The 57,272-nt window shown below is 72.1% G+C and carries 53 protein-coding genes (2 of these 53 cut by a window edge); 26 read left to right on the top strand and 27 right to left on the bottom strand.

Annotated elements, in window-relative coordinates:
- The 5 genes from ABTW72_RS10845 to folP form a co-directional block, all read right to left on the bottom strand.
- Positions 1-138 carry the beginning of an ABC transporter permease gene (locus ABTW72_RS10845; protein ID WP_350857098.1) on the bottom strand. Its footprint begins 1,077 nt before the window's first position, so the window shows 138 of its 1,215 coding nt (coding positions 1-138); it begins with the start codon at positions 136-138; its stop codon lies beyond the left edge, outside the window.
- A 119-nt stretch (positions 139-257) separates the two neighbouring features.
- Positions 258-794: a DUF3180 domain-containing protein gene (locus ABTW72_RS10840; protein ID WP_091403235.1), complete on the bottom strand. Its 537-nt coding sequence runs from the start codon at positions 792-794 to the stop codon at positions 258-260.
- A gap of 19 nt (positions 795-813) precedes the next feature.
- Positions 814-1,341, bottom strand: coding sequence for a 2-amino-4-hydroxy-6-hydroxymethyldihydropteridine diphosphokinase (folK, locus tag ABTW72_RS10835; protein ID WP_350857095.1), 528 nt, complete (start codon positions 1,339-1,341; stop codon positions 814-816).
- Positions 1,338-1,706: a dihydroneopterin aldolase gene (gene folB, locus ABTW72_RS10830; protein ID WP_124854954.1), complete on the bottom strand. Its 369-nt coding sequence runs from the start codon at positions 1,704-1,706 to the stop codon at positions 1,338-1,340. The genes folK and folB overlap by 4 nt, the downstream gene beginning before the upstream one ends.
- Positions 1,703-2,599: a dihydropteroate synthase gene (folP, locus tag ABTW72_RS10825; protein ID WP_350857092.1), complete on the bottom strand. Its 897-nt coding sequence runs from the start codon at positions 2,597-2,599 to the stop codon at positions 1,703-1,705. The genes folB and folP overlap by 4 nt, the downstream gene beginning before the upstream one ends.
- 356 nt (positions 2,600-2,955) lie before the next feature.
- On the opposite strand from folP, the gene ABTW72_RS10820 reads away from it, so the two are divergent.
- From ABTW72_RS10820 to ABTW72_RS10790, 7 genes are all read left to right on the top strand, one after another.
- Positions 2,956-3,270, top strand: coding sequence for a hypothetical protein (locus ABTW72_RS10820; protein ID WP_074315118.1), 315 nt, complete (start codon positions 2,956-2,958; stop codon positions 3,268-3,270).
- Positions 3,271-3,283: 13 nt separating this feature from the next.
- Positions 3,284-3,646, top strand: a complete 363-nt coding sequence (locus tag ABTW72_RS10815) for a hypothetical protein (protein ID WP_053654782.1) — start codon at positions 3,284-3,286, stop codon at positions 3,644-3,646.
- Between the two features lie 70 nt (positions 3,647-3,716).
- Positions 3,717-7,163 (top strand): ATP-binding protein, encoded by a 3,447-nt coding sequence (locus ABTW72_RS10810; RefSeq protein WP_350857089.1) that lies wholly within the window; start codon positions 3,717-3,719, stop codon positions 7,161-7,163.
- Position 7,164: 1 nt separating this feature from the next.
- Entirely contained in the window at positions 7,165-9,120 is a 1,956-nt protein-coding gene (locus ABTW72_RS10805; protein ID WP_350857087.1) for an MFS transporter, read from the top strand.
- The gene (locus ABTW72_RS10800) at positions 9,117-9,674 is read left to right on the top strand and encodes a hypothetical protein (RefSeq protein WP_350857085.1); all 558 of its coding nucleotides are present in this window, start codon (positions 9,117-9,119) and stop codon (positions 9,672-9,674) included. Before ABTW72_RS10805 ends, ABTW72_RS10800 begins: the two co-directional genes overlap by 4 nt.
- Entirely contained in the window at positions 9,671-10,849 is a 1,179-nt protein-coding gene (locus tag ABTW72_RS10795; protein ID WP_350857082.1) for a M23 family metallopeptidase, read from the top strand. Before ABTW72_RS10800 ends, ABTW72_RS10795 begins: the two co-directional genes overlap by 4 nt.
- Positions 10,850-10,862: 13 nt before the next feature.
- Positions 10,863-11,462, top strand: coding sequence for a hypothetical protein (locus ABTW72_RS10790; RefSeq protein ID WP_350857080.1), 600 nt, complete (start codon positions 10,863-10,865; stop codon positions 11,460-11,462).
- Between the two features lies 1 nt (position 11,463).
- On the opposite strand, the gene ABTW72_RS10785 is transcribed toward ABTW72_RS10790, so the two are convergent.
- Positions 11,464-12,021, bottom strand: coding sequence for a hypothetical protein (locus ABTW72_RS10785; RefSeq protein ID WP_350857866.1), 558 nt, complete (start codon positions 12,019-12,021; stop codon positions 11,464-11,466).
- Positions 12,022-12,216: 195 nt separating this feature from the next.
- Here ABTW72_RS10785 and ABTW72_RS10780 point away from each other — a divergent pair, with 195 nt between their 5' ends.
- Together ABTW72_RS10780 and ABTW72_RS10775 are read left to right on the top strand one after the other, a co-directional pair.
- The gene (locus ABTW72_RS10780; RefSeq protein ID WP_350857077.1) at positions 12,217-14,778 is read left to right on the top strand and encodes an FtsK/SpoIIIE domain-containing protein; all 2,562 of its coding nucleotides are present in this window, start codon (positions 12,217-12,219) and stop codon (positions 14,776-14,778) included.
- Between the two features lie 28 nt (positions 14,779-14,806).
- Positions 14,807-15,526, top strand: a complete 720-nt coding sequence (locus ABTW72_RS10775; RefSeq protein ID WP_502892183.1) for a hypothetical protein — start codon at positions 14,807-14,809, stop codon at positions 15,524-15,526.
- A 108-nt stretch (positions 15,527-15,634) separates the two neighbouring features.
- On the opposite strand, the gene folE is transcribed toward ABTW72_RS10775, so the two are convergent.
- The 4 genes from folE to ABTW72_RS10755 all read right to left on the bottom strand — a co-directional run bounded on the left by folE (position 15,635) and on the right by ABTW72_RS10755 (position 19,749).
- Positions 15,635-16,300 carry a GTP cyclohydrolase I FolE gene (gene folE, locus ABTW72_RS10770; RefSeq protein ID WP_091403265.1) on the bottom strand — a complete coding sequence of 222 codons (666 nt, stop codon included), beginning with the start codon at positions 16,298-16,300 and terminating at the stop codon, positions 15,635-15,637.
- A gap of 35 nt (positions 16,301-16,335) precedes the next feature.
- Positions 16,336-18,354 carry an ATP-dependent zinc metalloprotease FtsH gene (gene ftsH, locus ABTW72_RS10765; RefSeq protein ID WP_124860881.1) on the bottom strand — a complete coding sequence of 673 codons (2,019 nt, stop codon included), beginning with the start codon at positions 18,352-18,354 and terminating at the stop codon, positions 16,336-16,338.
- 530 nt (positions 18,355-18,884) lie between these two features.
- Positions 18,885-19,460 (bottom strand): hypoxanthine phosphoribosyltransferase, encoded by a 576-nt coding sequence (gene hpt / locus ABTW72_RS10760; protein WP_112582849.1) that lies wholly within the window; start codon positions 19,458-19,460, stop codon positions 18,885-18,887.
- A gap of 100 nt (positions 19,461-19,560) precedes the next feature.
- Positions 19,561-19,749, bottom strand: coding sequence for a hypothetical protein (locus ABTW72_RS10755; protein WP_146755403.1), 189 nt, complete (start codon positions 19,747-19,749; stop codon positions 19,561-19,563).
- 99 nt (positions 19,750-19,848) lie between these two features.
- Between ABTW72_RS10755 and ABTW72_RS10750 the strand changes: the two genes are divergently transcribed.
- Positions 19,849-20,811 carry a GlxA family transcriptional regulator gene (locus tag ABTW72_RS10750; protein WP_112641047.1) on the top strand — a complete coding sequence of 321 codons (963 nt, stop codon included), beginning with the start codon at positions 19,849-19,851 and terminating at the stop codon, positions 20,809-20,811.
- Positions 20,812-20,825: 14 nt separating this feature from the next.
- On the opposite strand, the gene tilS is transcribed toward ABTW72_RS10750, so the two are convergent.
- From tilS to dacB, 3 genes are all read right to left on the bottom strand, one after another.
- Positions 20,826-21,818, bottom strand: a complete 993-nt coding sequence (gene tilS, locus ABTW72_RS10745) for a tRNA lysidine(34) synthetase TilS (RefSeq protein WP_350857072.1) — start codon at positions 21,816-21,818, stop codon at positions 20,826-20,828.
- A gap of 10 nt (positions 21,819-21,828) precedes the next feature.
- On the bottom strand, positions 21,829-22,899 hold the full coding sequence (locus tag ABTW72_RS10740; protein ID WP_350857069.1) for an Rv3626c family coenzyme F420 biosynthesis-associated protein: 1,071 nt from the start codon (positions 22,897-22,899) through the stop codon (positions 21,829-21,831).
- Positions 22,900-22,993: 94 nt separating this feature from the next.
- The gene (dacB, locus tag ABTW72_RS10735) at positions 22,994-24,394 is read right to left on the bottom strand and encodes a D-alanyl-D-alanine carboxypeptidase/D-alanyl-D-alanine endopeptidase (RefSeq protein WP_350857863.1); all 1,401 of its coding nucleotides are present in this window, start codon (positions 24,392-24,394) and stop codon (positions 22,994-22,996) included.
- Positions 24,395-24,989: 595 nt separating this feature from the next.
- Between dacB and ABTW72_RS10730 the strand changes: the two genes are divergently transcribed.
- Positions 24,990-25,496 carry an inorganic diphosphatase gene (locus ABTW72_RS10730; protein ID WP_091403280.1) on the top strand — a complete coding sequence of 169 codons (507 nt, stop codon included), beginning with the start codon at positions 24,990-24,992 and terminating at the stop codon, positions 25,494-25,496.
- A 32-nt stretch (positions 25,497-25,528) separates the two neighbouring features.
- Here the strand turns inward: ABTW72_RS10730 and eccD are convergent, their stop codons facing one another.
- On the bottom strand, positions 25,529-26,932 hold the full coding sequence (eccD, locus tag ABTW72_RS10725) for a type VII secretion integral membrane protein EccD (protein ID WP_350857066.1): 1,404 nt from the start codon (positions 26,930-26,932) through the stop codon (positions 25,529-25,531).
- 101 nt (positions 26,933-27,033) lie between these two features.
- Here eccD and eccCa point away from each other — a divergent pair, with 101 nt between their 5' ends.
- The 4 genes from eccCa to ABTW72_RS10705 all read left to right on the top strand — a co-directional run bounded on the left by eccCa (position 27,034) and on the right by ABTW72_RS10705 (position 34,021).
- Positions 27,034-31,017, top strand: coding sequence for a type VII secretion protein EccCa (gene eccCa, locus ABTW72_RS10720; protein WP_350857063.1), 3,984 nt, complete (start codon positions 27,034-27,036; stop codon positions 31,015-31,017).
- 74 nt (positions 31,018-31,091) lie between these two features.
- On the top strand, positions 31,092-32,432 hold the full coding sequence (gene mycP / locus ABTW72_RS10715; RefSeq protein WP_350857061.1) for a type VII secretion-associated serine protease mycosin: 1,341 nt from the start codon (positions 31,092-31,094) through the stop codon (positions 32,430-32,432).
- A 52-nt stretch (positions 32,433-32,484) separates the two neighbouring features.
- Positions 32,485-33,276, top strand: a complete 792-nt coding sequence (locus tag ABTW72_RS10710) for a phosphatase PAP2 family protein (RefSeq protein ID WP_350857058.1) — start codon at positions 32,485-32,487, stop codon at positions 33,274-33,276.
- Positions 33,277-33,313: 37 nt separating this feature from the next.
- Positions 33,314-34,021 (top strand): phosphatase PAP2 family protein, encoded by a 708-nt coding sequence (locus ABTW72_RS10705; protein ID WP_350857055.1) that lies wholly within the window; start codon positions 33,314-33,316, stop codon positions 34,019-34,021.
- Positions 34,022-34,040: 19 nt separating this feature from the next.
- Here the strand turns inward: ABTW72_RS10705 and ABTW72_RS10700 are convergent, their stop codons facing one another.
- The 6 genes from ABTW72_RS10700 to ABTW72_RS10675 form a co-directional block, all read right to left on the bottom strand.
- Positions 34,041-35,219: a MarP family serine protease gene (locus ABTW72_RS10700; protein ID WP_350857052.1), complete on the bottom strand. Its 1,179-nt coding sequence runs from the start codon at positions 35,217-35,219 to the stop codon at positions 34,041-34,043.
- Between the two features lie 63 nt (positions 35,220-35,282).
- Entirely contained in the window at positions 35,283-35,975 is a 693-nt protein-coding gene (locus tag ABTW72_RS10695) for an NUDIX hydrolase (RefSeq protein WP_350857049.1), read from the bottom strand.
- Positions 35,972-36,667, bottom strand: a complete 696-nt coding sequence (locus ABTW72_RS10690; protein WP_350857046.1) for a TlpA family protein disulfide reductase — start codon at positions 36,665-36,667, stop codon at positions 35,972-35,974. Before ABTW72_RS10690 ends, ABTW72_RS10695 begins: the two co-directional genes overlap by 4 nt.
- Positions 36,664-37,452, bottom strand: coding sequence for an endonuclease III (gene nth / locus ABTW72_RS10685; RefSeq protein ID WP_350857044.1), 789 nt, complete (start codon positions 37,450-37,452; stop codon positions 36,664-36,666). Before nth ends, ABTW72_RS10690 begins: the two co-directional genes overlap by 4 nt.
- Before the next feature lie 41 nt (positions 37,453-37,493).
- Positions 37,494-38,672 (bottom strand): CapA family protein, encoded by a 1,179-nt coding sequence (locus ABTW72_RS10680; protein ID WP_350857041.1) that lies wholly within the window; start codon positions 38,670-38,672, stop codon positions 37,494-37,496.
- Positions 38,673-38,683: 11 nt separating this feature from the next.
- Entirely contained in the window at positions 38,684-39,391 is a 708-nt protein-coding gene (locus ABTW72_RS10675; protein ID WP_350857038.1) for an adenosylcobinamide amidohydrolase, read from the bottom strand.
- A 143-nt stretch (positions 39,392-39,534) separates the two neighbouring features.
- Here ABTW72_RS10675 and ABTW72_RS10670 point away from each other — a divergent pair, with 143 nt between their 5' ends.
- From ABTW72_RS10670 to ABTW72_RS10630, 9 genes are all read left to right on the top strand, one after another.
- Positions 39,535-40,212 (top strand): Crp/Fnr family transcriptional regulator, encoded by a 678-nt coding sequence (locus ABTW72_RS10670; RefSeq protein ID WP_007466162.1) that lies wholly within the window; start codon positions 39,535-39,537, stop codon positions 40,210-40,212.
- Between the two features lie 111 nt (positions 40,213-40,323).
- Entirely contained in the window at positions 40,324-41,067 is a 744-nt protein-coding gene (locus tag ABTW72_RS10665) for a metallophosphoesterase family protein (protein ID WP_350857035.1), read from the top strand.
- Positions 41,068-41,665: 598 nt separating this feature from the next.
- Entirely contained in the window at positions 41,666-42,268 is a 603-nt protein-coding gene (locus tag ABTW72_RS10660; RefSeq protein WP_350857032.1) for a TetR/AcrR family transcriptional regulator, read from the top strand.
- A 37-nt stretch (positions 42,269-42,305) separates the two neighbouring features.
- Positions 42,306-43,103 carry a TIGR03084 family metal-binding protein gene (locus ABTW72_RS10655; protein WP_350857029.1) on the top strand — a complete coding sequence of 266 codons (798 nt, stop codon included), beginning with the start codon at positions 42,306-42,308 and terminating at the stop codon, positions 43,101-43,103.
- The gene (locus tag ABTW72_RS10650; RefSeq protein WP_350857026.1) at positions 43,100-44,776 is read left to right on the top strand and encodes an acyclic terpene utilization AtuA family protein; all 1,677 of its coding nucleotides are present in this window, start codon (positions 43,100-43,102) and stop codon (positions 44,774-44,776) included. Before ABTW72_RS10655 ends, ABTW72_RS10650 begins: the two co-directional genes overlap by 4 nt.
- A 55-nt stretch (positions 44,777-44,831) precedes the next feature.
- Positions 44,832-46,028: an acyl-CoA dehydrogenase family protein gene (locus ABTW72_RS10645; RefSeq protein ID WP_350857023.1), complete on the top strand. Its 1,197-nt coding sequence runs from the start codon at positions 44,832-44,834 to the stop codon at positions 46,026-46,028.
- Entirely contained in the window at positions 46,025-47,626 is a 1,602-nt protein-coding gene (locus ABTW72_RS10640; RefSeq protein WP_350857020.1) for an acyl-CoA carboxylase subunit beta, read from the top strand. Before ABTW72_RS10645 ends, ABTW72_RS10640 begins: the two co-directional genes overlap by 4 nt.
- Positions 47,627-47,694: 68 nt before the next feature.
- Positions 47,695-49,704, top strand: coding sequence for an ATP-binding protein (locus tag ABTW72_RS10635; RefSeq protein ID WP_350857017.1), 2,010 nt, complete (start codon positions 47,695-47,697; stop codon positions 49,702-49,704).
- Complete coding sequence (locus tag ABTW72_RS10630; protein WP_350857014.1) at positions 49,701-50,864, top strand: acyl-CoA dehydrogenase family protein; 1,164 nt, start codon at positions 49,701-49,703, stop codon at positions 50,862-50,864. Before ABTW72_RS10635 ends, ABTW72_RS10630 begins: the two co-directional genes overlap by 4 nt.
- Positions 50,865-50,986: 122 nt before the next feature.
- Here ABTW72_RS10630 and ABTW72_RS10625 read toward each other — a convergent pair whose 3' ends face one another.
- From ABTW72_RS10625 to ABTW72_RS10615, 3 genes are read right to left on the bottom strand one after another with little or no spacing between them, the layout of a single operon-like run.
- The gene (locus tag ABTW72_RS10625) at positions 50,987-51,178 is read right to left on the bottom strand and encodes a hypothetical protein (protein WP_350857011.1); all 192 of its coding nucleotides are present in this window, start codon (positions 51,176-51,178) and stop codon (positions 50,987-50,989) included.
- A complete protein-coding gene (locus ABTW72_RS10620; RefSeq protein WP_350857009.1) occupies positions 51,175-51,999 on the bottom strand; it encodes a hypothetical protein in 825 nt (274 codons plus the stop codon). Before ABTW72_RS10620 ends, ABTW72_RS10625 begins: the two co-directional genes overlap by 4 nt.
- Positions 51,996-52,343, bottom strand: coding sequence for a PadR family transcriptional regulator (locus ABTW72_RS10615; RefSeq protein WP_350857006.1), 348 nt, complete (start codon positions 52,341-52,343; stop codon positions 51,996-51,998). The genes ABTW72_RS10620 and ABTW72_RS10615 overlap by 4 nt, the downstream gene beginning before the upstream one ends.
- 98 nt (positions 52,344-52,441) lie before the next feature.
- On the opposite strand from ABTW72_RS10615, the gene ABTW72_RS10610 reads away from it, so the two are divergent.
- Positions 52,442-52,879, top strand: a complete 438-nt coding sequence (locus ABTW72_RS10610) for a DUF3592 domain-containing protein (protein WP_350857003.1) — start codon at positions 52,442-52,444, stop codon at positions 52,877-52,879.
- 23 nt (positions 52,880-52,902) lie between these two features.
- Here ABTW72_RS10610 and ABTW72_RS10605 read toward each other — a convergent pair whose 3' ends face one another.
- Both ABTW72_RS10605 and ABTW72_RS10600 read right to left on the bottom strand, forming a co-directional pair.
- Entirely contained in the window at positions 52,903-54,114 is a 1,212-nt protein-coding gene (locus ABTW72_RS10605) for a hypothetical protein (RefSeq protein ID WP_350857000.1), read from the bottom strand.
- A complete protein-coding gene (locus tag ABTW72_RS10600; RefSeq protein ID WP_350856997.1) occupies positions 54,111-55,052 on the bottom strand; it encodes a transporter substrate-binding domain-containing protein in 942 nt (313 codons plus the stop codon). The genes ABTW72_RS10605 and ABTW72_RS10600 overlap by 4 nt, the downstream gene beginning before the upstream one ends.
- 168 nt (positions 55,053-55,220) lie before the next feature.
- On the opposite strand from ABTW72_RS10600, the gene ABTW72_RS10595 reads away from it, so the two are divergent.
- The gene (locus ABTW72_RS10595; RefSeq protein ID WP_328651822.1) at positions 55,221-55,562 is read left to right on the top strand and encodes a hypothetical protein; all 342 of its coding nucleotides are present in this window, start codon (positions 55,221-55,223) and stop codon (positions 55,560-55,562) included.
- On the opposite strand, the gene ABTW72_RS10590 is transcribed toward ABTW72_RS10595, so the two are convergent.
- Both ABTW72_RS10590 and ABTW72_RS10585 read right to left on the bottom strand, forming a co-directional pair.
- Complete coding sequence (locus ABTW72_RS10590; protein ID WP_350856994.1) at positions 55,549-57,045, bottom strand: serine/threonine-protein kinase; 1,497 nt, start codon at positions 57,043-57,045, stop codon at positions 55,549-55,551. The genes ABTW72_RS10595 and ABTW72_RS10590 overlap by 14 nt on opposite strands.
- Positions 57,046-57,075: 30 nt before the next feature.
- Positions 57,076-57,272, bottom strand: the 3' end of a protein-coding gene (locus ABTW72_RS10585) for a hypothetical protein (RefSeq protein ID WP_350856992.1). It continues 307 nt past the right edge of the window; 197 of the gene's 504 nt are visible here — the last part of the coding sequence; its start codon lies beyond the right edge, outside the window — the gene reads right to left on this strand; the stop codon is at positions 57,076-57,078.

Raw genomic sequence — 57,272 nt, 5'->3', positions numbered from 1 at the left:
CCACCACAGGTGTACGCCGATCCGGTCCCGGCCGGGCTCACCGTGGGTGGGGTCGTCGAAGACGTTCTCCAGTACGGCGGCCGGCACCCCAGACGCGGGTTCGGCCGACCGGTCCCGGCCCGCTTCTTCGTACCCCATGACGCCGCCTCCCCAGTGGCCGACCGTCCCCAGTCCGGCGCACGGACGGACCCTGGGCGGCCCTTGCTCTCCGATCGCAGGCACCGTACCCGCGCCCGCAGCCGGGCGTAACCCCCTGCTCAGCGCTGGCCGGGGCGGCTCTCCCGAGGGTCCTGCTCGCGCTCGTCGTCCGGGCGTTCCGGCACCCGGCAGGAGCGCTCCAGCCAGAGCGCGGCGCCGACCAGTGCCAGCGAGGCGAGCAGGCCCCCGCTGGCGGCCGGTCGATCGTCCAGGGCCGCGCGGGTGGTTTCCACGAAGAGCCAGCCGGTGAGACCCGCGTAGAAGCCCGCGAAGATCGCGGCGGCCAGTGCCGACGCCTTGGCCAACACCACGAAGCGGGCGACCAACAGCGGATTGACCGGGTCCCGACCCGGCTTGCGCTCGATCCGGCCCCGGGTGTTGATCGCGGCGTACGCCTCCAGCACGGCGAGCCCGGCCAGCGTCACCACCGGCAGCCAGGGCAGCCGGGGAATACCGCTGTAGTAGAGGGTGCTGATCAGCAGCCAGGCCACCGCCGCCGCACCCAGGCCGGCCACGACCAGGGTCGAGATCCGGGTGGGGCCCATCCGCGACCCGTCCGGGCCCGACCCGCGGGGTGGGGGCTTCGCCTGCGTCATGCCGGCCGGTTCCGCTCGGTCATGCCGTCGACTCTAACGCCAACTCCGGCCGGGGACGCAGTTCCAACGCCTCGTCGGCCGCGGGGCCGGTGGTCAGCAGGTCGGTCAGCCAGCCGTGACCGGGCAGCCGACCGTACGGCTGGATGTCGATCCACGGACGCAGCACGAAGGCGCGCAGGTGCGCCCGGGGGTGCGGCAGGGTCAGCTCCTCCTCGTCGCTGAGCACCGGCTCGTCGTCGTCGCCCCAGACCGCGATCACGTCCACGTCGAGGGTGCGCGGCCCGAACCGCCGCTGCGGGTCACGGACCCGGCCGGCCGCGCGCTCCGCGTCGCGGGCCCGCTCCAGCCAGTCGCGCGGGGTCGCGCTCTCGTCCTGCACGAGCACTACCGCATTGAGGTACGCGGGCTGATCGGTGTCGCCCCACGGTGGAGTCTCGTACACCCCGGAGATCACGAGCACCGCGTCGCCGAGGGTGGCGACGGCCGTGCGCAGGTGCTCCAGGCGGTCGCCCAGGTTGCTGCCGAGCGAGAGGACCGCCCGGGTCATCGGGTACGCGTCCGGGTCATGGTGACGGCCACGTCGGTGAACGTGTGCGGCACCGGAGCCTCCGGCTTGTGCACGGTGATCGTCGCGGCGTCGACCCGAACGTCTGCCAGGCAGACCGCGAGCAGCCGGTCCGCCAGGGTCTCGATCAGGTTGACCGGCTCGCCGGTCACCACCGCGACCAGGCGCTCGGCCAGCTCGCCGTAGTGCACGGTGGCGGTGACGTCGTCGCTGGCCGCGGCCGGGCCGAGGTCCAGCTCCAGGACGGCGTCGACCACGAAGTCCTGCCCCTGTTCGCGTTCGAAGTCGTACACCCCGTGCCGGCCACGCGCCCGCAGGCCGGTCAGCTGGATCCGGTCCGTCGTCATCGCCGTACCCCATGCTCGTGATCGTCCTGCGTTCGCTTCCTGCCGTGCGGCGGCACGGCCAGGCGAGGGCTGCCGGTCGCCGCCCAGACGGCGAGCGCGTCGGCGGTGGCCTGCACATCGTGCACGCGTACGCCCCAGGCGCCCGCGGCGACCGCCAGCACGCTGGTGGCCACGGTGGCCGCCTCCCGCTGGGCGGTCGGTCGCGGCGTGCCGTCCGCGGCGGCGAGCAACCCACCCAGGTACGACTTGCGGCTCGCCCCGAAGAGCAGCGGGTAGCCGAGATCCAGCAACTCCGGTAGGCGGGCACTGAGTTCCCAGTTGTGCGCGGCCGTCTTCGCGAAGCCGAGCCCGGGGTCGACGATGAGGCGGTCGGCGGCAACTCCGGCGGCCAGCGCCGCGTCGATCCGTTGGGCCAGCTCGGCCCGGACGTCCGCCACCACGTCGGTGTAGGTGGCCAGCTCGCGCATGGCACGGGAGTGCCCACGCCAGTGCATCAGCACCCAGGGGCAGTGCGCGTCGCGGACAACCCGGGCCATGTCCGGGTCGGCCAGGCCGCCGGAGACGTCGTTGACCACCGCAGCGCCGGCGACCAGGGCGGCCTCCGCGACCCGCGCGCGGCTGGTGTCGACGCTGACCGCCACACCGGCGGCGGCCAGTTCGCGGATGACCGGCAACACCCGCTCGGCCTCGGTCTCGGCGTCGATCCGCTCGGCACCCGGACGGGTCGACTCGCCACCGATGTCGACCAGGTGCGCACCCGCGTCGCGTAGACGGACGCCGTGTCCGACGGCGGCGTCCAGGTCGGCGTACCGTCCGCCGTCGGAGAAGGAGTCCGGTGTGACGTTGAGGACGCCCATCACCACCGGGCCCGAAGCCCGCACCAGATCGGTCACGACTAGACGGTACCGGTCGCGGCGGCGGCGGCCAGCGACCCGGGTAGGCCCCGCACCACTGCCTCTGACGTGCCGATTGGAACAGGTGTACGATCGGTCATCTGGGCAGGATCGGGCAGCCCCTTCGCGGCTTGTCGCAATCCGGGGCGGCCCGTACGCTTTGGAATTGGCCAGCATCGAGATGGCGAAGCTTGGAGGGAGGGCCGAAGCGGGGAAAATCCGCCCAAACCTCGCCACCCTCCGTGGTGAGTAACGAACACAGGGTCAAGAACGCCATGCCCTGTGGAGCACTTTTCCCGCAAGGCTTGCCTATTGCACCGCCGCGGCACCGCCGGCCGCGCTATGGGGAGGTTCCAGTGATCGCCTTCGAGCTCATGGAGACGGCGTCGTCCGGCGTCGCCCACGCGCTCTCCACCCTGGCGTCGACTCCGCTCGCGGAGCCGGCACCGAAGGGGATCGACACCAACAGTGTCGTCACCTTCTTCGCCAGCAAGATCGCGCCGATCCTGCTCGCCGTCCTGGGCGTCATCTTCATCGGCCGTGCCAGCCGAGGCGAGATATCCAAGGTGCTGACCAGCTCCGCGATCGCCATCGTCGGGCTCGCCTTCATCGCGGGCGCGGCAACACTCTTCTTCGTCGGCGATTACCTGATCGACCTGATCTTCGAATAGGCGCGTTCACCAGATGCGGCTGCGCACCGACGACGACATCTACCGGGCCCGCCTGGTCTACCTCGGGCCGCCCGGTTACACCCTTCCGGTCCACCTGCCCTACGCCCAGTACGGGCTCTTCATGCTGCTGGTCCCCCTCTACATGTTCATCCACTGGCTGTTCACGTTGACGGTCGAGCTCTTCCCAGCCTGGGAGATCGCGCTCGCCATCGTGACCACGTCGTTCATCTTCCGGCACGTCGACCCCGATCGGCCGGCGCGGGTGGTCATCCGCACCGCGCTGACCGACTGGCGACGCACCCGGGAGCCGGCGGTCGAGCAGCGCGATCCGCGCCTGGTCGGCAGCCGGATCAGGATTAGGGAGGAGCTGGCATGACCGGACGTACGTCGAACGGTCCGTCGCAGGACGCGGGCATGGGTCTGCCGACAGTCGCCGAGGCGATCGCATGAGCCGCTCCTCCACGCCGGGCTCCCCGGCCGGCCGCCCGGGCGCGCCGGCCGGTCACCGAGCGCACTCATTCGACTACACCGAGGACGAGGACGAGGTTGCCCTCGACCCCGCGCTGGTGACGTCGCCCGGCCACGGTGCCGTCGGCGTGTTCCAGGCACCTCGGCCGATTCCCCGCCGGACGCCACCGGCCGAGCCCACCGCCGTGTCGGCCGGGGAGAACGCCGACATCGACTCGCCCTTCCTGGACCTCTTCGGCGGCGCCGGACGACCCGCCTCGCCACGAGCCGTCACCGCCGGCCCGAGCACCCGCGAGCAGCCGGCGATCCCGCACCAGCCGCCACCCACCGCCAGCCCGGCACCAGCCCGCGCGGTCCCCGAGCTCGAGCCACCGTGGACGCCCGCCGACCCGCCCGGCAACGGTGGCCGACCCGTCGAGCCACGACACGGAGGCGGCCACCCGGCCAGCGAGTCCCGGGTGCCGCACCAGGCCGGCGATCGACGGCCGATGCCGCGTCCGCCGGACGAGCCCGACCCGTCCACCGGCGGCGGGTCGCAGGCGACCGCCGGCCCCGTCCGCCGACCCGCCAGCACCGTGCCGGGCGATCGCCCCGCAGCGACGCCGGCCCGACCGGCGGCTCAAGCGCCACACCAGCCGACGGCGACGGCCGGCCGGTCCACGGCCTCCCCGGAGCAGCCGGCCATGATCACGGCTGCGGATCGGCCAGCTCTCGAACGCGCGCCGCGCCGGGCCACCGACTCGGATCGGCCCAGGAGCACCGGCACCGCGGCCACCGGCAAGGAGATCGCCGCACCCCGACAGCGCACGGCTAGCCGTCCGGACCGACCGATCAAGCCGACCCGGGTTCGCGCTCCAAAGATCAAATTCGGGGATCGGGATCCGTCGGTCGAGCTGGCCATCACCGAGATCGCCGGCCACCTGACCTTCACACCGAACACCGTCACCGCCTGGTACTGGCTGCCCGAGGTCCGCTGGGCGTTCCGGCCGGACGCCGAACGCGAGGCGCTGCTGTCGGCGATCTCCGAGCAGTACGCCGGCCTGGCCGGCTTCCGACTGCACCTGCGCCGCACCACCCGGCCCTTCCCCGCCGACGAGTGGGCGCGCACCATCGACACGCACACCTCGGCGCCGCTGCCCGACGTCCCCGGCACCACCGGCTGGGCCGACCACCTGGTCGCCGCCCAACGCCACCTGATGGCGGTCAACCACGCCGAGGGCCAGACCTACCTGGGGGTCACCTTCGCTCGCCGTTCCCTCGGCGACTCGCTCACCGAGCGGCTGCTGCGCACATTCGGCCGCGGCACCGCCGATGGGGAACGCCGCAAGCTGGGCCGCACCGTGGAACAGTTCGACGAGGTGCTCGGGGCGTTCGGCATGCGCGGCCGGCGGGTCACCGCCCAGGAGCTGGAATGGCTGCTCTACCGCTCGGTGGCGCTGTGCATGTCGCCGCCGAGCACCCTCTCCCCCGTCACCGACGGGCGCTGGGAGCGCGGCGATCTGCTCGCCATGACCGAGCAGGTCGAGCGCTACCGCACCCCGTACGGCTCGACGGTCAAGCTGGTCAACCGGATGACCGGCGAGGAGCGGCACGTGGCCGTGCTCGCCGTCGGGCGGATGGAGCCGCTGGAGATCCCGGAACGACACGAGCCCTGGCTGCACTTCCACGAGCGGCTGCCCTGGCCGATGGAAATCTCGACCCGCGTCGACATCCTCGGCTCCGGCGACTCCTTCCGCAATCTCGAACACCGGCTGCGGATGATCCGCTCGCAACAGCTCGACTACGCCGAACACGGCATCGACGCGCCCCCCGAGCTGGAACGACTGGCCAAGCGCGCCCTGGTGATCGGCGACGAGATGACCACCGGCCTGCCGGTCGACTCGGCCCGTGCGCACGGCTGGCACCGGATCGCGGTCGGCGGCCGGACCAGGGAGGAATGCCTGGAGCGGGCCCGCCGGCTCATCCAGCTCTACTCCCGGGAGCTGCGCATCTCGCTGCAGCACCCGAAGAACCAGGACTGGCTGGCCCGCGAGTTCATCCCCGGCGAGCCGATCGCCAACACCGGCTACGTCCGCCGCATGCCGGTGCCGTTGCTCGCCGCCGCGCTGCCCCAGGCCGCCTCCAACGTGGGCGACCGGCGGGGCGACCTGATCGGCCGGACCGCCGGCACCTGCCGCCGCCCGGTCTTCCTCGACCTGCACTTCCCCATGGAGGTCCGGGAACGCTCCGGGCTCGCGGTCTTCGTCGCCGAACCAGGTGGTGGCAAGTCCACCCTGCTCGGCGCCCTGGGCTACCTGGCCGCCCGCCGAGGTGTCCAGGTGACCCTGCTCGACCCGTCCGGCCCGCTGGCCCGTCTCTGCGCGATGCCCGAGCTGCGGCCGTACTCCCGGGTGTTGAACCTGACCGGCTCGGAGCACGGCACCCTGGCGCCCTACTCGCTCATCCCGACGCCGCTGCGCTCCGAGTTCGGCACCGGGGCCGCCGGTGACCGGGAGTTCGAGATCGCGGTCTCCAACGCCCGAGCCGAGCGGCGGATGCTCGTCCAGGACATCTGCATGATGCTCGTCCCGCCGCAGGTGGCCAGGGAGGCGTCGACCGCCACCCTCTTCCGGCACGCCGTCCGTCAGGTCCCCGCCGAGGAGACCTCCACCCTGGACGACGTGGTGAGCTGCCTCGGGCGGCTCGACGACGACGCCGGCAAGGAACTGGCCAACCTCCTGCTGGACACCGCCGAGATGCCACTGGCCATGCTCTTCTTCGGTCGACCGCCGGAAGGGCTGCTCGGTGCCGACGCGGCACTCACCGTGATCACGATGGCCGGCCTACGGCTGCCCGACCTCAAGATCGAACGCGAATACTGGTCGGCCGAGGAAGCACTGGCCCTGCCGATGCTGCACACCGCGCACCGGCTCGCCGTCCGGCGCTGCTACGGCGGCTCGATGTCATCCCGCAAGCTCGTCGGCCTCGACGAGGCGCACTTCATGGAGGGCTGGCGGTCCGGGCGCTCCTTCCTGGTCCGACTCGCCCGCGACTCCCGCAAGTGGAACCTGGCCGCACTGGTCGCCTCCCAGAACCCCCGCGACATCCTCGGCCTCGACGTGCAGAACCTCGTCTCCACCGTCTTCGTCGGCCGCATCGCCGAGGACACAGAGATCGCCTCCGAAGCGCTACGGCTGCTGCGGGTGCCGGTCAACGACGGGTACGAAGCCACCCTGGCCTCACTCTCCGCCGCCGACACCAGCTCGTCCAACCGGCTGGGCTTCCGCGAGTTCGTGATGCGCGACGTCGACGGCCGGGTGCAGAAGGTCCGCGTCGACGTCTCGTACGTCGAAGGGCTGCTGGACCACCTCGACACGACGCCCGCCGCGATCGCCGCGGCGGCCGGAGTCCTGCCGAGCATCCCCCTGCCAGATCTGGAGGCGTGACATGGCTAGGGCCTGGGCAAGGACTGTGTCGTTCCTGCTCGCCCTTGGCGTACTGGCCGGGGCCACCCTCACCTGGCCGCTGATCGGTGCGGAGGCCGCAGCCGCCGCACCGCCCACCGCCCAGGCCCGCGCCGACCTCTGCACGACCGCGGAATGGCAAGCCGACTTCCGCGCCTGCGTCGCGAAGCTGAAGCAGGTCGGTGAGGGGGAGATCGAGTGTCGGAAGCCGCCCGTACCGTCCGCGCCGGATTCTGGCCTCGCTGGCTGGTTCGCCTCCCGCCCCGACTCGTCCAAGCTGCCCGGGCCGAAGGGCATCTACAGCGACTACGGCTACGGCGGTTACAGCTTCAACACATATCGAGTGGATGGTGGATGTGCCTCCGCCATCCTCCATCCCGACTACAAGTTCACCACCACCGTCGCCAACGGCGAGCTCATGATTGCCACAGCGGTCGTGGGCGCCTCGAATGCTCTGCGGGAACGAGCCTGGGATCCCCGCTCGATGTGGAATTGGGCCGACCCGCTGGTGGAGAAGGCCACCAAAGCCGTCTACCAGAAGGTGTTCAGCGTCTTCGGAATCGTCACGCTCTGCGTGGTGGGTCTCTACCTCCTCTGGCGCTCCCGCCAGTCGGACATGAGCAATGCGATGACGACAGCCGGGTGGGCGTTACTGGTGATGGTGGCGGTCACCGCGCTGGCTGCCTGGCCGGTCAAGTCGGCGAACATCGCCGACGGCACCTTGATCACCTCGCTCGGCGTCGTGCACGATGCGGTGGGCCCCGCAGCTCGGGATACCCCGGCGGATCGTTGCGCCGTTCCCAACCCAGACGCTTGTGTGGATAAAAGACCGCCCGCCGTTCGGGCCAGTGACACTGCCACCGAAGCCATGCTCTATCGCAACTGGCTGCGTGGAGTGCTCGGTTCGGCGGATAGCGAGACCGCGCGCAAGTATGGCCCGGCCCTGTACGACGCCAAGGCGTTTTCCTGGGAGGAGGCCGAGAAGCTGCGCGCCAACCCGGCCACCCGGGGAGCGACGATCAAGGCCAAGCAGCAGCAGTGGATGACGATCGCGGAGCAGATCGAGACCGAAGATCCGGAGGCGTACGAGTTTCTGACGGGCGCCCGCGACATGGACCGAATTGGCTCTGGTTTCATCGCCGTACTCGCGGCCGTGCTCTTCGCGATGTTCGACCTGACCGCGTCGGTGCTGGTCCTGCTGGGCTTCCTGATCTTCCGGTGGGCGGTGATCGCCGCACCCATCTTGGGCACCATCGGTCTACTGCGGCCGGCCAGCGCCGGTCTGCGGCGGTTGGCGAACGCCGTGGTCGCTGCGGTGTTCAACATCGCCATCTTCGGCACCGGGGCAGCCATCTACCTGTTCGCCGTCGACCTGATCATGAGTACCCCTGCCCTACCGGGTTGGCTTCAGGTGGTGCTGGTCTGGCTCTGCGGGGTGGTCGGATGGCTGCTGCTGCGCCCGTATCGGCGGATCACGCAACTTGGCGGCAAGGACAGCAGCGAAGCGGTCAGTTCGGCCGGGTCCTGGCATCGCCGGTTCTTCCGCGACATGCGAACCGCCGCGCGGCTGGACGTAGCCGAGCCGGGTGGCACCGCCGAGCCGGTGGGCGGACGTCGACGGTCGCCCGACGCAACGCAGACCCGGCTACGCCCGGAGGCGCGGCGGGAGGACCCGGCTCCGGTGCTGACAGCTGCGGCCGAGGGCCGGCGCGCAGACGCGGTTCGCCCCGATGGTCGAGAGCGGCCCGAAGAGGCGCCGGCGGAGGAGGGCGCAGGGCGGAGCCGCCCAACCGCCCCGCAGCCCCGACGCCGACAGCCAGCGACCTGGACCGAGCCGGATGTTCCGGCTGAGAACCCGTCGTTCGTGGTCTACCGCCCGGGCTCCACCGAGCGTGTACCGGATCGCACCGGACCTCGGGTGCGCTCAGAGGCGAGGTGACGGTCGTGCGACGGGCGTTGGAATTCCTCTTCACTCGGGCGCTGCGGTCCCGGCTGGGCATTGCGTTGGCGATCGGGGTGGTGGTTATCGGCGTGCTCGGGGCGACCCGGCTGATCTCCAACCCGGTCGATCCAGCCGACGGGTTGAGTAGCCGTCCGGATGGGCCGATCATCACCGTGGACCCGACGGCCGGCGACGACGGCCTACTCAACAGCGCAGCCCCGCCGTCACCCGTCACGTCGCCCGGCGCCCGCACGCCCGAACAGACCGCCGACCGCTTCGCCAAGGCCTGGCTCGGCCGTCCCGGGATGACCACCGAAGAGTGGCAGGCTGGCCTGCGGCCACTCTCCACGCCAGCACTCAGGGAGAAGTTGACCGGCGCCGAGCCCGAGAGCGTACCGGCCGAGAAGATCACCGGCCCTCCAGCCATGCGAGAGCGGACCGAGACGTTCGTCGAGTTGCTACTCCCCCTTGATGCCGGCGGGCTCCGGTTGGAGCTGGTCACCTCCGAGGATGGTTGGCTGGTCGACGTTCTGGACTGGGAGCGGCCATGAACGACGTTGGTAACGCCGGAACCCGCCGGGGGCCTCTCCGGCTCGGTGTGGTTGCCGCGGTGCTCACCGGGATGCTGCTTCTGCTCTGCTGCACCGGCGGCACCGCGGCGTTCTTCCTCACCGGGCTCGGAGGCGACGACGCCGAGGACGTGGATGCCTTGGCGCGCATGGAGTGCGGGCCGGTCCGAGCGGTGAACATCGCGGGCAAGCTGCCGCGGTTCACCGAGTACGGCGACACCCAAATCCGAAATGCCGCGATCATCATCAAGGTCGGCCAGGACATGGGCGTGCCGTCTCGGGGCTGGGTGATCGCCCTCGCCACCGCGATGCAGGAGTCCGCCCTACGCAACCTGGCCAACAGCGGGGTACCTGCGTCCCTGGCCCTGCCGCACGAGGGAGTTGGCGCGGACCACGATTCGCTGGGCCTGTTTCAGCAGCGGCCGGGGTGGGGCACTGTCGCCGAGCGGTTGAACCCCGCATACGCGGCCCGCAAGTTCTACGAGAAGCTCGTCAAGGTGGAGAGTTGGCAACGCCGACCGCTGACCGTGGTCGCGCAGCGGGTGCAGGTCAGCGCATATCCGGACGCGTACGCCAAACACGAAGAGGTAGCCAGCCGCATCGTGGATGCGCTGGCCGGCGGCGCGGCCCGCACCGTCGAGATCAACGGCAAGGCGGTGTGCAACGCGGCCGAGCGCGGCCAGATCGCGGCTTCCGGTTGGACCGCGCCGATCCCCGGCGGTGTCGGCTCCGGTTTCCGCACCGCCAGCCGACCCAGCCACAACGGTGTCGACATCGGCGCGGCCAAGGGCACCGAGATCCGCGCGGCAGCGACCGGTCGAGTGCTGGTCTCGACCTGCGACGAGGACCACCGCGGCCGACAGGACTGCAACGTGGACGGATTCCCCGGCAAGGGGGGCTGTGGCTGGTTCGTCGACCTGCTGCATGCCGGTGGTTACATCACCCGGTACTGCCACATGGTGGTTCAGCCCTTCGTCAGGAAAGATCAGACTGTGACGGCTGGTCAGGTGATCGGCAAGGTCGGCAGCAGTGGTAACTCCTCCGGCCCGCACCTGCATTTCGAGGTGCACCTGCGCAACAACCGCAACGCGTCAGGCGCGGTGAATCCGGTCCCGTTCATGCGCGAGCGGGGTGCCCCGCTGCGCGCCGCCGAGTGAGGCCACCACGGGTATGACCGGACCGTTACCTGACCCATTCGCTGACCAGCCGGACTGGGCACCGCAGCCGCCGAGACCGCTGACCATCGTCCCCGCGACGGAGCGGGTCGAGCTACGCGGTCGACGGGTGCTGGTCGGGCTGCCCGGGATGGGTTGGCGCGGGGACCTGCGCGCGGACGACCGGGTGGTGCAGAGCGCCCGGACCTACGTGCCGGTGATCCCCGAGCACGAGTGGTACCGGGCGGAAGCCGACCAGGTCGAGGTGTTCGCGCCGTTGGTGCCGGTGGAGCGGGTCTGGGTGGAGACCGTCGGCAGCCGACCGGGGATGGACGGCACCCGGGACACGGGCATCCGGTTGGTCTCGCTGGACGGCCCGGCACACCGAACCCCCACACCGGTCTTCGAAGCGGACGCGGTCACCGGTCGGCGGGTGGTGCACATCGAGGGCGGCCTGGAGCACCGTGACCTTCGAGCGGTCACCGAGACCTACTCGGGCGCCGAAGGGGACATCTGCGTGCGCATCACACCCGAGGTGGAGTGGTACCGCTGGGCCTGGCGCGGCCAGTCACCCACCACCCTGGAGGTTCCGGTTCACCTTCTGTGGATTGAGTGAGTCAGTCAGCTCGCGTACCGGCACACACTTGCCAACCGTCCGCTAACCGCGTGTCGAACTGCCAGGGCTGACGGTCGCTCTGGTTGATTCCGTCGATTCGAGCCGAGATGATCAAAGTGACCTCGACGGCAGCTACCTCGCCCTGCTTCTGCACGGCCAAGGGCCCCCAACTAACAGTTATCGTGGTTCCGAAGCGCTGCTCCCGCTCGAGCAGATCAGTCCGCAGAGTGCGTAACGCCTCCAACTGCGACCCGCTCTCGCAGGTGAAGAGGTCTGCTCTTACGTCATTGCGATCCACGAGGAACGCGCGCAGATAGTTGTCCACCACCACATCAGGCGCACTGCGGTCGGGCGTCGAGGCGCGGTTGTACCAAATCAAGGCCGTGGCGACTCCGCCGAGGCAGAGCAGGGCGAGCACGCCGGCGACGACCGTGAGCACCGTCCGCATCCGGCGGCGGGGCGGCTGCGGTGCCGGCGTTGCCGGGGCGGGCGGCAGCTGCTCCGACGGTGTGCGCTGGGCCGGTACGCGGGAGACCTGGGAACCGGCGGGGGGCTGCACTGATTCCACCTCCTGAAGTTATCGGCTGGACGCCCCGGAGCCAATGCCTCAGATCCAGCGGATCGTGACGGACCCCTCCCCACCGGTGAGATCCACGACAACACCGGCGCAGCGCCGAGGCACCTCCCGGAGGAGGACCGTCGGCTGGGATACCGTCTCTGCTTGGGGAGGGGTTGCCAACCTCGGGTAGAGGGGGTGGACGCGGTGGCCGGTCCGAAGGCTCGCACGAACCGCGCCGCAGCCCTGCACCGTCGGGCGGCGGCCGTCGCGACCGCGGCGGCCGGGATCCTGGACGAGACGCGGCCGGCTCCGGCCGATCAGCGCCGCCAGTACGAGGTGGCCGACCGGTTACGGACGGCTGCGGCCCTACTGGCGCCGGGTTGGTCGGGCGCGGCACTGGACTCGCTCACCGTGGACTCGCCGGCCGGTGATGGTCCGCCGCCGTTCGTTCGGGTCGGTACTGCGGCGCCGTTGGACGACGCTCGTTTCCCCGCGTTGGTGCCACTTGTCGGCACCGGTCACCTCAGCGTGGACGCTGACGCGCGGGAGCCGCGGGTTGCGGGGTTGCTCCGGGCCGTACTTCTGCGGTTGTTGGGTGCGGCACCGGGGGGTGCCCTGCTGATTCGCGCGGTGGATGCCACCGGAGCGGTGCTGACGCCGTTCGGGGCACTCGCGGATGCTGGCCTGTTGCCGCCCCCGGCGGTGGACGTGGCGGGTCTGCGCGCGGTGCTGACCGAGGCGGAGCAGTGGGTGACGCCCGGAGCGAGTGGGCGGCGCCGTCACGATCGGACGCTGTTGCTGGTGGTGGCCGCACTACCGGAGTCGACCGGCCCGACCGATCTGGCGCGCATCGAGACGTTGGCCGAGCAGGGGCCGGCCGCTGGGCTGCACCTGGTGGTGGCGGGTTGGCCGCCCGCCGGCCCGTACTCGGCCCGGGCACCGCTGCCGCACACCACTTCGCTGGTGCTGCGGAATGCGTACGCGCTGCTCGGCGATCCGCCGGGGGCGTCGTTCGCCGGGCCGGGCGCCGATGCCCCGGGCGGTCTGAACTCGCCGGTCTTCGTCGAGTCGGACCCGCCGGCCGAGCTGGTCGACGCGGTCTGTCGGCGGCTCGCCGAGCAGGTGGAGGCAGGTTCCCGGTTGGCGTTGGGTGCTCTGCTCCCGCCGACGGGCGAGCGACTGTGGGAATCGGACTCGGCCGAGGGGTTGACCACGACCGTCGGCGATGCCGGGGGCCGGTCGGTGCCGCTGGGCTTCACCGAGTTGACCCCGCACTGGCTGGTGAGTGGCCGGTCCGCAGCCGGTCGGGCGGCGTTCCTGACCACCGCGCTGCTCGGCCTGGCCGCTCGGTACGGCCCGGACGACCTGGTGTTCTACCTGGCGGATCTCGGCGACGGCGAGTCCTTCGTGGAGTTCTTGCAGACCGAGCGGGACCGGTCGTGGGTTCCGCAGGTGCGTGCGGCGGCGATGGCCGCCGACCGGGAGTACGTCCGGGATCTGCTGGACGAGTTGACGGCCGAGGTCCAGCGCCGCACGGAGGCGGGCGCTCGGGCCGGAGGGCAACGCTTCGCGGAGCTGCGTCAGCACCAGCCGCTGCCGCGGATCGTCTGTGTGGTGGACAATGTGCCGCTGCTCTTCGCCGAGCGGGATCGGCTGGCCGCCGAGGTGGCCGCCCGGTTGGACGGGCTGGCCCGGGCGGGTCGGGCGTACGGCGTGCACCTGGTCCTGGCGGGCGCGGGCGAGTTGGGGCTGAGTGCGCGCGCGGATGCTGGTCATCGGGATTCGGTGCTCGGGCAGTTTCCGGTACGGGTGGCGCTGCCGGGTGGCAGTCCGGTGTTGGAGCCGACGAACGACTCGGCGGCCGGTCTGCCGGTGGGCAGCGCGGTGGTGAACACGGCCGGCGGGCTCGGCGGCCCACGGGGTGCGATCCGGGGTCACGAACGGTTGATCCGTCACCCGGACCCGCAGGATCATCCGGAGGTCGTGGAGAAGCTGCGGCACGAGTTGTGGGCGGCCCGTCCGGCCGGGTCGGTGCCGCCGGTGGTCTTCGCGGGTTACGCCCGGCCGCTGCTGGGCAACGATCCGCGTCATCGGGCGGCCCTGGCGGGACAGGCACACGGACCGGCCGCTCTGCTGGGCCGGGCGGTGGATGTGGCCCGCTCGACGGTCGCTGTGCCGCTGGGTCCGGCGGCCGGGCGCAATCTCGCGGTGTTGGGGTCGGGCACCGCGGCGGGCGGGCTGTTGGCGACGGCCGCGCGGAGCACGTCGGCTCACCACGCACCGGGCAGTGCCCGCTTCCTGGTGGCGGCACCGGATCCGGGCGCCCGGGCCCTGGCGGAGGCGTTGACGGCCGATTTGGCGACCCGGCATTCGGCCGAGTTGGTGGATCTGTCGACGCTGCTCGCGGACGCGGTCGACGACCTGCCGACGTATCTGGTGGTCTTCGGGCTGGACCGGCCGGGTCCTCGGGAGCTGCCGGTGGACCGGCTTCGGTCGCTCCTACGGGACGGACCGCCGGCGGGGCGGCATCTGCTGGGCTGGTGGCGTGCGGTGCCGCCGTTCGCCGCGTTGTTCGAGCCGGCGGGCGACGTCGACAAGCTGGCGGCGGTGGCCGTGCTGGACGTGCCGGTCGCGCAGCTCACGGCGGTCTTCGGTCGGCCGGTCGAGTGGCAGGTGCGCCCCGACCGGGCGGTGCTCTGGGACGGCCCGGACGAGCGGGGCACCGTCCTGGTGCCATTCGCCGACGAGGCCGGCTGAGCGGGTGGCGCGCGTGGAGGGTGTCGACGTGGGTTCGATCGCGACGGTGACCGGGCCGGGGCGGCAGCGGGCAGCTGCGGCGACCGGGGACGCCACGCCGCGGGCGGTCGAGCCCGGCACGGCCTGGACGGAGTATCTTGCGGCCGCCCGCCAGCTCGACGGGGTACGCCGGGGCGCGGCTGCCGCCGCCGGTGAGCAGGCCCGGTCGGCGGAGGCCGCCCGGGAGGAGTTGACGGTGGTCCGTACCGGGCTGGCGAGTCAGCAGGAACGGCTGCGCGAGTTGGGCGTACCGGCGATCTCCCTGGTGCCGTCGCCGCCGGAGCTGACCGAGGCGGCCCGGTCGATGGCGGGTGGCCCGGCGGCCGTGTTGGCGGCGCTGCGGGCCGCGCGTGGTTGGGCCGAGGCGGCGGACGCGGCGCTGGCCGCGCGCCGTCGGTTCCGGCCGGGGTCCTGGCCCGCGCGGACGCGCAACCTCCTGGTGTACGGGCCGTTCGCGCTGCTGGTGCCGCTGATCCAGATCGCGGTTCTGGCGGCGACGGGCGTGGGACCGGCCACCGTGGCGGCGTTGATCTGCGGGCTGCCGATGCCGGCGGTCGCGTTCGTCGCCGGTTGGATCGGCATTGGCCGGTTGTTCCGGGTCAGCCCCACCGAGCGTCTGGACCGTACGGTGCGTTTCGGCGCGTTGGTGTGCCTGGTGCCGGCAGTGCTGGTCACGGCCGGCCTGCTGTTGGCGCTGCTCGCTGGCTGACCTGCCGGGCCGAAAAGCCGCCCGGCCGGAACACTGCCGGGCGGGTGGGGCAAACGCAACGGCCGGCCGTCCCGGATGGGTGTCGGCCGGCCGTGGTGCGTCGGGGTGTCAGCGGGGGATGATCAGCGCCATCGCCTCGGCCCGCGACTTGGAGTCCGACTGCAGGATTCCGCGTACGGCCGACGTGATGGTCTTGGCACCGGACTTCTGGATGCCACGCATCGCCATGCACATGTGTTCGCATTCGAGCACGACGACGACGCCGCGTGGTGCGAGCTTGCTCATCAGCAGGTCGGCGACCTGCGACGTGAGCCGTTCCTGTACCTGCGGACGACGGGCGAAGACCTCGACGAGTCGGGCCAACTTGGACAGGCCGGTGATCCGCCCGTCGGGGCCCGGGATGTAGCCGATGTGCGCGCTGCCCCGGAAGGGCAGCAGGTGGTGTTCACAGAGGCTCATCACGTCGATGTCCCGGACGATGACCAGCTCTTCGTGGTTGGCCTCGAAGGTGGTGCTGAGCACCTGGGCCGGGTCGACCCGCAGGCCGGCGAAGAGTTCGGCGTACGCACGGGCGACCCGGGCCGGAGTCTGTTGGAGTCCGTCGCGGTCCGGGTCCTCGCCGACCGCGATCAGGATCTCGCGGACGGCCTTCTCGATCCGGCCGAGGTCGACCGCGTCCTCGACGGGGCGGCCGGTCAGTTTGCCGCTGATCAGCCGCGCGGCCACGTAGTCCAGCTCGTCGTCGCCGTCGGGTTCGGTCGCGGAGACGGCCAGCTCCCGGTGTGGGGAGCTGGCCGTCGGGTCGTTGCTCAGTGCGTGCCGTCCGAGTTGTTGGACGGCGCCACGCCGCCGACCGACGCCTGCGCGCCGTCGGCCTGGGCCTGCGCCTTGAGCTTGTCCTTCTCCGCAGGAGTGAGCACGGGCGGCTCGGTGGAGGGCTGACGCTTGCCGAAGCCGTTGTACGGCGCCAGCGGCGGGCGCTTGACCACCCGGGAGCAGATCCGCGCCATGTCGGCCGTGGAGAGGGTCTCCTTCTCCATCAGCTCCAGCACGATGTTGTCCAGGACGTCCCGGTATTCCACCAGGATCTCCCAGGCCTCGTCGTGCGCCAGCTCGACCAGTGCCCGCATCTCGCCGTCGATCTCGGCGGCGACCGAGTCCGAGTAGTCCCGCTCGTGGCCCATGTTGCGGCCGAGGAACGGCTCGTCCCCGCTGGTGCCGTACTTGATCGCGCCGAGCTTGGAGCTCATGCCGTACTGGGTGATCATCGCGCGGGCCAGTTGGGTGGCCTTCTCGATGTCGTTGCCGGCGCCGGTGGTCGGCTCGTGGAAGACCAGTTCCTCGGCGGCGCGACCGCCCAGCGCGTACGCCAGGGTGTCGATCATTTCGGCGCGGGTCTGGGTGTACTTGTCTTCGGTGGGGAGCACCAGGGTGTGACCCAACGAGCGGCCACGGGACAGGATCGTCACCTTGTGCACCGGCGCGGCGTGCGGCAGCGCCCAGGCGACCAGAGCGTGACCACCCTCGTGGTACGCGGTGATCTTCTTTTCCTGGTCGCTCATCACCCGGGTCCGCCGCTGCGGACCGGCGACCACCCGGTCGATCGACTCTTCCAGCGAGTCGTTGGTGATCGCCCGCTGCTCCTTGCGAGCGGTGAGCAGGGCCGACTCGTTGATCACGTTGGCCAGGTCGGCGCCGCTGAAGCCCGGCGTACGACGGGCCACGGCGTCGAGGTCGACGTCCGGCGTGAACGGCTTGCCCTTGGCGTGCACCCGCAGGATGGCCTTGCGGCCCTCCATGTCGGGGGCGTCCACCGGGATCTGCCGGTCGAACCGGCCCGGGCGCAGCAGCGCCGGGTCGAGGATGTCCGGCCGGTTGGTGGCCGCGATCAGGATGACCCCGCCCTTGGTGTCGAAGCCGTCCATCTCGACGAGCAGCTGGTTGAGCGTCTGCTCCCGCTCGTCGTGGCCGCCGCCCATGCCGGCGCCACGGTGCCGGCCGACGGCGTCGATCTCGTCGACGAAGACGATCGCCGGGGCGTTTGTCTTGGCCTGCTCGAACAGGTCACGGACCCGGCTGGCGCCGACGCCGACGAACATCTCCACGAAGTCGGAGCCGGAGATGGAGTAGAAGGGCACCCCGGCCTCGCCGGCGACCGCGCGGGCCAGCAGCGTCTTGCCGGTGCCGGGCGGGCCGAACAGCAGCACGCCCTTCGGGATCTTGGCGCCCAGGGCCTGGTACTTGGCCGGGTTCTGCAGGAAGTCCTTGATCTCGTACAGCTCTTCGACGGCCTCCTCGGCACCCGCGACGTCCGCGAAGGTCGTCTTCGGAGTGTCCTTGGTGATCATCTTGGCCTTGGACTTGCCGAAGTTGAGCACCCGGGAGCCGCCGCCCTGCATCTGCGACATGAAGAACAGCAGCAGGAGCACGAGCAGCGCGATCGGCAGCAGGTTGACCAGCAGGCTCACCCAGATGCTGTCAGAGGAGACCTTGGCGTCGGCCGGGCCGGTGACCCGGTTGTTCGCCTTGGCGTCCAGCACCTCGTTCCAGATCTGGTCGCCAGCCTGGTACGGGAACTGGGCCTCGATCTTGTTGGTCTCGGTCTTGCCGAACTTGGTCTTCTGGGCCAGGTCCAGCTGGAGCGTCTGCTCCTTGTCCTGGAAGACCACCTTGTTGATCTTGGCGGTGTGCAGTTGATCGAGCGCAACGGAAGTGTCCACGCGGTGGTAGCTGGGACCACTGGTGAACAGCTGACTGAGCACAACGGCGCCGAGGATGACCAGGATGATCCAGACCACCGGTCGGCGGAAGAAACGCGTACGTTCCATACTGTTGTCGAGCGCCGGGGCGCCCGCATCCTCCTGATCGACGTCCTGACCGTCTGATGGTGTCGCCGCGTTGAGCGGCGGCCGGAGCCGCCGTGCGGGCCGGCCTCGACCCCGAGGCGCGAAAACTGCCGCGCCGCGGTCATTCGACGGTACACCGTGTACGCGAGGAGTGAGCTTGCGAGCCCCGCAGTCGTGCACCATCAAAAGACCGTGTACGCCAGCTGCGAACCTGCGAGCCCCCGCACTCTGCGCGCCTTCGACATTGACGACACGCACCGTGGGCAGGCCCACCAGCCCCGCAGCCAAGGTACGGCGAGTCCGGGTGGAAGCCGGCGTGGCGGGGAGTCCGGCTCGGCCACCCGAGCGCCCGGTCACGCGATCGAGAGGGTCGAGCGCGGAGAAACCTCCGGGCCACCGTGCTACACGGTAACCGCATCAGCTGAGAGCGCGCTGAACGTCGGCTTGATGGATGCCGATACAAGTCGGGCTCATGTCGACCGCCGGTCCGTCGCGACGGGTCGGGCCCGGCGTCAGGAGCGGGCGTAGACCTCGGGCTTGAGCACACCGACGTACGGCAGCTCCCGGTAGCGCTCAGCGAAGTCGAGACCGTACCCGACCACGAACTCGGTGGGGATGTCGAAGCCGACGTACTTCACCGGGACCGGCACCTTCACCGCGTCCGGCTTGCGGAACAGGGCGACCACCTCGACGCTCGCCGCCGAGCGCGACTCGAGGTAGCGCAGCAGCCAGGAGAGCGTGAGCCCGGAGTCGACGATGTCCTCGACGACGACCACGTGCCGACCGGCGATGTCCCGGTCCAGATCCTTGAGGATGCGGACCACCCCGGAGGAGGTGGTGCCCTGGCCGTAGGACGAGATGGCCATGAAGTCGAGCTCCGCCGGCGGGCCGTTGCGGCCCAGCGCCCGGGCGAAGTCCGCCATGAACATCACCGCGCCCTTGAGAACGCACACCAGCAGCAGCCCGTCGCCCACGTGGGCGTAGTCGGCGGAAACCTGCTTGGCCAGCTCCGCCGTCTTCTCGCGGATCTGCGCCTCGGAGATGATCACGTGGTCGATGTCGGCGTCGTACCAGGAGCCGTCAGCCATGACTCCTAGCCTGCCGTACGTCGGATGGCCTCCGTCGGCGGGGCCGCACCTTTTGGCGCGGTCCCGCCGAGGATTTTCTGCGCAAATAACGCTAATCACATCAGTTGGTACGTGACCGCCAGCGGCGGCCATCGTCGCTCGGCTTCCAGTCGGCCGAATCGTGGCTGTCGGCGGTGAGGCCGGCCGCCGAGGCGGCGGCGAGGAGGACGAGGAACAGGAGGATGAACAGGAACTCCATGGCGGCGCTCGCTTTCGCATGATTGCTGTGGGTTTCGCCGCCGGTGCGCACCGGACTGAGACCAGTCTGCGACCTCACGAAGCGACCGGACAGTGGCAGGGATGCCATTGGTCATCGATTTACTGCCACCTGTCGGGTTACCCTCGTCACATGCTGCGGTCCGTTGCCGTTCTCGCCCTCGACCAGGTCGCTCCCTTCGAGCTCGGCGTGCTCGCCGAGGTGTTCGGCACCGACCGGACAGCCGACGGTTTCCCCGCCTACCGCTTCCAGGTGTGCAGCCCCGACGGCGCGCCCGTGCGTACCTCGTCCGGCTTCCACCTCACCCCCCACGCCGACCTCGGCCCGGTCGACGAGGCCGACCTGGTGGCCATCCCCGCGCACAGCCAGGGCACCACCGTCCCCGCCCCGGTGCTCGACGCGCTCCGCCGGGCCGACGCCCGCGGCGCGCACCTGTTCAGCGTCTGCTCCGGAGCCTTCCTGCTCGGCGAGGCCGGGCTGCTCGACGACCGCGAGTGCACGACCCACTGGCGGTACGTGGACGAGCTGCAACGCCGGCACCCGCGCGCCCGGGTGCGGTGCAACTCGCTCTACGTCCAGGACGGCCGGTTGCTCACCAGCGCCGGCACGGCGGCCGGCATCGACGCGTGCCTGCACCTGATCCGCCAGGAGCACGGTTCGGCCACCGCGACCCGGCTGGCCCGGCGGATGGTGGTCCCGCCGCACCGCGACGGCGGCCAGTCCCAGTACGTCGAGGCGCCCATCCCGAAGGCGCCCGAGGCACCCACCCTCGAACCGGTGCTGGAGTGGCTGATGGGCCACCTGGACCGGACGATCACCGTGGAGGAGTTGGCCGCCCGCGCCGGCATGGCGCCCCGCACGTTCGCCCGCCGGTTCCGCGCCGAGACCGGCACCACCCCGCACGACTGGCTCACCAACCAGCGGGTGCTGCTCGCCCGGCGGCTGCTGGAGGAGACCCCGTTGAGCGTGGAGGCGGTGGCCGACCAGTCCGGCTTCGGCGACGCGGCCGCGTTGCGTCACCACTTCAGTCGCCGGGTCGGCGCCACCCCGCACAGCTACCGGACCACCTTCCGGGACCGGGCGCACAGCGGCTGAGACCGGCCGGCCGGTCAGGCGGGGCGCACCGACGCCAGCCGGCCGTCGCGGCGAAACACCCGGACACCGCCGGGCAGATCGGCCGGGCCCTGACCGTGCCAATCGGTCACCAGGGCGTCCAGGGCGGCGACGTGCCGGTGCGACAGGGCACCGGGCAGCGCACCCGACTCGCGGGCCCAGGAGTGCAGCACCCGGCCGCGTACGGCGGGAACCAGGCCCAGCAGCGCCGGCACGGACAGCCCTCCGTCGGGGCACCGGGCCGCCGCCAGTGCCGTCCCCGCCAACTGGTCGAGCGCGGCGTTGTCGGCGGCCACCAGCCGGGCGGTCCGCGCCAGGTTGTCCACCACGCCCGGCCCGAGCGCCCGCACCAGCGCCGGCAACAGGTCGCCCCGCACCCTCGACCGGGCGTACGACGGGTCGCTGTTGTGCGGGTCCTGCCACGGGCTCAGCCCGAGGACGGCGCAGGCGGCGCGCGTCTGCTCTCGACTGATCTCCAGCAGCGGGCGCAGCAGTGGCACCCCGCCCAGATCGCGCCGGGCGGGCATTCCGGCCAGCCCTCGTGGGCCGGCACCCCGGGCGAGCGCGAGCAGCACCGTCTCCGCCTGGTCGTCACGGGTGTGCCCGGTGAGCACCGCGACGGCGCTCTGCTGCCGGGCCGCCTCGGTCAGCGCCTGGTAGCGGGCCTCGCGGGCGGCCGCCTCCGGCCCACCGGGACGCCCGGCCACTTCCACCCGGACCACCGTCGCCGACGCGAAACCGACCCCTCGCCCCCAGGCGGCCACCGCCTCGGCGCGCTCCGCGGAGCCGTCCTGCAAGCCGTGGTCGATGGTCACGAGCGCCGCGGCGCGGCCCAGCCTCGGCGCCACGAAGAGGGTGGCCGCCGCGAGCGCGAGCGAGTCGGCACCACCGGAGCAGGCGACCAGCACCGGACCACCGGACGGCAGACCGGTCAGGGCGCGGCGGACCGCCACCCGGATCGCGGCCACCGGCGGAGCGAGCGCGGCCACCGGCGGGTGGTCAGCCAGCGGCCGGAATGGTGCCGGCCGGGCCGTGCACCCGGGCGACCCAGGCGTCCGGGTCACCCAACTCCGACAGTCGAGGCAGGGTCAGCGGCGAGTTGAAGATCGAGTTGAAGCCGTCCATGCCGACGCGTTCCACCACCCCGTGCACGAACTTGCGCCCCTCGGCGTACTGGCGCATCTTGACGTCCACCCCGAGCAGTCGGCGGATCGCCTTCTCCAGCGGGTTGCCCGCCTCCCGGCGTCGGTTGAACGACGCCCGGATCCGCTCCACGCTCGGGATCACCTGCGGGCCGACGCCGTCCATCACGAACTCGGCGTGCCCCTCCAGCAGGGTCATCAACGCGGTGAGCCGGTCCAGTACGGCCCGCTGTGCCGGGGTCTGCACGATGTCCAGCACGCTGGTGCGGCTGTCCGGATCGCGGACCGCGTCGGACAACGTGGCCACTCCGCGCCGCAACCGCTCGACAAGGTGCTCACTGCCGCTGGACGAGGCGTCGACGAACGCCTGCACCTCGCTGAGGAAGTAGGCCCGCATCCACGGCACGGCCGTGAACTGGGTGCGGTGGGTGACCTCGTGCAGACACACCCAGAGCCGGAAATCCCGGGGGTCGGCGCCGAGCTTGCGCTCCACCTCGACGATGTTCGGTGCGACCAGCAGCAGTTGGCCCGGGTCAGCCGAGAAGACCTCGTACTGGCCGAGCACCCGGCCGGAGAGGTAGGCCAGCACCGTGCCGGCCTGCACCCCGGTCAGCCGGGACCCGATCGCCTCGGTCAGCGCGCCCGGTTGCTTGTCGCCGGAGAGCCGACTCACCAGCGGAGTGATCACCTCGCGGAGACCGGCGATGTTGGTCGCGGCCCAGTCGCGGCGATCGACCACCCGGACCGGCGGATGCGACACCTGCGCCCGCAACCCCGTGTAGTCGGCCACGTGCCCGGCCGCCTCGTCGGTCAGCCGACGCAGGTCGCCGACCACGTCGGTGGCTTCCGCGTACGACACGCGGGGGCCAGACTTGCTCAACGCCCCCGCCGTGGCGGCGGCCAGATCCCAGTCCACGAACTGCGCCATGAACCCACCGTACCCGCGCCGCGACACCCCGGCCCGGGCTCGCGCCCTCGATCGACGCCGATGGCGACCGCGTCGCCCCCCGAACCGGCGACGGTCAGCCGCAGCCGCAACCGGCCAGCGCGGCGGCGATCCGGTCCAGTGCCGGCTGGGCGGTGTCCCGGTCTCCCGGCACCTTGTCGGTGAGCACCGCGAAGGTCAACAGCCGACCGTCGGCGGTGGTGACCAGGCCCGCGATGGAGTGCACACCGGTCAGGGTGCCGGTCTTGGCCCGGACGCTGCCCGCGCCCGCGGCGGTGCCCGCGGTGTTGCGGTAGCGCTCGTTCAGCGTCCCGGACCAACCGCCCACCGGCAGACCACCGAAGACGCCGGCCAGCTCCGGATGATCCGGACTGGCGGCCAAGCGGACCAGATCGGTCAGCAGCGACGGGCTGATCCGGTTGAGCCGGGACAGCCCGCTGCCGTCGGAGACGCTGATCTCGTCGGCGGGCAGGCCCAGTTCCGCCACCTCTGCGTCCATGGCGGCGGCGCCGCCGTCGAACGAGGCGGGCTGGCCGCGGGCCAACGCGACCTGTCGGGCGAGCGCCTCGGCCACCAGGTTGTCGCTCTCGCTGATCATGACGTCGACCAGCCGGATCAGCGGCGGAGACTGCACCACGCCCAGTTCGGTACCCGGCGCCGGGCTGGCACCGGCCGCCGCCTGAGGCGGTGCCGCGCCCCGCTTCACGGTGTCGGTCGGCACCCCGAGCAACCGGGCGAACGCTTTGCCGGCGGCCAGGTCCGGCTCGGCGAACCGCGGGGCGGACCCGTGCTCGACGCCCGGGTCGGTACGCGCGCCGTCGGTCATCAACGCGGTCACCGCGCCGCCCGAGCCGCCGGTGGGGATGTCGTCGTCCCAGCCGGGGCCGTAGACCGGCCCGGAGTAGACCGAACCATCGACGGTGACACTGGTCGGGGGCGTGCCGCCGAGCGCGGTACGCACCTGGGCGGCCAGGTCGTCGAGGCGCGCCGCACCCGGGTAGTAGCCCTTCTTGTTGATCGCGAGGGTCGGGTCGCCGCCCCCGACGATCACCACCTCGCCGGCCTTCGCGCCGGCAACCGCACGAGTGGGAATCCGATAGCCGGGCCCCCGGGCCGCCAGCACGGTCACCGCGGTCGCCAGCTTCGTCACCGAGGCGGGCACGGTGCCGTCGTCCGCCCCCTTGGCGAACAGCGTCTGACCGGTGATCACGTCGGCGACCGAGACGTTCACCCGGTCGCCGAGGGCGGCGACGCCGACCAGTGGATCGAGCGCGGCCCGAACCCCGTCCGGGGTGGGCACCGGGGCGTTCGAATCCGGCCCGCCCAGCACGTCCGACGGAGCGGGTTCCGGAGTCGCGCCGACCGCGTTCGGCCCGGCGCCGGCGTCGTCGCCCAGCCACCCGGCGACCGGGCCGGGACGGGTGATCACGACTCCGACGCTGGCGAGCACCAGCAGGAGCACGGCGGCCAGCACCATCGGCAGCCGCCTCCGGCGGCGCGGCGCGGCGGGTACGGGCGCGGGCGCGGCGTCGGCGGGTGCCGGCAACGCGGAGATCGGCGGGCCCACCGGGGGCACCCCGCCGGGGGCGGTCGGTCCGGGACCGAACGACGGGCTGACCGGCGCAGGGCTGACCGGGACCGTGGCACTGCCGCGTGGCGGACCGCTCACCGGTTGCTCACCGCCGGCTGCCGGGAAGTGGCCGGCGTTCGGAGCGGGCGACGCCGGCCCGGCCGGCGGGCGCCAGGGCAGCGGTGGGGGCCGCTCGGGCACCGTCTCCGGTGCCGGGGGCGCGGCTTCGGGCGCCCGTGGGAGGTGCGCCTCCGGCACCGGGACCCGCCCCTTGGCGCTGCCGGAGCCGGATCGTCCGGTACCGTGCGCAGAGCCCCCGTCCGGGCGGTAGTGTGAATCTTCCCTCCCCACGACCCCCTCCTCCCCCAGCGAAAATCGGCTTGGGTGACACTACTTCGGTCCGAAGACTATGCGGCGGCCGGAGTCGGCGGGTGGCATTCACCTGTCCGGAGGGCCGCCATTGGTTCCGTTAGCCAGCGTGGGCAGACGAGGGAGCGTGCAGATGGATTTCGACGTGACGGTTGAGATCCCCAAAGGTCACCGGAACAAGTACGAGGTGGACCACAAGACCGGCCGGATCCGGTTGGACCGCACCCTCTTCACCTCCACCCAGTACCCGGCCGACTACGGGTTCATCGAGGGCACGCTGGGTGAGGACGGCGATCCGCTGGACGCCCTCGTGCTGGTCCCCGAGCCGACCTTCCCGGGTTGTCTGATCCGCTGCCGCACCATCGGCATGTTCCGGATGACCGACGAGAAGGGTGGGGACGACAAGGTCCTCTGCGTGCCCTACGAGGACCCCCGCCAGGAGCACCTGCGCGACATCCACCACCTGGGCGAGTTCGACCGCCTGGAGATCCAGCACTTCTTCGAGGTCTACAAGGACCTGGAGCCCGGCAAGTCGGTGGAGGGCGCGACCTGGGTCGGCCGCACCGAAGCCGAGGCCGAGATCCACGCCTCCTACCAGCGGGCCAGGGACGCCGAGGCGCGCGGCGAATCCATGCACTGATCGACCGCTGACGCACCGGGCCCGGGGGCCGCTCAACCGAGCAGCCCCCGGGCCCGGTCGTACAGGTCGAGCACCGCGCAGGCGATCGGCACCACGGCGACCACCAGGGCCGTGTCGGTGAGGTCCGCGATCCTCCCGAGGTACGGCGAGACCGGCCGGCGGGCGTACCCGGTGCCGCTGGCGACCGCCACCAGGGCCAGCGCCGCCCCGCCCAGGACCAGCACCAACCGCCCGGTCTCGTCGGCCCGACCGACCAGCACGACACCCAGCGCCGCATAGCCGGCCAGCCCGGCGAGCACCGTCGGCACCCGGTGTCGCAGCGCCACGAACAGCCGCGACCGCAGCAGCAGCACGGCCGAGGTGACCGCCACCAGCACCCGACCGGCCGTGCCACCGGCGACCACGAGTACGACCGCGGTGGCCACCACCAGCAGCGCGTGGCCGATCAGCATTCCGGTGAGCATCTCCTCGGTGCGGATCACCGCGGCGTGCACCCGGCCCCGGTCCGGCAGATCCCGCACCCGCTCCGGCTCCTCCGCTGAGGTGGCGGCCGGCAGGGTGATCGGCGGCAGGGGCAGCTTGCCCAGCCGGATGGCCAGCAGCGGAATCACGCCGACGGCGAAGACCAGTGCGCTGAGCAGCACCGCCGCCGTACCGGCCGTGGTCATCAGCAGCCCACCGAGCGCGGCGCCCGCGCCGATCAGGCCGACCGTGACACCGGCCACGAAGACCCGCAGCCGACTGGCCACCCCGAGGAGACCGATCAACGCGGCCAGCAGCAGCGCGACCGAGCCGGCCAGCAGTTCGGGAGCGCCCACCCAGCGGGCCGGCCCGAACGGCCCGACCGGGTCGCCGGAGCCGACGGCCAGGGCACCGGCAGTGAACGCGTAGGGCAGCGCGTACCCGCCGAGCGTCGCCCCGGCGGCGCCGTCGCCGTTGGCGCGCGAGGCGACCGTGCCGGCCACTGTGAGCACCAGCGCCACCACGACGGCCGCCAGCCAACCGGCCCGGTGCGTCGGGCCACCGGCGAACAGCGCCAGCAGTCCGACCGCCAGTGGCACTGCGGCACCGGCCAGACCGGCCGCCCGGGTGGCGGTGGGCGACCAGGCGCCGCCGCGGCGGCGAGCACCGTCGGCGATCGCCTCGATGACGTCGTCGTACTCCAACTCGGGCCAGTGCGCGCGGGCCGGCACGAGGTGCAGCACCTCACCGTCGCGCACCCCCTGCGGCAGCAGCGCCTGTGCGGTCACCAGCAACGCCCCGTCGGTACGGCGGAGCACCCAACCGCCGTGCTGCTCGCCGTCGTCGGCCAGCCCGACACCGGCGTGCCGGAGCACGTCGGGCAGCAGCTCAGCCAGGGGCACCTGCTCCGGCAGGGCGACGTCCACCCGTCGTTGCGGCGCGCTGATGGTGACGCGTGCCAGCCCGGTAGTCATCGACTGGTCTCCATATCGAGGGGGATCGGAGGCTGCGCGGACGACAGGACTTTACCTACCATGAGCCAGGCTCGGGTTACCCAGCGCTGTCAGGAGGCCGAGTGTCCACCGTCGTCATCAAGCGCCCACCGCGCCGACCAGCGCCGGAGATTCCCGCCGGTGAGCTGTCGGTCGACGCACCGCCGGAGATCCCCCTCGCGACCGGCGGGCGGTGGCAGCAGCTGCTCATGCTGCTGCCCATGCTCGGCGGCACGGTGGCGATGGCGATGATGTTCGGTCGGGGCGGCGGGGCCTACTCGTACGTGGTGGGCGGCATGTTCGGGCTCTCCTCGTTGGCGATGCTGGTGACGTCCTGGGGCAGCGCCTCCGGCACCCCGAAGAAGTCCGAGATGATGGCCGCCCGCAGGGAGTACCTGCGCCACCTGGCCACGCTGCGGCGGCGGGTCCGGCGGACCGCGGGCCAGCAACGGGCCGGGCTCTACTACCGGCACCCGGACCCGGGCCGACTCTGGTCGACGGTGGACAGCCACCGGGTCTGGGAGCGGCGCCCCGCCGACCCCGATTTCGCTGTGGTGCGGGTCGCCGTCGGGCCGCAGACACTGGCCACCCCACTGGTCCCACCGGTCACCCGGCCGCTGGAGGAGCTCGAGCCGATGACCGCCGGCGCGTTACGCCGCTTCCTGGACGCGTACTCAGTGGTGCCGGACCTGCCGGTGGCGCTGTCGCTGCGCAGCTTCGCCCGGGTGCACGTACGATCCGTCGGCCGCGGCCGGGCGATCACCCCGACCACCGGCGGGCCAATCACCGGCGACCCGGCGGCGCAGGCGCTGGTCCGGGCCGTGCTGACCCAGCTGGCGGTCTTCCACGCCCCCGACGAGCTGCTCGTCGCGGTCTGCGCCGGTCCGGAGCGCCGCGCCTGCTGGGAGTGGGTGAAGTGGCTCCCGCACGCCCACCATCCCGGCCGCACCGACGCGCTCGGCCCGGTACGCCTGGTCACCAGCTCGGCCGCCGAGTTGGAGTCGCTACTGACCGACGTGCTGGCCACCCGGTCCCGGTTCAGCCCGGCCGGCCCCGCCACCGACGGCCCGCACGTGGTGGTGGTCCTCGACGGCGGCGACCTGACCGGTGCCAGTGACCTGACCGGCGACGGCGGCATCGACGCGGTCACCGTGCTGGACCTGGACACCCCGCCGCCCCGACTGTTGGACCGGTACGCGCTGCTGCTGGAGTTGCACGGCCGGCTGCTGCACTCGCGGTCGTCCGACGGGCACGCCGAGGTGGGCACCGCCGACCAGTTGGACCTGGCCGACGCCGAGGCGGTCGCCCGACGGTTGGCGCCGCTGCGGCTCGCCGGCGCGGCCCGCGGACCGGACGCCCCGCTCCAGGCCGACCTGGGCCTCCCCGAGCTGCTCGGCCTCGGTGACCCGGAAAGCTTCACAGCGGAGCAGGGCTGGTTGCCGCGCTCGGCACGGGACCGGTTGCGGGTGCCGATCGGGGTCGGCGTGGACGGCGGTGCCATCGAGCTGGACCTCAAGGAGTCCGCCCAGGACGGCATGGGCCCGCACGGCCTGCTCATCGGGGCGACCGGCTCCGGCAAGTCCGAGCTGCTCCGCACGCTGGTGCTGGGGCTCGCCGCCACGCACAGCTCCGAACAGCTCAACTTCGTGCTCGTCGACTTCAAGGGTGGCGCCACCTTCACCTCGTTCGACCGGCTGCCGCACACCGCAGCCGTGATCACCAACCTGGCCGACACGTTGCCCCTGGTCGATCGCATGGTGGACGCGATCAACGGGGAGTTGGTACGCCGCCAGGAGTTGCTGCGGCGGGCCGGCAACTTCGCCAGCGTGCGCGACTACGAGCGGGCCAGGGCGGCCGGCAGTCCCCTCGCCCCGCTGCCGTCGCTGCTGCTGATCTGCGACGAATTCTCGGAGCTGCTCTCCGCCAAGCCCGACTTCATCGACCTGTTCGTGCAGATCGGCCGGTTGGGCCGGTCGCTCGGCGTGCACCTGCTGCTCGCCAGCCAGCGCCTGGAGGAGGGCCGGCTCCGCGGGTTGGACACCCACCTGTCGTACCGGATCGGGTTGCGCACCTTCTCGGCGCTGGAGTCCCGGACGGTGCTCGGCGTGGCGGACGCGCACGAGCTGCCCCGCTCACCGGGCCACGGCTACCTGCGTGCCGGCACCGACCCGCTGGCCCGCTTCAAGGCCGCGTACGTCTCCGGTGCCGTCCGCCGTCGGGCGGCGCCGGGCGGTGTCGCCGCCGAGGGGGGCACGCGGCTGCTCACCTTCACCACCCACGTCGTACCGGTGCCCGAGCCGGCGGCCCCGGTCGTGCCCGTCGTGGCGGAGGGGGAGGGCAGCAGGACACTGCTCGACCTGCTGGTGGACCGGCTCGTCGGGCAGGGCCCGCCGGCGCACCAGGTCTGGCTCCCGCCGCTCGGACAGCCGCCGGCCCTGGACGAGCTGCTCGGTCCGGTCGAGGTGCACCCGAGACGCGGGCTGACAGTGGGCAACCCGGAGCTGCACGGGGCACTCGGCGTCCCGATGGCGGTGGTGGACAAACCGCTGGAGCAGCGCCGGGACCTGCTCTGGCTGGCGCTGGACGGCGCTGCCGGGCACGTCGCGGTGGTCGGTGCGCCGCAGAGCGGCAAGTCCACCGCCCTACGCACGCTGATCTGCGCGCTGGCGCTCACCCACACACCGGCCGAGGTGCAGGTCTACTGCCTCGACTTCGGCGGCGGCGGGTTGGCCGCGCTGCGCGACCTTCCGCACGTCGGCGGGGTGACCGGCCGCGCCGACCCGACCGCCGTACGACGCACCGTCGGCGAGATGACCACCCTGCTGGTCGACCGGGAACGCCGCTTCGCCGAGCTGGGCGTGGAGTCGATGGCCGCGTACCGCCAGCGTCGAGCGGCAGCGGGGACGGCCGGGCAGCCCGGTACCGACCCGTACGGCGACGTGTTCCTGGTGATCGACGGGTGGACCACCATCCGCGGCGAGTACGACGACCTGGAGCCACTCGTCACCGACCTGGCCACCCGGGGTCTGTCGTACGGGCTGCACGTGGTCGCCACCGGGCTGCGCTGGCTGGATTTCCGCCCGGCGATCCGGGACCTCTTCGGCTCCCGACTGGAGCTGCGCCTCGGTGACCCGGCCGATTCGTTGGTGGCCCGGCGTGCCGCCGCCAACGTGCCGGAGCGCTCCGGCCGAGGGGTGACAGCGGAGGGCCTGCACTTCCTCACCGCGCTGCCCCAGCTCGGTACCGCCGGCGGAGACACCGCCGACCTGGTCAAGAGGGCCGCCGACGGGTGGGCGGGTGCTCCGGCGCCCCGGGTGCGCCTGCTCCCGCCGGTGCTGCCGTACGCCGATCTGGACCTCACCTCGACCACCGGGCTGCGGCTGCCGATCGGGATCGCGGAGGCGGACCTGCGCCCGGTGTTGCTCGACTTCGCCACCGAGCCGCACTTCGTGGTCTTCGGGGACTCGGAGTGCGGCAAGTCGTCGTTCCTGCGCGCGCTGGCCACGTCGATCATCACCCGGTTCACTCCCGAGCAGGCCCGGGTGATCCTCGTCGACTACCGGCGCAGTCTGCTCGGTGCCATCGAGACGCCACACCTGATCGGGTACGGCACCGCGGCGGCTCACACCGCCGACCTGGTCGAGTCGGCCGCTGGTTACCTGGAGCGGCGGGCTCCGGGGCCGGAGGTCACCCCGCAGCAGTTGCGGGACCGGTCCTGGTGGTCCGGGCCGGAGCTGTTCGTGCTGGTGGACGACTACGACCTGGTGGCGGCGGGGCCGGCGAACCCGTTGCGCGCCCTGGAGGAGCACCTGCCGCACGCCCGGGACATCGGGCTGCACCTGGTGCTGGCCCGCCGGTCCGGTGGGGCGAGCCGGGCCCAGTACGAGCCGATCGTGCAACGTCTGCGGGAGCTGTCCACGGCCGGCCTGGTGATGGCGGGCAGTCCCGAGGAGGGCGCACTCGTCGGGCCGGTACGACCCGGACCGCTGCCACCGGGACGTGGTCGGCTGGTCACCCGACGGGAGGGCGTACGCCTTGTTCAGCTGGCGCAACTGCCGCCGCAATGACCTGACTCGCCGGTTCTTCCCGTGACGGGTGGGGAAACCGGTAATCTCCGATCGTCATGGTTCCGTCGGGATGAATGGCTGGGTATGTGACTGGGGTGCGGTACAGCGGTCCGTCAGCGGCCCGACGAGCGACCGGCCGGGCGCTGCTCGGCGTGGCCGCGGCGCTTGCCGTCGTGGCCCCGACCGCGGCAGCCGTGCCGGTCGCCCCGCCCACGAACGGTGGACAGCTCGCCGGCGCGCCGATGGCGTTCGCCCCCGGTGACGCCGTCGCCCGCACCGATCAGGTCCGCGACGAGCAGTGGCAGCTCGACGAGTTGCAGGCCGAGACGGCGTGGCGCAGCTCGACCGGCCGTGGCGTGACGGTGGCGGTGGTCGACTCCGGAGTGGACGGCAACCACCCCGACCTGGTCGGCCAGGTGCTGCCCGGCAAGGACCTGGTTGGCCCCGGTGGCGCCCCGGGCCCGGATCCGGTGGGTCATGGCACCACGGTCGCCGGCCTGATCGCCGGGCGCAACGACGACAAGCGGGGTGTGGTCGGCCTGGCACCGGACGCCCGGATCCTGCCGGTCCGTGTGCTGGACGAGGAGAACCGCTACGACGACGCGCTGATCGTCGCCCAGGGGGTCCGCTGGGCGGTCGACAACGGCGCCCGCGTGATCAACCTGTCGCTGGGCGGCAGCGGCGACAGTCCGGCCCTGGCCGCCGCCCTGGACTACGCGTTCGTACGGGACGTGGTCGTCGTCGCCTGCACCGGCAACCTGGCCACCTCCACCAGCACCAAGGTCTGGTACCCGGCTCGTGAGCCGGGTGTGATCGCGGTGTCCGGTCTGGAACGCAGCAGCGACAACCTGTGGTCCGGCTCGATCACCGGCCGGGCGACGGTGCTCACCGCTCCCGCCAGCGGGCTGGTCGGCGCCAAGCCGCCCGGCGGGTACTGGCGGGTGCAGGGCACCAGCTTCGCCGCGCCACTGGTGGCGGCGACCGCCGCGTTGGTCCGGTCCCGCTATCCGCAGATGCCCGCTGGTGAGGTGGTCAACCGGTTGTTGGCCACCGCCCGGGACGTGGGCCCGACCGGTCGGGACGACCGCTTCGGGTACGGGGTGGTCGACCCGGTGGCCGCGTTGACCGCTCAGGTGCCGCCGGTGACCGCCAACCCACTCGATGACCAGACGTCGCCGGGCGTGACCGGTTTCGGTCCGGCGCCCGGCTCGGCCGACGACGATCCGGTGGCCGGTGCCGGTAGCGATCCACTCGGTCTCGCCGCATCCGGTCAGCAGAGCCGCTGGACGGCTCGGGCGGCGGGCGGTCAGGACACCTCGGCGCCGGAGCAACTGTGGACCACTGTCGTGCTCCTCGTCGCTCTGGTCGGCGGTGCGGCCCTGATGGTGCGCCGGCTGCGTCAGCGGACCCGTTGATCGAGACCGACCGGCAGGCCTGAGCGGCTGCCCGGCCGGGTAGAACGGACCCATGAGTACGCACCAGCCGCCTACCCTCGCCCCCACCGGCCAGCCGTCCTGGCGGCACCGCCGCTTCGACCCGGACCATGCGCTGGGTCTGCGGCTCACCCTCGCCGCGACGGCGGCGTTCCTGGTGCTGGTGCCGTTCGCGCTGCTCACACTGCTGGTGCTCGGCGCCTGGGCACCGCTGCACCGGCTGGACACGGCGGTCACCGACGCGCTGCACGGCTACGCCCAGGATCACCCGGCCTGGGTCGTGCTGATGCGGGTCTGGACCGAGGTGTTCGCACCGATGCCACTGCGCGCCGTCGCCCTGCTCCTGGTGGTCTGGCTGCTGCGCCGGGGAGCCCGCCGGCTGGCCCTCTGGGCGGCCACCACCATGGTCGTCGGCGGGTTGGTCGGTCCGCTGCTCAAGTTGCTGGTCGGCCGGGACCGGCCGGAGTTGCTGGACCCGGTGGCCCGGGCAGCCGGCTACTCGTTCCCCTCCGGGCACGCGCTGAACGCCACCCTGGCCGCCGGGGTGCTCGTGCTGGTGCTCCTGCCGTACGCCGGGCGGGGGGCGGCGCGGGCCGCGCTCTGGGTGGCGGCGGTCCTGCTCACTGTGGTGACCGGGCTGAGCAGGGTGACGCTGGGCGTGCACTTCACCAGCGACGTGGTGGGAGGATGGTTGCTCGGTGTGGCAGTGGTCGCGGCTACCACCGCCGCGTTCACCAGTTGGCGGGCACACACCGGTCTTCGGCCGGTCCGGCCGACCCGCGACGGCGTCGCTCCCGAGGTCGAGCGGGAGCCGGGAGCGGCCTGAGGAGTGAGGACGAGGTCGGCCGGGTACTGGCCGACCCATGTCCGAGACCGCGGTCCAGATCGTCCGGCGGGTGCTGCTGCCGGTGTCCCTCCTGCTCGGGCTCATGGTGCTGCTCGGGGTGCTGGTCACCCGGGTGTTCGCCAGGACCTGGCCGTTCACCGTGGAGGACACGGTGAACCGGGAGCTGGCCGCCGACCGCACCGGCGACTGGAACAACGTCTCGCTGGTGTTCAGCACGCTGGCCAGCACCCAGATGATCGTCGTGGTCACCGTACTGGTGGCATTGGCGCTGCGGCTCTGGCTGAAGCGCTGGCGCGAGCCGCTGTTCCTGTGCGCGGCGGTGACCGCCCAGGCGCTGGTGTTCCTGCTGACCACGCTGGCGATCGACCGTCAGCGGCCGGCGGTGGAGCACATGGACGTCTCGCCACCCACGTCGAGCTTTCCGTCCGGGCACACCTCGGCGGCGGTGGCGCTCTACGTCGGCATCGCCGTGCTGCTGGCGCTGCGGGCACGGAGCACCGGCGCGAAGGTCGCCTGGTGGACGCTGCTGCTGATGGTGCCGCTGGGCGTGGCGATGACCCGGATGTACCGGGGAATGCACCACCCGAGCGACGTGGTGGCGTCCTTCCTCAACGGCGGTACGTGCGTCGCGATCATGGCCCGTGCCGTGCTGGACCGGGGGCTGCGGTGGGGCCGGGCGAAGCTACCGACCGTCGGGCGTCGCGCCCAGCCGGCTCGGAGCTGAGCTGACCCCGCAGCCACGCTCAGGTGCACTCGCCGGTGGCGACCTGCCGGTTGCGTTCGGCACCGGCCAACGCCACCGGGCGGGCCTCGGCCGCCGTGACGGCGAAGCCGGTGTTCGGATCGTCGGACGCCGCCGCGAAGATCACGCCGAGCACCAGGCCGTTGGCGGAGAGCAGCGGACCGCCCGAGTTGCCGCTGCGCACCAGCGCCCGGATCGTGTAGATCTCCCGGGTCACCTCACTGGACGAGTAGATGTCCGGGCCCTTGATCCGGTCTACGTCCCGGACCCGCGCCGACTGCGCGTTGTACGGGCCGTCGAGTGGGAAGCCGAGCACGATGGCGTCGGAGCCGCTGCCCGCGTTGCCGGCGGCGAACCGCAGGGACGGCCCGGGCAGCCCAGGCACGAGCAGCACCGCCAGGTCCCGGTTCGGGTCGTAGACCACCACCTTGCCGTCGTACCGCTCGCCGCCCAGCTCCACGGCGACCGAGCGGGTGCCGGCCACGACGTGCGCGTTGGTCATCACCCGGTCGTCCGCGTACACGAAACCGGAACCCTCTATCCGGCGTGAGCAGCTGGGCGCGGAGCCGAGCACCTTCACGACCGACTGCTGACCGCTCACCACCACCTGCGAACCGGCCAGTGCCGGGTCCGGCGGGTCGACCTGCCGGGCCCGGGTGGGCGCGAGGTCACCGAAGACGTCCGGGAACCCGTCGGTGTCGACGGTGTCCTCCAGCGCCGTGGACAGCCGCTGGGCCTGCTCCGGCAGGACCTGGTTGACCACCGTGATCAACGCGCTGTTGCGGACCGAGGCGGCGAGCCAGGGCACCGAGGACGAGCCGAGCGGCACCGCGACCAACCAGGCGAGCAGGAGTACCGCGAACAGCGAGACCACTGCCCCACCGACGTCGTCGGCCCGTTTGCCCACGTCGCTGGTGATCGTCTTGCGCAGGTGCGAGCCGAGCCAACCGGCGAGTGCCTGCCCGACCACCGCCAGCCCGAAGATGGCCACCAGCGAGATCAGCACACGGGTGCCGGCGTCCACGAACTGTCTGGCGAACAGCGGCCCGAGCTGGAGACCCAGCAGCAGACCCAGGAAGAAGCCGGACAACGACGTGACGCCGATGACGAAACCCTGGCGGTATCCGCTGATCGCGAACACGAGCATGAGCAGCAGCAGGACGAGATCCACGACGGACACGGGTCAAGCGTACGGGCAGTGTGCCCACCGGATGACCATCGCTTGCGGATGGTGACCGTGCGGTCAGCGCAGGGCGTTCTCGTCAGCCTCGTCGGTGCCGGCGGACGGGGCCGGTGTCGCCCCGGTCGGCGGAAGCTCCACCACCCGGCCGCGCGACCACGGACGGGCCCAGCCGCCCATCTCGAGCAGAGTGGCGAGCACCCCGGCGGTGAAGCCCCAGACGAGCATCCCGCGCGCCGAGAACGCCGGCCCGATCCAGCCACTCGGATGCCGGACCCGCAGTCGGTTGGCCGGATCGACCAGCTCGCTGACCGGCAGGCGGGCGACGTGTGCCACCTCGGCCGGCTCCCGTGGGTGCACCGGGTGCGGGTCGTGCCACCAGGCCAGCACCGGCGTGACCACGAAGTCGCTGACCGGGATCCACAGTTTCGGCAGCTCGGCCAGCACTGTCACGCTGGCCGGGTCGAGGCCCACCTCCTCGTTCGCCTCGCGCAGGGCGGTGGCGCGGACGTCGGCGTCCTCCGGGTCGGCCGCACCCCCGGGAAAGGCGGGCTGGCCGGCGTGGTTACGCAGGGTGGCGGCGCGTTGCAGGACCAGCACGTCGGGACCCGCGCCGGGCTGCTCGCCGAGCAGCACCAGCACGGCGCTCTCCCGACCGCCCTCGGCCGGCGTGGTCAGCCGGGTGAAGTCCTCGGCGCGGGCGGTGCCCAGCCGGGTCAGCAACGGCTCGATCCACTCGGGGGGCCGACGGGTCACGCCGGCACCGCCAGGCCGAGGTGCTGGCGGACCAGCTTGGCGAGCTTGGTGTCGTCGAGAGCGCCGCTGGCGTCGACGTGCCGCACCTGACCGTCGGCGTCGACGAAGAGGGTCAGCGGAATGGCGTTGCGCTTCAGCTCGCGCTGTAGCGCCTCGCCCTGGTCCACCAGGATCGGGAACCGGACGCCGAAGTCCTCGCCGATGGACTGGGCGCCGCCCCGGCTGTCCCGGCTGTTGACCCCGACCACCTGGAGCTGACCGGCGGCCCGCTCGCTGAGGCGTTGGAAGGCGGGCAGCTCCTTGCGGCACGGCGGGCACCAGGAAGCCCACACGTTGATCACCGCCGGGCCGGCCACCTCCCGCAGCACGACGGGGGCACCGCCGGTGAAGCAGGAGAGCGTCAGCTCCGGCAGCAGCGACCCGCCGGCGGCGCGGGCCGTCGTGCCGGACGTTCCGGAGGCCGTCGGCACCGAGCCGGGCGACGCCGGAGTGGCCGTTGCGGGGGTCGCCGTACCAGAGCCGGGCGACGTGGTCGTGGGTGCCGTGCTCAGCGTGGCGCAGTCCCGGAACGGGGAAGGTCGCTCGGCAGCGGCCGGGCGGGGGGCTGGCTCGTCGTCGGCCGTGCCGCTGGTGCAACCGGTGACCGCCAGCAGCAGCGGCAGGACGGCGAGGGCGAGGCGGCGGCGGTTCACGGCACCTCCGCCGTGATCGCCTGCGCCGGCACCAACTCCGGGTCGACCCCGGCAGCCACCGCGAGGTCGCGTGCCCGAGGGCCCTTGAGCAGCTTGGCGGCGGCCGCCGGCTCGGTCGGGCCGGTGCCGTACGAAGGGCAGAGCTTCGCGAGCGTGCAGGCGCCGCAGGCCGGCTTGCGGGCGTGGCAGACACGTCGACCGTGGAAGATGATCCGGTGCGAGAGCATGGTCCAGTCGCGCTTGTCGTACAGCGCGCCGATCGCGTGCTCGATCTTGACCGGGTCGGTCTCGGTGGTCAGCCGCCACCGATGGACCAGTCGCTGGAAGTGCGTGTCGACGGTGATGCCCGGGACGTCGAAGGCGTTGCCCAGGATCACGTTGGCCGTCTTGCGACCGATGCCGGGGAGCGTCACCAGATCGACCAGCCGACCCGGGACCCTGCCGTCGTACCGGTTGAGGAGGGCCTGACCGAGCTTGAGCAGCGAGTCGGTCTTGTTGCGGTAGAAGCCGGTGGGCCGGATCAGCTCCTCCATCTCGCCCCGGTCGGCGCCGGCGTACGCGGCAGCGCTCGGGTAGCGGGCGAAGAGCTTGGGGGTGACCTCGTTGACCTTCTTGTCCGTGCACTGCGCGGACAGGATCGTGGCGACGGCCAACTCCAGAGCGTTGGAGTGGTCCAGCTCACAATGCGCGTCGGGATGCGTCTCGGCCAGCACCCGGCCGATCTTGCGGGCACGGCGTTTGCGCCCGAGATCGGTCTCGCTGGCACCGGGAGGGCTACTGGTCACGACGGTCAGCCTACGTCGCACCCCGGACGCTCCTCGTCGGGTCAGCCGGCGGTCGGCGGCGAGATCTTCCCCTGCCCGTCGAGGCGAGCGCCGCCCTTCGGGAAGTCGGCGCGACTCAACTCGGTGACCAGGCCCAGGCCCCGGTCGTCCGGGTCCATGGTCGGCTTGCCGGCGGAGTTCATGTACGTGGAGGTGAACGACCCGCCGGCCCAACTGCCGTCCGGCTTGAGCGACACCTTCAGCACCCCGCCCCAGCCGAGGCGGCCGTCGTTGCTCAGCGAGTTGCCGCCGCCAGCGAAGTTGCCCAGGCTGTACGCGATCAGGCGCCCCTGGTAGAACTCCATCCCGCGCAACACGTGCGGACCGTGCCCGACGATCAGGTCGGCGCCAGCATCGATCATGGCGTGCGAGAACTTCACCGGGTCGCCCCGGTTCTCGCCCAGGAACATCTCGGTGCCCGGCTTCACCCGGGTCTTGTCGACGCCCTCGCCACCCATGTGCACCTGCACCACGACCAGGTCGGCCATGGTGGCGGCCTTGGCGACCACCGCCTTCGCCTTGTCGATGTCGACGAGGCTGTTGGACCAGACGTACGACGAGAAGCCGGCGACGGCGACCTTGACGCCCTTGACGTCGACCACGGTGATCTCGTTCGGCGCGCCGGTGTGCTCCAGGTCGTACTTCTTCAGCGCCTTCTGGGTGTTCTCGTAGCCCTTGGGCCCGTAGTCGTACCCATGGTTGTTGGCCTGGTTGAGCACGTCGAAGCCGGCGTCACGCAGGTGCGCGGCGTACTCCGGCGGGGCGCGGAACTGGAAACAGCGGGTGGAGTTCGCCCCGCACTTGCCGGTGCCGGTGTCGACAGTCAGCGGCTCCTCCAGGTTGCCCATCACCAGGTCGGCCTTGAGCGCCTCGGTGACCGAGTTGAAGAAACCCTTACCGCCGGCGGCGGGCAGCCGACTGGGCGCGTTGCCCATGATGATGTCGCCGGTGGCGGAGAGCGAGATCGCGCCACCCTGACCGGACGATGCGGGCCCGGTTGCCTTCGGGCCGGTCGTGGAGACCGGCGCGCCGGTGCCACCACCTCCCGCGCCGGGCTGCCAGACGGGTGCCTCACCACCGGAGTCGGCACAGCCGGCCACGAGGAGGGCGGCCAGCAGCGCGGCGAGGCCGAGGGCGACGCGGCGACGCGGGCGGGACGCGAGGGGGGCGGGAGCGTACATCGCCCGCGACCCTACCGGTCGTTAAACGCGCCGACGACAGCCGATCGGTTGGACTTCGCGCCCCTGAGCTGCTCGGACCATGGCACGACCGGCCGCGAACCGCCGGCGAGCACCGCCGCGTGCACCGCTCGCGCGAGCGGTGCACCCCAGGTGGAGCGCGGCCCGCCGTACGCCGCCTCCGGCCCGTCCACGGGGCAGAGCACGGTGACCGCGTCGGTGGGCGTGCCGGTCCCCGGCACCCCCAGCTCGGTGATCGCCTGGGTCTTCGCCTCGGTCGCGGTGGCCACGGCATTCACCAGTGCCGAGTCGGCGAGCCGGGCCGGCACGTACACCACGATGTTGACAGTGCCGACGTGTGGGGCCAGCGCGGCCGGCGTCGGCGCGGCCGCGGGCACCGGCGTGCCGAGCCCGACCGTCGCCCAGGCCCGCACCCCGGCGTCGGTTCGCGCCACCACCTCGGTCACGTCGACGCCGGTCAGCAGACCGATCCCGGGCCCGTCGAGGGCCAGCTCGGCGGCGATCGAAGCCAGGTGCGCCGCGGGGTCATCCCGGTCGTACGACATCGGTACGGTCGCGTTCAACACCCACCGCCGGACCCCGATGCCACCGCCCAGCGGGGCACTGCTGACCGCCCGCAGGGGCACGTCCGCGCGCCAGACGAGCAGCGGGACGTGGCGCCCATCCTCGGCGCGGCTGGTCAGGGTCGGCTCGCTCAGCACGTCGGGCAGGTTACGCCCACCGATCAAGATTCCAGGGGCGACCTCTGATTCATGCTCACGTGCGCCTAGACTTGGCGGCGCGCGAGGGGATCAGCGGACGGCGGCCCCGGCCGACGGACGGCACGCGCAACCGGAGGTGCGCAATGGACGAGGTACTGGCCCGCAGCGGGATCTTCCAGGGTGTTGACCCGGAAGCTGCCGAGGCGCTTGCCAAGGAGATGGAGACGATCGAGGTCCGCAAGGGCGAGATCGTCTTCAATGAGGGCGAGCCCGGTGACAGCCTCTACATCCTGCTGTCCGGGAAGATCAAGGTTGGTCGCCGCGCAGCGGACGGCCGGCAGAACCTCATCGCGGTGATGGGGCCGTCGGACATGGTCGGTGAGCTGTCGCTCTTCGATCCGGGTCCGCGTACGGCGACCGCCACCGCGGTGACCGACACCCGGCTCGTGCGGCTGCGTAAGCAGGCGCTGCGGCCGTGGCTCAACAACCGCCCGGAGATCGCCGAGCAGCTGCTCCGGGTGCTCGCCCGGCGGCTGCGCCGGACCAACGACTCGCTCGCCGACCTGATCTTCACGGACGTGCCGGGCCGGGTCGCCAAGAACCTGCTCCAGATGGCGGGCCGCTTCGGCACCCGCGACGGCGGCGTTCTGCGGGTGACCCACGACCTCACCCAGGAGGAGATCGCCCAGCTCGTCGGCGCCTCGCGGGAGACCGTCAACAAGGCGCTGGCCGACTTCGCCTCGCGCGGCTGGCTGCGGTTGGACGGCAAGAGCATCATAATCCTGGACCCGGAGCGCCTGGCCCGTCGCGCCCGCGTCTGAGCAGCACCTGACGTCCCCGCCTGCCGTCACCGACGGTAGGCGGGGACGTTTGCCGTCTGCCTGACGCAGAATCGCTGGCCTTCTGGCGGCGCTGGCGGTGAGGCTGGGGCCATGGTGAACCGTGTTGCCGTTCTCTCCGACATCCACGGCGTCCTGCCGGCGCTGGAGGCCGTACTGGCCGAGCCGGACGTCGCCGCCGCCGATCTGATCGTGCTCACCGGTGACATCGCCGCGGGCCCGCAACCAGTCGAGGTGCTGGACGTGCTCGCCGGCCTGGGCGACCGGGTGTGCTGGGTCGGCGGCAACTGCGAACGCGAGCTGGTCGAGGCCCGGGCCGGCCGCCCGGCGTCGATCGAGGTGTCGAACTGGGCCGCCGGGCAGCTGCGCGACGACCAGGTGGCCCGGCTCGCCGCGCTGCCGGCGACGGCGACGCTGGAGATCGACGGCCTCGGGCCGACGCTGTTCTGCCACGCCACGCCCCGCGATGACGAGGAGGTCGTGCTCGTCGACTCCCGGATGGCGCGCTGGGCGGAGGTGTTCGACGGTCTGTCCGCCGAGATCACCACGGTGGTCTGCGGCCACACCCACATGCCCTTCACCCGACTGGTCGACCGGCGTCTGGTGGTCAACCCGGGCAGCATCGGCATGCCGTACGGGGGCGCGGGCGCGTGGTGGGCACTGCTCGGGCCGGGTGTCCAACTGCGCCGCACGGCCTTCGACGTGGACCTGGCCTGCGCCCGGGTGGCGGCGGAGTCGACCTTCCCCGACGCCGCCGCCTGGGCCGACGAGTACCTGCGTTCCCAGCACAGCGACGCCGACGCGCTGGTCGTCTTCGGCCCCCGCGACGGCCGCTGAGCCGGCACTGAGCCGGCAGGCGGGCAGGCGGACCGCAGTGCGGGCGGACCGCAGGGCAGGCGGACCGCAGGGCAGGCGGACCGCAGGGCAGGCGGACCGCAGGGCAGGCGGCAGGGCGGGATACCGGTCAGGAAGCCTTTGGAGCTGAATCGTTTGCGGCATCAGCCGGCGATGATCGGCAGGCCGAGCCTCAAACGAGATCAACGGGCGCGGCCAACGGGCGCGGTCGACAAGCGATTCGTTTGTGACATCAGCTCGACAGCGAGCCCAGCCACCCAAGCCCACCACCGCGAGCCCACCCAAGCCCACCGCTCCGTCCCGACACCGCCCCGGCCCGGCCCGGCCCGGCCCCCGGGCCCCCGGCCCGGCCCCGTGGATCATGCAGTTGTGGTGCCCGTTACGAGCAATGAAATGGCTTTTGTCAACCACCACACCTGCATGATCGGCCCCGAGGGCCCGGAGGGCCGGGGCCGGAGGGCCGGGGCCGGAGGGCCGGGGCCGGAGGGCCGGGGCCGGAGGGCCGGGGAGCCCCGCGCGCCTGCAGGCTCCAGAAAAAGTCAGTCTTGACTGTTTGTTTCGTAGGCAGCAGGCTGTCTCCGTGCCCACATCGACGCGTGTCCCTCAGCAGGAACGCAGCCGCGCCACCCAGGCCCGGCTGCTGGAGGCGACCGTCGACTGCCTGATCGAGCACGGCTGGTCCGGCACCACGACCACGGTCGTCGCGGCGCGGGCCGGTGTTTCGCGTGGGGCCCAGCTGCACCACTACCCGACGAAGGCGGCGCTGGTGACGGCCGCCGTGGCCCATCTTGCCGAGCGCCGGGCCGACGAGTTGCGCACCGAGGCCGAGGCGCTGCCGGCTGGCCCGCAGCGGCTGGACCGGGTCGTCGACCTGCTCGCCGTGGCGTTCACCGGGCCGCTGTTCGTGGCCGCGCTTGAGCTCTGGGTCGCCGCCCGCACCGATCGGGAGCTGCGGGACGCCCTGGTGCCACTGGAGGCGACGGTCGGGCGCGAGATGCACCGGCTCACCGTCGCCCTGCTCGGTGTCGACGAACGTCGACCCGGTGTCCGCGAAGCGGTGCAGGCCACGCTCGATCTGCTCCGTGGGCTCGGGGTGGCCAACCTGCTCAGCGACGACTCCGCCCGCCGCGCCGCCCTGTTGACCACCTGGAAGCGCCAGCTCGCCACCCTGCTCACGCCCTGACCGCCGGCCGCACCGGCCACCACCGACCGGAGGCACCATGGTCGACCTCAGCGACCTGCTCACGGACCTGGCCGACGAGTCCGCCCAACTGGACGCCCTGGTGGCGCCACTGCCCGTGGCCGACTGGGCGAGGCCGACCCCCGCGCCGGGCTGGAGCGTCGGGCATCAGATCGCCCACCTCGCCTGGACCGACCACGTCGCGCTGTTGGCCGCGACCGATCCCGAGGCGTTCTACGCGACGGTGACCTCCGCGCCGGACGTGACCCGACTCGTCGATGTCGGCGCCGAGGAATTCCTCGCCCCGCCGGCCGAGCTGCTCGCCCGCTGGCGGGCCGGGCGCACCGCGCTCGTCGACGCACTCGCCGCCGTTCCGGCCGGCGGCAAACTGCCCTGGTACGGCACCCGGATGTCGGCCACCTCGATGGCCACCGCCCGGATCATGGAGACCTGGGCGCACGGCGCGGATGTGGCCGACGCCCTCGGCGTGGTCCGCCCCGACAGCGACCGACTCCGGCACGTGGCGCACCTGGGCGTGCGTACCCTCGGGCACGGCTTCGCCGCGCACGGCCGGGAGGCACCGACGGCGCCGGTCCGGGTCGAGCTGGTCGGGCCGGGCGGGCAGGCCTGGAGCTGGGGTCCGGCGGACGCCGCCGACCGGGTCACCGGCCCGGCTCGGGACTTCTGCCTGCTGGTCACCCAGCGCCGACACCGCGCGGACCTCGCTCTGGTCGCCACCGGGCCCGTCGCCGACGAGTGGCTCGACGTGGCGCAGGCCTTCGCCGGGCCGCCGGGTGACGGCCGGCAGCCGGCCGGCGAGATCGGGGTACGGGCATGATCCGCATCGGCAACGCCTCCGGCTTCTACGGCGACCGGTTCACCGCCTGGCGGGAGATGCTCGACGGCGGTGAGCTGGACGTGTTGACCGGCGACTACCTCGCTGAGTTGACCATGTTGATCCTTGCCCGGGACCGTATGCGCGACCTCGACCTGGGCTACGCGAAGACGTTCCTGCGGCAACTGGAGACCTGCCTCGGCACCGCCCTCGACCGGGGGGTGCGGATCGTGACCAACGCCGGCGGGTTGAACCCGGCCGGCCTGGCCGCCGCCATCGAGAAGCTCGCCAACCGACTCGGCCTGCCGACCCAGGTCGGGTACGTCGAGGGCGACACGATCCAGCGACCGGACGCGTTGAGCGCGAACGCCTACCTCGGCGCGTTCGGGATCGCCGCCTGCCTCGACGCCGGTGCGGACGTGGTGGTCACCGGCCGGGTCACCGACGCGTCGCTGGTGGTCGGCCCGGCCATCGCCCGGTACGGGTGGGGCCGCGACGACCTCGACGAGCTGGCCGGGGCCACCGTCGCGGGGCACCTCGTCGAGTGCGGTGCGCAGGTCACCGGCGGCAACTTCAGCTTCTTCACCGAACTGCCCGACGGCGGTCATCGGCCCGGGTTCCCGATCGCCGAGGTGCACCCCGACGGCTCATCGGTGCTCACCAAGCATCCGGGTACCGGCGGCGCGGTCACCGTGGAGACGGTCACCGCCCAACTGCTCTACGAGATCGGCGGACCGTCGTACCTCGGGCCGGACGTGGTGACCCGCCTGGACACGGTGACGCTGCACCCCGACGGGCCGGACCGGGTCCGGGTCACCGGCGTACGGGGCACGCCGCCACCGCCGACGCTGAAGGTGGGCGTCAACAACCTCGGCGGCTTCCGCAACTCGATGACGTTCGTCCTCTGCGGGCTGGACATCGAGGCGAAGGCGGCACTGGTCCGGGGGCAGGTCGAGGAGGCGGTGGGCAAGGACGGGCTGGAGTTCACGCTGGCCCGGACCGACCACCCCGACGCCGCCGACACCGAGGCGGCCAGTGCCCTGCTGCACGTACACCTGCGCGACGGTGACAAGGCGCGGGCCGGGCGGTCGTTCTCGGCCGCCGCGGTGGAGTTGGCCCTGGCCTCGTACCCGGGCTGCACGTTGACCACACTGCCCGGCGACGCGACGCCGTACGGCGTCTTCACCGCCGACGCGGTGCCGCAGGAGGCGGTGGCGCACGTCGCGGTGCTGCCCGGTGGCGAGCGGGTGCCGATCGCCCCGCCGATCCGCACCGCCCCCACCTCGCAGGACGAGTCGGCCCCGGGTGGCGAGGCGGCGGTCGGCGGCCCTTTCCGACGCGGGGCGCTCGGCGAGGTGGTCGGCGCACGCTCCGGGGACAAGGGCGGGGACGCCAACCTCGGTGTCTGGGCGCGTTCCGACGCCGGGTACGCGTGGTTGCGGGCCTGGTTGACCGTCGAACGGCTGGCCGAGCTGGTGCCGGAGACCGCGCCGCTGTCGGTGCGGCGCTACGAGTTGCCGAACCTGCGTGCTGTCAACTTCGTGATCGAGGGCCTGCTCGGCGCCGGGGTGGCCGCGTCCACCCGGTTCGACCCGCAGGCCAAGGCGCTCGGCGAGCTGCTGCGCGCCCGGATCGTCGACCTGCCGGCCGACCTGCCGACCGGGGCATCCCGGTGAGCGCGAGGAGTGAGCCGGGTCTGCGAGCCCCGCAGTCGCGAACGAAGGAGACACGATGAGCATCGTGGACACCCCGGAGCGCCGGCAGCTACGCGAGCTGACCCGGGCGTTCGTGACCCGGGAGGTGTTGCCGCACCTGGACGACTGGGAGCGGGCCGGGGAGGTGCCCCGGGCGCTGCACGCGACCGCCGCGAAGCTCGGCCTGCTCGGCATCGGCTTCCCGGAGTCGGTCGGTGGCAGCGGCGGTGACCTGCTGGACTCGATCATCGTGACCGAGGAGCTGATCCGCTCCGGCGGCTCGTCCGGGCTGGTGGCGGCCCTGTTCACGCACGGGATCGCGTTGCCGCACATGGTGGCGGCGGCCGGTGCCCGCACCGGTGGCTCGCTGGGCGGTCGGCTCGGTGGCGTCTCGTCCCCGGGCGACGACGGCCTGATCGAGCGGTACGTGCGGCCCACGCTGTCCGGCACGATGATCGGCGCGCTGGCCATCACCGAGCCGGACGGCGGTTCGGACGTGGCCGGCATCCGCACGACCGCCCGCCGCGACGGCGACCACTACGTGGTGAACGGGTCGAAGACGTACATCACCAGCGGGCACCGGGCCGACTTCGTGACCACGGCGGTGTGTACCGACTTCCCCGGCAGCGGTGAACTCACCCTGCTGGTCATCGACAAGGGGTCGCCCGGGTTCACAGTGGGACGCCGGTTGGAGAAGCTGGGCTGGCACTGCTCGGACACCGCCGAGCTGTCCTTCGCGGACGTGCGGGTGCCGGTCGCCAACCGGATCGGCGCGGAGAACACCGGCTTCCTGGCGATCATGCAGCACTTCGCGGCGGAACGGCTGTCGCTGGCGACCCAGGCGTACGCGACCGCGCAGCGCTGCGTCGAGTTGGCGGTGCGCTGGTGCCGGGACCGGGAGACCTTCGGGCGTCCGCTGGCCAGCCGGCAGCTCATCCGGCACCGGTTGGCCGAGATGCACACCCGGGCCGAGGCGGCCCGGTCGTACGTGCACGCAGTGGCGGGTCGGGTGGCGGCCGGCGAGCCGGTGGTGACCGAGGTGGCGATGGCGAAGAACGTGGCGGTGGCGGCCTGCGACCACGTCGTCGACCAGGCGTTGCAGCTGCACGGCGGGTTCGGCTACCTGCGCGACGCCGAGGTGGAGCGGCACTACCGCGACGCGCGGATCCTCGGCATCGGCGGCGGCACCACCGAGATCATGAACGAGATCATCGCGAAAGGCATGGGCCTGTGACCACCCTGGACAGCGCGGTCGATCCGTCCGCGCCCTCGTACCTGGCGAACCGTGCGGCGTTGCTGGAGCGGTTGACCGAGTTGGACGCCGCGCTGGACCAGGCGCGGGCGGGTGGTGGCGAGAAGTACGTGACCCGGCACCACGCGCGCGGCAAGCTGCTCCCCCGGGAGCGGATCGAGCTGCTGGTGGACGCCGACAGCCCGTTCCTGGAGTTGTCGCCGGTCGCCGCGTACGGCTCGGACTTCCCGGTCGGGGCCAGCGTGGTCACCGGCATCGGGGTTGTCGAGGGCGTGGAGTGTCTGATCGTCGCCAACGACCCGACGGTACGCGGCGGCGCGGTCAACCCGTGGTCGCTGGCGAAGACCCGGCGGGCCGGCGAGATCGCCCTGGCCAACCGGCTGCCCATGGTCAATCTGGTGGAGTCGGCCGGGGCGGACCTGCCCACCCAGGCGGAGATCTTCATCCCCGGTGGTCGGGTGTTCCGTGACCTCACCCGGCTCTCGGCGGCCGGCATCCCCACGGTCAGCGTGGTCTTCGGCAACGCCACGGCCGGTGGCGCGTACGTGCCGGGGATGTCCGACCACGTGATCATGATTCGGGACCGGTCACAGGTCTACCTGGCCGGTCCGCCGCTGGTGAAGATGGCGACCGGCGAGGTCACCGACGACGAGTCGTTGGGTGGCGCGGCGATGCACGCCGGCACGTCCGGGCTCGCCGACTACCTGGCCGCCGACGAGCGGGACGGCATCCGGCTGGCCCGGCAGTGCGTCCGCCGGTTGAACTGGCGCAAGCGGGGCCCGTCGCCGCGTACTTCGGTGCCGCAGCCACCGAAGTACGACCCGGAGGAGTTGCTCGGTATCACCAGCGCCGACCTGAAGGTGCCGTTCGACCCCCGGGAGGTGCTGGCCCGGATCCTGGACGGCAGCGACTTCGACGAGTTCAAGCCGGCGTACGGGGATGCGCTGGTCACCGGTTGGGGCGAGTTGCACGGGTATCCGGTGGGGGTGCTGGCGAACGCCCGAGGGGTGCTGTTCAGCGCGGAGGCGCAGAAGGCGGCCCAGTTCATCCAGCTCGCGAACGCCTCGGACACCCCGTTGATCTTCTTGCAGAACACCACCGGCTACATGGTCGGCACCGAGTACGAGCAGCGCGGCATCATCAAGCACGGCGCCCTGATGATCAACGCGGTGTCGAACTCGACGGTGCCGCACCTGACGGTGAACCTGGGCGCCTCCTACGGCGCCGGCAACTACGGCATGTGCGGCCGGGCGTACGAGCCGAGGTTCCTGTTCACCTGGCCGAACGCGAAGTCGGCGGTGATGGGCCCGGCCCAGCTCGCGGGGGTGCTGTCGATCGTGGCCCGGCAGGCGGCTGCCGCCCGGGGGCGCGACTACGACGAGGACTCCGACGCGGCGATGCGTTTGATGGTCGAGCAGCAGATCGAGTCGCAGTCCGGCGCGCTCTTCCTCTCCGGCCGGCTCTACGACGACGGGGTGATCGACCCCCGGGACACTCGGACCGTCCTCGGGCTCTGCCTCTCGGCGATCCACAACGGACCGGTGAAGGGCGCCGACGGTTTCGGCGTCTTCCGGATGTGACCCGTGAGGGCGAGGAACGCAGCGAAGCGGAGTCCCGCAGTGGCGAACGAAAGGCAGGCTCGGCGCCGATGATTCAGAAACTCCTCGTGGCCAACCGGGGCGAGATCGCCCGCCGGATCTTCGCCACCTGCCGCGCGATGGGCGTGGAAACGGTCGCCGTGCACTCGGACGCGGACGCCGACGCGCCGTTCGTGGCCGAGGCCGATCAGGCCGTACGCCTGCCGGGCGCCACGCCGGCCGAGACGTACCTGCGGGTCGACCTGATCCTGGATGCGGCCCGCCGCAGCGGCGCGGACGCCGTCCACCCCGGCTACGGGTTCCTCGCCGAGAACGCCGAGTTCGCGGCGGCGGTGACCGACGCCGGTCTGATCTGGGTCGGGCCGCCGGCCAAGGTGATCGCCGCGATGGGCGACAAGCTGGCGGCGAAGGCGCTGCTCGCCGAGGCGGGCGTGCCGATGCTGCCGAGCTGGACCGACACCGACGGCGTCACGGACTTCCCGGTGCTGGTGAAGGCGTCCGCCGGCGGCGGTGGCCGGGGCATGCGGGTCGTCCGGACCGCCGACGAACTGGCCGAGGCCGTCGCCTCCGCGCGCCGCGAGGCGGCTGCCGCGTTCGGCGATGGCACTGTCTTCATCGAGCGGTACGTCGAGCGCGGCCGGCACGTCGAGGTGCAGATCTTCGGTGACACCCACGGCACCGTGCAGGTGCTCGGCGTCCGGGAGTGCTCGATTCAGCGCCGACACCAAAAGATCATCGAGGAGGCTCCGGGCGATCTCCCGCCGGGGCTGCATGATCGGCTGCACGAGACGGCCATGGCTGCTGGGCGGGCGGTCGACTACGTGGGGGCCGGCACTGTCGAGTTCCTGCTGGCACCGACCGGCGAGTTCTTCTTTCTGGAGATGAACACCCGTCTCCAGGTGGAGCACCCCGTCACCGAGTTGGTCACTCCGGTCGGGCTGGACCTGGTCCGGATGCAGTTGCTGGTGGCCGAGGGCGCACCGCTGCCCGCACAGCACCACTACCCGGCCACGCGCGGCTATGCAATCGAGGTACGGCTGTGCGCCGAGGAGCCGGCGCAGGGCTGGCGGCCCGCCACGGGCACCCTGCACCGCTTCAACGTGCCGGGGGTGGACCGCGAGTTCGGCTGGATCCAACGGGCGGGCCTGCGGCTCGACTCCGGCGTGGTGGCGGGCTCGGTGGTGGGGGTGCACTACGACTCGCTGCTCGCCAAGCTGATCGCCGTGGCACCCACCCGGACCGAGGCGGCTCGGGCCCTGGCGGGTGCCCTGGCTCGGGCCGAGTTGCACGGAGTGGCCACCAACCGGGATCTGCTGGTCCGGGTGCTACGCAGCCCGGAGTTCGCGGCGGCGGAGATCGACACCGGTTTCCTGGATCGGCACCCCGAGGTCTTCACGCCACTCCTCCCCGCCGACCAGGTCCCACTCACCGCCCTCGCCGCCGCGCTGGCGGGCGCCGCGCACCGCCGGGCGACCGCACCGGTGCTGGGCGGGCTCCCCTCCGGCTGGCGCAACGTGCCCGCTGTCCCGCAGGTCACCCGCTTCGCCGGGCCGGACGGTGACGAGATCGAGATCCGATACCAGTTGGACCGGACCGGCCGGCTCGCCGACTGGTCCAGCACGTCGGCGGCCGAGGAGTCCACCGAGCGGCCGGCGGCACCCACCGTGGCGCTGGTCGAGGCAACCCCGGACCGGGTGGTGCTCGACGTCGACGGGGTTCGGCGCGCGTACCGCGTACACCGGGTGGGGTCGGCTGTCTTCGTGGACGGCCCGGACGGGGCGGCGAGCCTGGCCGAGCTGCCGCGTCTCCCGCTGCCCACCGCGGCGGTGGCGGCCGGGTCGCTGCTCGCGCCGCTGCCGGGCGTGGTGACCCGGGTGCACGTCCAGGTCGGCCAACGGGTCGCCGCCGGTGATCCGCTGCTCACCCTGGAAGCGATGAAGCTGGAACATCCCGTGCTCGCCCCGATCGACGGCGTGGTCGCCGAACTGCCGGTGCCGACCGGCGGTCAGGTGCAGACGGGTGCCGTGCTCGCCGTTATCGAAGAAGAGGACGCCCGATGACCTTCGACCTCACCCCCGAGCAGGACCAGCTGCGCGACGCCGTGCGGGCGCTCGGCCGCCGCTACGGTCACTCCTACTTCGTCGAGAAGGCGAGGGCCGGCGAACACACCACCGAACTGTGGGCGGAGGCCGGACGGCTCGGCTACCTGGGGGTCAACATCCCCACCGAGTACGGCGGCGGGGGCGGCGGCATCACCGAGCTGGCCATCGTCTGCGAGGAGTTGGCGGCGGCGGGTTGCCCGCTGCTGCTGCTGGTGGTCTCCCCTGCCATCGCGGCGACAGTGCTCAGCCGGCACGGCACCGAGGAGCAGCGCAAGCGGCACCTGCCGGGCCTCGCCGACGGCTCCCAGAAGATCGTTTTCGCGATCACCGAGCCGGAGGCCGGTTCCAACTTCCACCGACTCGGCACTGTGGCTCGCCGCGACGGCGACGGCTGGGTGCTCAACGGCCGCAAGTGCTACATCTCCGGCGTCGACGAGGCCGGTCACGTGCTGGTGGTGGCCCGTACCGAGGATTCCTCCACCGGCAAGTTGAAGCCGGCGCTGTTCCTGGTGCCCACCGACGCGGCCGGGCTGACCCGGTCCAAGCTGGACATGGAGATCGTGTCCCCGGAGAACCAGTTCCTGCTGTACCTGGACGACGTGCGGGTGCCCGCCGACGCGCTGCTCGGTGAGTCGCTGGACGCCGGGCTACCGGCGCTCTTCGCCGGGCTCAACCCGGAGCGGATCACGGTGGCCGCGATGGGTGCCGGCACCGGCCGGTACGCCATCGAGCGGGCCAGTGAGTACACCGCCACCCGCAAGGTCTGGGGCGGTCGGAGCATCGGCTCCCACCAGGGGGTGTCGCACCCGCTGGCACACGCGGCGGTGCAGGTGGAGCTGGCCCGCCTCATGATCCAGAAGGCGGCCACCCTGTACGACGCCGGCCGCGACCTGGAGGCCGGGGTGTCCGGCAACATGGCCAAGTACGCGGCCGGGGAGGCCGCCGCGCTCGCCGTGGACACCGCCGTGCAGGTGCTCGGCGGGGCCGGCATGACCACCGAGTACGGGGTGGCGACCCTGCTCGGCGCCGTCCGGGCCGGCCGGATCGCCCCGGTCAGCCGCGAGATGATCCTCAACTTCGTGGCCCAACACGTCCTCGGCCAGGACAAGTCCTACTGACGCCCGCCCCGTCTGCCGCAAGATCGACTCGGTTCTCTTGAATCCGGCGGGTCCGAGGGCCAAAGACCCCAACTTCCTGAAACCGAGTCGATCCTCGACTCAGGCTGCGTGGCGCGGCCTTCTCACGCTCCTTGGCTGCCCGTCCGCTCCCGGTGGTGCAGGATCACCACGGCCACCGCGAAGAACAGCGTGGGCGCCAGCGCCAACACCAGCCACTGCGCCGGGGTGAGCGCAGCGAGGACACCGTCGTGGGAGGAGCGCTCCAGGAACGTCCCCGTGGCACCGAACCCCTTCCGGGTGAGCAGCAGCGTCACGCCCACCGGAACCACAAGCGCCAGCAGGCGCCGCCGCAACACCGCCGGCGCCGAAGGATGGCAAGGGCGAAGAGCAGGTATCCCGCCGCCAGCAGGATTGCCTCGATCCGGCCGACACCGGCGGTGAAGATCCACGTGCCGTAGATGGGAGCCGTCGCGTTATCAGCACCCGTCACCAGGGCGACACTCGGAGCAGCGACGCTGACCAGCGTCGCTGCCGCCAGTGTGCCGAGCCGCCAGCGCGCGAGGGCCGCCGCGGCGGAACGGGGAGCGCGGACCACGAGCGCCAGCGGGACCATCGCGGCGAGCACGGCGGGCCACAGATTGAACACAGTCGAATATTGTCCGTAGTCCGCAGCGACCCGAACCACCTCGAAAGTCGCTCCGCAAACGGCGACCGCGGCTGCTGCCCGAGCCCAGCCGGTGACGGCCAGCACCGCCACGATGAGCCACAGCACCGAAACCCCGCCACCCGGCCAGAGGATGACCGGCTCCCCGATCCCACCGGGGTAGCTCTCCGCGAGCATGGCGAGGTGCAGCACCGGTACGCGCGCAGCGCGCACGAACAACATCAGCGCGGCGATCAGAGCGAGCGCCTGCGCCGCCTCCCGCCACGGGCCGGCCGAGAATCGCGCACCAGCCTGGCGGACATGCGCCCGGAGCGCCCCGCCGAGCAGGGCGAGCACGTCTCGCGCCGCAGGCCTGCGTTGGCCCGGGGCCGCGTCGTCCAGCAGCACGCCGATCATTTCGTCCTCGTACTGCCGGCGGTAGGCGCGGGGATAACAGGCCGTCAGCCGTCGGTACACGTGGTCCAACGTCACGCCGCACCGCCGTCGAAGATGAGACCGGCACGGCGCAGTCGCACGCTCGCCGCGTCGGCGTTGCTGCGCAGACGCGCGGATTCCTCGGCCAGGCGACGCGCGCCCGAGGCGGTGAGTCGGTAGTACCGGCGCAACCTGGACTGCACCTGCTCCTCGCGCTCGATGTCGACGAGACCATCGGTCCGCAGCCGGTCGAGGGCTGCGTAGAGGGTGCCGGCGCGCAGGTCGACGCGCCCGCCGGAGATCCGGCGGACGTCGTCGAGGAGCGCGTATCCGTGCCGTGGGGCCTCGACGAGCGCGGTGAGGATCAGATAGGTGGACTCGTGCATGGAAGCCGTCGCCATGGTCGCAGCATATACCGTCGGACTGTATATGCGGCTAGGCGTTCCGTCGCGAATCGTATCGTGTTTACCGGCCCGCCCCGCCGGAGACGGAGATCGGCATGGATCTGCTGCGAACCCGTCGCCCGCCGGCACCACTGTTCGCCGGGCTCGGCCTCGTCGTCGTCATCGGCTTCGCCATCGCCGCCTGGACGGTGTGGAGCAACGACCAGGCGCTGCAGGACCGGGGGGTGGAGGCCACCGCCCAGGTCGTCAAGGTCAACAAGGGCCGCATCCACGTCGAGTTCGAGACCCCGGACGGGCGGCGGGCGCAGACGCTTGTCGGTCAGGGCGACGAGCCACCCGGTGCTGCTCCGGCTGTGGACGACGAGATCCCGATCGTCTACGACCCGCAGGACCCGGAGGCGGAGGTGGCCGACCGCCGCGCTCCGCAGAACCACCGCGTCGCCTACCTACTCGCCGGGGTCGCGGCCGCCGGGGCGGTCAGCGTGCCACTGGCCACCGTCGCACTCGTGCGGGCCAACCGCCGGGCACGGTAGCCGCTGCTCTCCTCAGTTAGGCGTCAGGCTGGGGTGCGGCAGGCGGCGTCGATGCGGTGGACCGGGCGGACCCGACGGCCCATGCCTTCCAACAGCGAATCCTCGACGTGGAAGTCGTGAATGCGCAGTTGATGGCGGGGCAGCTCCTCCTCGCTCGGGCAGAGCACCTGGGCGCGGACCAGACCGACCGGGACGTACCGGACACCACCCCGTTCCTGAAGGATCACCATGTTGACGTCGTCGGTGGTGACCACGTGCCCGCGTACGTCCTCGGTCGGCCCGCTCTCCGGGCCCACCGTGGTGACGGTCAGCGGCAACACCGGTGTGGTGATCACCGGCACCGCGGCCCAGATCAGGGTGGCCAGCACCGCCACCTCGGTCACCGACGCCAGCGGCCGGATCACCATGCCCGGCAGCGGCCCCGCGACGAAGAGCGCCAGCAGCGGGGGCACCACGATGAGCGCCAGCACCAGCCACTCGTCGCCCTGCCGCATCGCGTCGCGCATCGTCGGCAGCATCAGCCAGCCGTACCCGGCGAGCAGCGCGCCGATGAGCAGCAGCCGAGGCACCATCCGCTCGTGCAGCCGCCCCGGGCGCAGTTGGAACGCGGCCACGAACGCCGGCAACAACAACGGCAGATAGAGCAACGGCCAGGTGATCAGGGCGAGCAGGAAGCTGGCCAGCACCACCCAGGCCGGGGTGATGTCGGCCCAGCGGGCGAAGAGCGGTCGGCGACGGGTGCCCGGCGGAAGTCGATCCGCACTGACGGCCAGTACCGCGCCGAGCGCGAAGACGGCGACCAGCCCGGTGGAGAGCAGCCGGGCCGCGGTGGTCAGGAAACCGGCGAGCAGGTTGACCGGCCCGACGTTGGCCACCAGCAACAACGTGGTCTGGAGCTCCCCGCCGGCCTCCACGCCGAGGCGGAGCACCGAGAAGATCGCCGGTACGCCCACCACGGCCGTCCAGAACGACTGGCTGGCGCGGGCGCGCCGCTCCGCCGGGTCCCACCGGACCCGCCCCGGCTCGACCACGGCGACGACCGGCTCGGCCGGCTCGGCGACCGGCACTCCGGCCGGCCAGACAACGTCATCTTCCGCGCCGGTCACTGGACGATCTGCGGCTGGCGGCGCTGCGGCCGTACCGTCGCTTGCCGGCGCGGCGTCGCCGCCGGGCACGGACGTGCGGGGCGGCGGAACCGGCCCGTCGCCGCTGGTGGCGGTCGGTGCCGCGCTCACTTCGCGGGCGCCTTGTCGTCGAAGTCGACGAGCTTCGGCACCTCCAGCGGCTGTGGCTGGCGCTTCTCGGCCTTCAGCCAGGGGCCCAGGGTCCGGTTGTACGCGGTCTGCCAGGGGCTGGCATCTCCGTCGCGGCCCTGCTCGTAGCTCTTCTGCAGGAAGAACGCGACCAGGTCGCGCAGCGCGGGGTCACCGATCGGCACGCCGATGCCCAGCAACTCGCTGGTGCCGAACGGCATGTCCACGATCTCGAACTCCTTGGGGAAGCTGGCCAGGAAACCGGCAAGGATCGACTCGTCCGAGCTGACCGCGTCGTACCGCCCCTTCCGGATGCCATCGACGCAGTCGCCGACGTCCTTGACCACGAACGTCTTGACCTGGTGCTTCTCCAACTCAGCCTCGGTGGTGGAGCCGCCGCTGGTGCAGACCTTGTACACCGGGTCGCGCAGATCCTCGATGGTGCGAACCTTGTCCTTGAGTCGGACCGGCACCATCACCTCCTGCGTGGTGACGAAGTACGGCCCGGCGAAGCTGACCAGCTTCTTACGCTCCTCCGTCATGGAGAAGCTGGACACCACCAGGTCGACGGTGCCACCTTGCAGCGACGGGATGCGGTCCTCGGTGGAGATCGACACGAACTCCAGCCGCTGGTCCCCCTCGTAGCCGAGGGAGGCCGCGACGTACCGGGCGATCTCGACGTCGAACCCGACGTGCTGGCCGTTTCGCAACTCACCCATCAGCGGCTCGTTGGTGGCGACACCGATCCGCAGCTTCGACTGACCGTAGATGTGCGTCTCGCGCATCTTCTCCTGCACCGACCGCAGGTCCGGTTCCTTTCGGCTGTCACAACCGGCCGCGGCGGCGAGCACGAGAGTGAGAGCGACCGCCAGCGTCGACGCGATCGAGCGGAGCCGGGACTGCGAACTGCCTGAGTTCATGGGCGACCTCGCTACCGGAAGGGCCTGCGGAACACTGAGAGTAGCCGTTCTTGTCCAATCCGTGTGGACGAGATGGACCCTGTCGAGTGGACGGCTCAGATCGACGTCGATCGGCGCGGCGGTCGGCTCTGCGGTTGACAGCCGGCCTGGCCGCGACATGCTGGACGGGTGAGCCGATTGTCCAGACCCGATGCGCGCACGGTGGCGGTGCTCGCGGCGCTGGGAGCCCTGGCGCCGCTGGTCATGCTGGTCGTGTGGCGCCGACAGGACCTCCTCGGCGTGGTTCTCGCGCTGCTCTGCGTGCTGATGACCATGGTCGCCGGGGTCGCGGTCTCCGCCGCTCGTCAGGTCGACGATCCGGAGCCGGCGGACCGGTCGGCAGTCGTCGGGCCGCCCGAGTTGATGCCGTACGGGATCGACGCGGACACCCTCGACGCCATGGACCCCCGGGACGCGTTGCGTGCGGTGCGTGACCGCCGACGCGGGTCGAACGGGCTCAGCGGCCGGTGAGCGTGGGTGCGGACAGCGCGTCCACACCGCGCCCCGCCAGACACCGGTAGGTCCGGTCGATGCTGCCGTCGACCGGGGGTAGCACCTCCAGGTGCCAACCGGTCGCCTCGGCGATCCCGGTGGTCAACCGGAACGTCGTGGCGCTGCACACCTGCCGCACCGGCTCAGCGGCGGCCACCTCGTCGTAGTCGGCGCCGACCAGCGACACCGGCAGGATGCCCTCGGCGTACGTCTCCCAGGTGTGTCGGCCGGCGCAGGACAGCCGAGCCGCCTCGGCGCGGCTACCGCGGATCCGCATCGGGCCGAAGCACTCCAGCTCGGGCAGGCACCGGGCACCCTCGGGCAAGGCGGTGGGCGCACCGGTGCCGGTCGCGCAGCCGGGCAACGGCCCGGTCGCCGGTGCGGCGATCTGGGTGGCCGACGGGTACGGGGCGGGTGGTGGCGCCCGGTCGGCGACCCAGGCCCCGGCGGTCGCGGAGGCGGCGAGCGCGAGCACCCCGGCGCCGCCGAAGAGCCAGCGCCGCCACCGTCGACCGGCAGGGTCGGTCCGCTGAGTGTCCTCGATGGGCGGGCGGGGCACCGGCTGGCTGGCCACGTACGGGCCGGAGAGCGTCGCGGCACCGCTGACCGGAGCGCCGCTGACCGGTGTCGCCGGCGCGCCGAGTGGGAGGTTGGTGAGCAGGTCGTGCAACTCCAGGGCGGAGGGACGCTCGCCCGGATCGTTGGCCATGCCGACGCGCAGCACGTCGATCAGCTCGTCCGGGACCCCGGGCAGGGCGGGGAGCGGCTGGTTGAACATCTCGAGCACGGTGACCAGGCTCGGGTTGCGCTCGGACTGCCAGCGTGGCGGTCGGCCGTGCATCACCGCGTAGAGGGTGGCGCAGAGCGCGTACACGTCGACGGCCGGTGACGGCGGGCTGTGGCTGAACATCTCCGGCGGCGCGTACGCCGGGGTGAGCACCTCCAGGGTGACCGAGGCGTCCCGGTGTTCGGCGAGGACGGCGAGCCCGAAGTCGGCGAGCACCGCCGAGTTGAAGGGCGAGTAGAGGATGTTGGCCGGCTTCACGTCCCGGTGCAGCACCCCGGCGGCGTGCGAGTGGGCCAGCGCGTCCGCGATCTTGATGCCGAGATCGCGGGCCTCCACCGGGCCGAGCGGCGAGGTGCGCATCCGTTCGGCGTACGAGCCGTCGCAGAGCTCCATGATCAGGTAGGGGTGCTGATCGACGGTGACCCCCACGTCGAAGAGGTCCACCACGTGCGGGTGGGACGACATCCGGCCGGCCGCCCGCGCCTCGCGCAGGAAGCGGGCCTGATCGCGCTCGCTGTCCAGCGTCCGGTTCTCCACTTTGACGGCGACCTCGCGACCCACGGAGATCTGGGTGGCCTGGTAGACGGTCGCGTACCCGCCCCGGGCAAAGACCCGCAAATCAGTCAGGCCAGGCACGATCGGCACTGGCAGGCCGCCGGTCGGGGTGTCGGTCACCGCTCGAAAATACCCAACCCGACCGATGGCTCAGCGCACCGCGTCCGCCGGAGCCGCACCGGCGGGACCGGTACCCTCCTCGGCGACCGCAGTCGTCCCGGCACCCTCGGACGTTTCGACCCGGCCGGCCGGGATGCCCCGGCGGGCATCCAGACGCAGACCGATGGCGGTGGCCACGGCTCCCAGCCCTTCCCACGCCGCCACCCCGAAGAATCGGTCGGGAGCGA

The sequence above is a fragment of the Micromonospora sp. NPDC127501 genome, assembly GCF_040302185.1.
Lineage (GTDB): Bacteria > Actinomycetota > Actinomycetes > Mycobacteriales > Micromonosporaceae > Micromonospora.
This window is presented reverse-complemented; position numbering and strand designations above follow the sequence as displayed.

Excerpts from the sequence above, each read along its gene's own strand:
- ABTW72_RS10840 (WP_091403235.1), bottom strand. The coding sequence starts at position 794 with ATGACGCAGGCGAAGCCCCCACCCCGCGGGTCGGGCCCGGACGGGTCG.
- folK (WP_350857095.1), bottom strand. The coding sequence starts at position 1,341 with ATGACCCGGGCGGTCCTCTCGCTCGGCAGCAACCTGGGCGACCGCCTG.
- folB (WP_124854954.1), bottom strand. The coding sequence starts at position 1,706 with ATGACGACGGACCGGATCCAGCTGACCGGCCTGCGGGCGCGTGGCCGG.
- ABTW72_RS10815 (WP_053654782.1), top strand. The coding sequence starts at position 3,284 with ATGCGGCTGCGCACCGACGACGACATCTACCGGGCCCGCCTGGTCTAC.
- ABTW72_RS10810 (WP_350857089.1), top strand. The coding sequence starts at position 3,717 with ATGAGCCGCTCCTCCACGCCGGGCTCCCCGGCCGGCCGCCCGGGCGCG.
- ABTW72_RS10805 (WP_350857087.1), top strand. The coding sequence starts at position 7,165 with ATGGCTAGGGCCTGGGCAAGGACTGTGTCGTTCCTGCTCGCCCTTGGC.
- ABTW72_RS10795 (WP_350857082.1), top strand. The coding sequence starts at position 9,671 with ATGAACGACGTTGGTAACGCCGGAACCCGCCGGGGGCCTCTCCGGCTC.
- ABTW72_RS10790 (WP_350857080.1), top strand. The coding sequence starts at position 10,863 with ATGACCGGACCGTTACCTGACCCATTCGCTGACCAGCCGGACTGGGCA.
- ftsH (WP_124860881.1), bottom strand. The coding sequence starts at position 18,354 with ATGGAACGTACGCGTTTCTTCCGCCGACCGGTGGTCTGGATCATCCTG.
- hpt (WP_112582849.1), bottom strand. The coding sequence starts at position 19,460 with ATGGCTGACGGCTCCTGGTACGACGCCGACATCGACCACGTGATCATC.
- ABTW72_RS10750 (WP_112641047.1), top strand. The coding sequence starts at position 19,849 with ATGCTGCGGTCCGTTGCCGTTCTCGCCCTCGACCAGGTCGCTCCCTTC.
- ABTW72_RS10740 (WP_350857069.1), bottom strand. The coding sequence starts at position 22,899 with ATGGCGCAGTTCGTGGACTGGGATCTGGCCGCCGCCACGGCGGGGGCG.
- dacB (WP_350857863.1), bottom strand. The coding sequence starts at position 24,394 with ATGGTGCTGGCCGCCGTGCTCCTGCTGGTGCTCGCCAGCGTCGGAGTC.
- ABTW72_RS10730 (WP_091403280.1), top strand. The coding sequence starts at position 24,990 with ATGGATTTCGACGTGACGGTTGAGATCCCCAAAGGTCACCGGAACAAG.
- eccD (WP_350857066.1), bottom strand. The coding sequence starts at position 26,932 with ATGACTACCGGGCTGGCACGCGTCACCATCAGCGCGCCGCAACGACGG.
- mycP (WP_350857061.1), top strand. The coding sequence starts at position 31,092 with ATGGCTGGGTATGTGACTGGGGTGCGGTACAGCGGTCCGTCAGCGGCC.
- ABTW72_RS10710 (WP_350857058.1), top strand. The coding sequence starts at position 32,485 with ATGAGTACGCACCAGCCGCCTACCCTCGCCCCCACCGGCCAGCCGTCC.
- ABTW72_RS10705 (WP_350857055.1), top strand. The coding sequence starts at position 33,314 with ATGTCCGAGACCGCGGTCCAGATCGTCCGGCGGGTGCTGCTGCCGGTG.
- ABTW72_RS10680 (WP_350857041.1), bottom strand. The coding sequence starts at position 38,672 with ATGTACGCTCCCGCCCCCCTCGCGTCCCGCCCGCGTCGCCGCGTCGCC.
- ABTW72_RS10670 (WP_007466162.1), top strand. The coding sequence starts at position 39,535 with ATGGACGAGGTACTGGCCCGCAGCGGGATCTTCCAGGGTGTTGACCCG.
- ABTW72_RS10665 (WP_350857035.1), top strand. The coding sequence starts at position 40,324 with ATGGTGAACCGTGTTGCCGTTCTCTCCGACATCCACGGCGTCCTGCCG.
- ABTW72_RS10655 (WP_350857029.1), top strand. The coding sequence starts at position 42,306 with ATGGTCGACCTCAGCGACCTGCTCACGGACCTGGCCGACGAGTCCGCC.
- ABTW72_RS10650 (WP_350857026.1), top strand. The coding sequence starts at position 43,100 with ATGATCCGCATCGGCAACGCCTCCGGCTTCTACGGCGACCGGTTCACC.
- ABTW72_RS10645 (WP_350857023.1), top strand. The coding sequence starts at position 44,832 with ATGAGCATCGTGGACACCCCGGAGCGCCGGCAGCTACGCGAGCTGACC.
- ABTW72_RS10635 (WP_350857017.1), top strand. The coding sequence starts at position 47,695 with ATGATTCAGAAACTCCTCGTGGCCAACCGGGGCGAGATCGCCCGCCGG.
- ABTW72_RS10630 (WP_350857014.1), top strand. The coding sequence starts at position 49,701 with ATGACCTTCGACCTCACCCCCGAGCAGGACCAGCTGCGCGACGCCGTG.
- ABTW72_RS10615 (WP_350857006.1), bottom strand. The coding sequence starts at position 52,343 with ATGGCGACGGCTTCCATGCACGAGTCCACCTATCTGATCCTCACCGCG.
- ABTW72_RS10610 (WP_350857003.1), top strand. The coding sequence starts at position 52,442 with ATGGATCTGCTGCGAACCCGTCGCCCGCCGGCACCACTGTTCGCCGGG.
- ABTW72_RS10600 (WP_350856997.1), bottom strand. The coding sequence starts at position 55,052 with ATGAACTCAGGCAGTTCGCAGTCCCGGCTCCGCTCGATCGCGTCGACG.